The organism is Pseudarthrobacter sp. alpha12b, from assembly GCF_054130495.1.
The window spans coordinates 801,082-857,958 of sequence record NZ_CP196746.1; the positions used below are offsets into that span (position 1 = coordinate 801,082).

A 56,877-nucleotide genomic window follows, 5' to 3' on the forward strand; every position below is an offset into this window, starting at 1 on the left:
GCCGCGTGGTCATCGTGGTCAACGACAACGGCCGGTCCTACGCTCCCACGGTCGGCGGATTCGCGGACTATCTCGCCTCGCTGCGCCCCACCATTGACTCGTTCCGGGCCGCCCCCGCCTACGAGGGCGCGCTGGACTGGTGGAAGAAGAGGCTGCAGAACGGCGGCCCGGTGGGACAGTTCACCTACAAGAGCCTGCATGCCATGAAAAAGGGCATCAAGGACTGGTGGGCGCCGCAGGGCATGTTCGAGGACCTGGGGATGAAATACATCGGCCCCGTGGACGGCCATAACCTCCAGGCCATGGAGCATGCACTCTCCACTGCCAAGAACTACGGCGGCCCTGTGATCGTGCACGCCATGACGGAAAAGGGCCACGGCTACGCTCCGGCCCGGGCCCATGAAGCCGACCAATTCCACGCCGTGGGCATCATCGACCCCGAAACCGGCGAACCCACGGGGAGCGGCGGCGCCCAGTCCTGGACCTCCGTGTTCGCGGACGAGATCGCCGCCATCGCCGACGAACGCGACGACATCGTGGGCATCACCGGGGCCATGCTGATCCCTGTGGGCCTGCACAAATTCGCGGCCAGGCACCCCAAGCGCGTCATCGACGTCGGCATCGCCGAACAGCATGCGCTCACCGCCGCCGCGGGCATGGCCTTTGGTGGGCTGCATCCCGTCGTCGCCGTCTATGCCACGTTCCTGAACCGGGCGTTCGACCAGCTGCTCATGGACGTCGCCCTCCACAAGGCCGGCGTCACCATCGTCCTGGACCGCGCCGGCGTCACCGGCCCGGACGGCGCCAGCCACCACGGCATGTGGGACATGGCCATGGTCCAGATCGTCCCCGGGCTGCACCTTGCCGCGCCCCGCGACGCCACCCGGCTCCGTGAGGAACTGCGTGAGGCCGTGGCCATCAGCGACGCCCCCAGCGTGGTCCGCTTCTCCAAGGGATCCGTCGGCCCGGCGGTGGAGGCACTGGAACGGCTGAGCGACGGCGTGGACGTCCTGGCCCGCCGGCCGTCAGGCTCCACCGAGAACGACGTACTGATCGTCAGCGTCGGCGCCATGGCCGAACTGGCCCTCGACGTCTCCAACCGGCTCGGCGCCCAGGGCATCAGCACCACCGTGGTGGACCCCCGCTGGGTCCTTCCCGTCCGCCGTTCCATCATCGCGCTGGCCTCGCACCACCGCCTGGTGATCTGCATCGAAGACGGCGTCCGCGCAGGCGGCGTGGGCTCCCGCATCCGGCAGGAGATGCGCGCCGCGGGCGTGGACACGGCCCTGAACGAGGTGGGCCTGCCGGTGGAGTTCCTGGACCACGGCACCCGCAACCAAGTGATGGAGCGCGTTGGGCTGACCGCCCAACAGATCACCCACGACGTCGTCGCGCAGGTTCTGGGCACAAAGGTTCCCTTTGCGCGGCCCCTGCCCGGGCAGCAGCACCCCACCACCGGCAGCCTTCCGATCCTGTGAAGGACGAGGACGAACTGAAGTACCCCGGTCCGGCAGGGGAGTCCGGACCAGTTCTGCACACCACCACCACGCGCGTTCCCAGCGGACTGCAGCCGGGCCAACTGGTGGTCTCCCGGAACCGCAAATGGAACGGCAAGGCCCACTGGGTGGTGCCAGGGCAGTACCTTGGCGAAGACCAGCACGGATGGTGGATCTTCCAGGGCACCAACGAATTCTGTTCCCGCCCCGGCGCGGCGTTCTATACGCGTTCGGACGCTGTCCTCCTGGTGCCGCGCCAGGGTGACTGGGTGGCCACGTTCTACGACTCCGCCCACCCGGGCGGAATGCGGGTGTACATCGACCTGGCGGTTGGCCACGAGTGGACACACATCCGGCCCGCGGTGACCGAGTTCCATGTGATCGATATGGACCTTGATGTCATCCGGACCGCGGGCCGCGGCGTCTTCATTGACGACCAGGACGAGTTCGCCGAGCACAGCGTCTCCATGCACTACCCCCAGCGGCTGATCGAGGACATCCAGGCCGCCGCGGACGGGCTCTACCACGCCGTGAAGGCGCAGCACGCGCCTTTCGACGGCACCGACGTTGAATGGTTTACAAAAGGACGCATATGAGCGGCATTGTCAGGGTCTACAAGCGCGACGACGAGGGCGCCCTCCACTTCAGGGAAGCCTGGTTCGATGAGGAGTACTCCCAGTTCGTCATGAATTTCGGTGCCGTGGGGCACCAGAGCAAGACGGAGGAAACAGACGTCCCCGACGCCGGCGCGGCGGACGGACTCCTGGACGCTTTTGCGGCACAGTGCGCTGAGGACGGATACGCAGAGGTCCCCAACGAGGAGCAGTTCTGGGTGGTGGCGCAGTTCGCCCTCAAAACCAGGGAAGGCACCGAGCGGGACCGGCGCCTGCAGCAAAAGGCGACTGACGCCCTGATCAGCCACCTCGCCTGGCGCGGGTTGGGAACGGTGGAACGCTCAGAGTTCACCGATTACAAGCTGAACATCTTCTGCCTGTGCCCGGACGTGAACAAGGCAGTCAACGCCATCAAAGTGTGCGCCCGCGGCGAGGACCTGGACTTCACCAAGCTCAGCATCGGGGCTGCCCCCTACGGCGACCCGGACCACTACAAACTCAAGCATTCCGCCAAGCCCGCCAGCAGCTTCAGCCTTTAGGAGACGTCCTTGACCAGTTACCGCCGCGTTGGAAAATCGGGCCTGACCGTCTCCACCGTGGGGCTGGGGTGCAACAACCTGGGCCGTGCCAACACGGCGACGGAGTCGCAGGAGGCCACAGACGCCGTCGTCATTGCTGCGATCGACGCCGGCATCACGCTCTTCGACGTGGCAGACAACTACGGCAGGGAACCTGGGCTCAGCGAAACAATGCTCGGCAAGTCCCTCGGCGGCCGGCGCGCGGACGTGGTCCTTGCCACCAAATTCGGGATGGACACCAGGGGTGCCAACGGCCCCGACTTCGGCGCCCGCGGCTCCCGGCGGTACATCATCCAGGCAGTGGAGGCTTCGCTGCGGCGGCTCGGCACCGACTGGATCGACCTCTACCAGTTCCACACACCGGATCCGCTGACGCCCATTGACGAGACCCTGGCGGCGCTGGACACCCTGGTGGGCAGCGGCAAGGTCCGCTACATCGGCCACTCCAACCGCTCCGGCTGGCAGATCGCCCAGGCGGAGTACGTTGCCCGCGAGCTGGGCACGGCCCGGTTCATTTCCTCGCAGAACCACTACAACCTGCTGGACCGGCGCGCCGAGCTCGAAGTGACCCCGGCCGCCGAGGAGTTCGGACTGGGGGTCCTTCCGTACTTCCCGCTGGCCAACGGCCTGCTGACCGGCAAGTACTCGCCGGGCCACGCCCCGGAAGGGTCCCGGCTCAGCCACACCCGCACCAACATGGTGGACGACGCCGACTGGGACCAGCTGGGCAGGTTCAGCGCCTTCGCGAAGGAACGCGGGCTGACGGAGATCGAGGTGGCCTTCTCCTGGCTCGCCGCCCAGCCCTCGGTGGCCAGCGTCATCGCCGGTGCCACCAAGCCTGAGCAGGTCCGGCAGAACGCGGAAGCGGCAAACTGGGTCCCCACGCCCGAAGACCTCGCTGCCCTGGACGGCATCTTCCCGGCCGTGCCCAAGGTCGCACTCTTCTAGGCAGCCGTGCCCGCCTACCTCCTGGACGTTGACACCGGCATCGACGATGCCCTGGCCCTGGCCTACCTGGCGGCCCTCCCGGACACGGAGTTCGTGGCGGTCACGGCCACCCCCGGAAACGTGGACGCGGACCAGGTGGCCCGCAACACCCTGGCGCTGCTGGAACTGTGTGGCCGGCCCGGCATCCAGGTGGCCGTGGGTGCCCGCAAGCCCCTGTCCATCCCGCTGCTCACCACCCCCGAGACCCACGGGCCGCAGGGGATCGGCTACGCCGTCCTGCCCGAACCCGCCGGCCGGATCAGCGAACGGAACGCGGTGGACCTATGGATCGAACATGCCAGGGCCAGGCCGGGGGAGCTGACCGCGCTCATCACCGCACCGCTGACCAACTTCGCGCTGGCGCTGCGGAAGGAACCGGACCTTCCCGACCTCCTGGCCAAGGTGGTGATCATGGGCGGTGCCTTCTACCACCAGGGCAACACCACCCCCACCGCCGAGTGGAACACCCACGTGGATCCGCATGCCGCGAAGGAGGTCTACGCCGCGTACCTGGGAAGGCCCCTGGAGAAACTGCCCATCGTTTGCTCCCTGGACACCACCGAACGCATGGAGCTGCGCCCGGCCCACGTCCGTGAACTGGCTGAGGCCGCAGGTGCCGCCGTTCCGGAACTGGTGCTCCCCGAGGACCCCGAGGGCCGCCGGAGCACCTCCGACAACACCCTCATCAGGGACCTCTCGGACGCCCTGCGGTTCTATTTCGAGTTCCACCGGCGCTACGACCAGGGCTACCTGGCCCACGTCCATGACTTCTTCGCGGCCGGGGTAGCCGCAGGCACGCTCGAGTACACGGCCCGCCCCGCCACCGTGGACGTCGAAACGGACTCGCCGCTCCTGGCGGGAACCACCGTGGCAGACTTCCGCGGACTCTGGGGCGCACCCCCGAACGCCCGCATTGTGTCCGGCAACAACCCGGAACAGGCGTTCCGCGAGCTGGTGTCCGCCGTCGGCAGCCTGGCCCGGAAGACGGAATAAGGACCAGGATCCGGGCCCACTGTCGGAGCGGCATCCTGCACGGTCCACTGACGGCGCTTGGCCGGTAGAATGGGCTCCGGACCGGCCCGGCGCAGTTGCCGCCGGCTGCTGCCGAGGTGACATAGGCAGCCATATTCCGGCCCGGTACGGCCGGGCCACTGCCTGCACCCCAAAGGAACATTCCCCATGTCATCGCCCTCTTTGACGCTTCCGTCCCAGGAACGTCCCGCGGCCCGCCGCCGGATCCTGGAAATCCTCGGCGCCCTGGCCATCGCTGCCACCTACGTCTACCTGGTACTCAACCAGCCGGCAGACATCACCGGAGGACCGGGCAGCGCCTCGGCCCTGATCGCCCTCACCGGCTTCCTGGCAGGGGCCGTCCTGCTGATCGTCGCCGTGCTGCCCACCCTTCCGGCGTCCACACTGGTGCTGATCCCGGTGGCACTGGTCCTGAACATCGTGCTTGGCCAGTTCGTGGGCAGCACCCTGGTTCCCTTCTACCTCGACGCCATCGGCACCGTGCTGATCGCCGTCCTGGCAGGCCCGGCAGCCGGCGCCGCCACGGGCGCCCTCAGCAGCATCGTCTGGTCCTTCTTCAACCCCACCGTGCTGCCGTTCGCGGCAGGCGCCGCGCTCATCGGCTGCCTGGCAGGGCTCGCAGCCCGCTACGGCCTCTTCCGCCGCTTCTACCTGGCTCCCGTCGCCGGCTTCGTCACCGGGATCATCGCCGGAGTGGTGTCCGCCCCCGTGGCTGCCTTTGTCTTCGGCGGAACGTCGGGCGTGGCCACGGGCGCAATCGTCAGCGCCTTCCGCGCCATGGGGGACACCCTCCTGGCCGCCATCACCAAGCAGGCCCTGCTCTCCGACCCCATGGACAAGGCCATCGTGTTCACCATCGTGGCCATCCTGGTCTACGCGTTACCCCGCCGGGCCCGCCTGCAGTTCCCCTTCATCCGGCGCCACCGGGTCCTGGCCGGCAACAGCCAGGCTACGGAGGCACGCACAGATGCCGCAGTGCAGGCTCCGGTCCAGGGTACTGCCCACGATTCAACACGGAACGGCTGACCGGAACCCTGTGACAGCATCCTCCGCAGGCAGGACCGCGGCGCCGGCCGGGCGGGAGCGCCTTAATCCGCTGACCCCGCTGTCGGCTGCCGCGGCCACGGCAGCAATCACGACGGCGGCCGGCAGCTGGCAGCTGTCCCTCGCCGTGGTTGCCGGCTGCCTTGGCCTGTCAGCGGCGGGCGGCACGGCCCGCCGCGTGCTGCCGGCGGCTGCCGCTGTCCTGGTCCCGTTTGGCCTGTCACTGCTGGTTCTGCACGGGTTGTTCTTCCCGGAGGGCCGGACCGTCCTGGCAGAGTGGGGACCTGCCCGGATCACCGCGGAGGGCCTGGACTTCGCCGGGCAGCGCATCCTGCAGCTGTCCGCCGTGGTCCTGGCCCTGCTGCTGTTCTCCTTCAGCGTCAGCGTCCCCGACCTCGTGGCGGCGTTGTCCGCCCGCGGTGTGCAGGGCCGGTTCGCATTTGTGCTGGCGTCCACCCTGACCCTGCTGCCGGCCATCGCCGACCGGGCGCGCCGGATCCGGCAGGCCCAGGAATCCCGCGGCCTGGTGGTCTCCCGCAGCCTGGTATCCAGGATCGGGGCGTTCCGCCTGCAGGCCGTTCCCCTGGTCCTGTCCCTGATCGAAGACGCCGGTACCCGGGCTGCCGCCCTGGAGGCCCGCGGCCTGGGCAATCCCGGTCCGCGGACCAGCTACCGGGAAGTGGCCGATTCCCGCCTGCAGCGCACAGTTCGCGCAGCCCTCTTGCTGGCTGCTTTGGCCGCTGTGGTTCTTCGGGTGGTGCAGCCCGGTGCCTGAACGAACGGCGGCTGCGGGCCGCGCTGTCCCCGTCAACAGCCCCGCACTGGCAGCCGGCATCCGCGAGTTCACGTTCCACGACGGGCAGGCCCCGGCCCTGCGGGATGTGGCTGTCTCCTGTGCGCCGGGCTCCTTCACGGCCATCGTGGGCGCATCCGGGAGCGGCAAGTCCACCCTGGGGCGCCTGCTGGCCGGCTGGTTGCCGCCGGGCGGCCACGGAACGCTGACAGGATTCCTTGAGCTGTCCGGAACGCGGCTGGAGTTCGACGGCGGCGCGGGGGACCCCCGGATAAATCCTGCAGAGTGGGGCCGGCACGTTGGCTTCGTACCGCAGGACCCTGCCGCCGTCCTGTCCACCGTCCGGGCCACGGTGGCCGAGGAACTCGCTTTCGGTTTGGAAAATGCCGGCATGGAGCGCGCCCTCATGAAAACCGCCGTGGAGCACACCGCGGCGCTGCTGGGGCTCGGCAACCAGCTGGACCAAGACCCGGCCAGGCTCTCCGGCGGCCAGTTGCGGCGCCTGGCCGTAGGCTGCGCGATCATCCCCGGACCTCCGGTGCTGGTCATGGACGAACCTTTCGCCTCCCTGGACGCGGCAGGGACCAAGGAGCTTGCCGGCCTGGTCCGGGACCTCCTCAAGCGTGGTACCGCCGTCGTAATCCTCAGCCAGGCGGTGAACCCACTGCTGCTGGAAGCCGGCACGTGGGTGGTGCTGGCCGGCGGCACGGTCACCGCCAGCGGTCCTCCTGCTGCCTTGGGCACCGGCTCCGGGCTCCTGCCGCCGGCCATCCGGCGCCTCGACGGGTTGGAAGCCGCTGCGACGCCAGTGCCCCGGCCCTCCACTCGCTGGGCGGACGAGTTGCCGGCGAGGCCCGCAGCGCTGGAGCTGCGGGGGGTGTCCTTTGGATATCCGGAAACGCCCGTACGCCGCCGCAGGCGTCCACGCCAGGAGCCGGGGCCCGACCGCCAGGCAATGGTGCTGCACGACGTCCATCTGGCAGTCCAGCCGGGGGAAATCCTGGCCATCACCGGGCCCAACGGAGCGGGCAAATCAACCCTCCTGCGGCACTTCAATGGATTGCTGCGCCCCACCTCGGGGACCGTCCTGGTCCGCGGCGGTGACATCGCAGGCGCTCCGGTGGGAAAAACGGCCGCGTCCGTGGGCCTGCTCTTCCAGCAGCCCCGTGACCAACTGTTCGAACGGACCGTGCTGCGGGAAGTCCGGTTCGGCCTTGACCGCCTGTTCGGCCCGGCCAAGGCGGCGGAGCTCGCCGCGGCAGCACTACGGGGCGCCGGCCTGGCAGATGCCGCCCAGGAGCACCCCGCCGAGCTCCCGGCGTCCGCCCAGCGCCTCCTGGCACTGGCCACCGTCCTGGCGCGCAGGCCTGCCGTCCTGGCACTTGATGAACCCACCGTAGCGCTGGACGGCGACGGGCTGCGCCTGCTTGATGCGGCCGTACGCTCGGCAGCGGAGGCCGGCGCCGCCGTCGTGCTGGTCACCCATGAGTTGGGCTATGCACGCGCGGCGGCGCACCGCATCCTGGCGCTCGACGGCGGACGGCTGGTTCCAGCCTGACGGCCGGCCGCCGACGGCCGGTGCGCTTACCCCTGCGCCGGGCTTGACGCGACGCCGGGTTCCAGGAAGCGCTTGCCGTTGACCCGCTCCGACGCGCCCACCCGGTCCAGGTACGGCGTGATGCCGCCCAGGAACATGGGCCAGCCGGCGCCGAGGATCATGCAAAGGTCGATGTCCTCCGGACCGGCCACGACGCCCTCGTCCAGCATCAGGCCGATTTCTTCAGCCAGGGCGTCCTGGACGCGGTGCAGCACCTGCCCTGCCGTGGAAGGGCTGGAGCCAAAGGACATCAGCTCAAGGGTGGAGTCGGGGATGGCCCGGGAACCGTCAGGGGCCGTCTCCCACAGTGCCTTGACGTTGTTGTCGATGAGCTTCTTCAGGTTGGCGGAGACGGGGAAGCGGTCGCCGAAGGCAGCGTTCAGCGATTCCTGGACATGCTGCGCTACGGGCAGGCCCACCATGGCCAGCAGCGTGAAGGGCGTCATGGGCAGGCCCATGGGCCGCAGCGCGCTGTCCGCCACCTCGGCGGGGGTGCCCTCGTCGAATGCTGCGGTCACTTCCCCCATGAGCCGCAGCAGGATGCGGTTGACCACGAACGCGGCTGCGTCCTTGACCAGCACGCCGGTCTTCTTCAGGGCCTTGGCCAGTTCAAAGGCGGTAGCCAGCACCGCGTCATCGGTCCGCGGCGCGCGGACGATCTCGAGCAGCGGCATGACGGCCACGGGATTGAAGAAGTGGAAACCCACCAGCCGTTCGGGGTGCTGCAGGTCCGCAGCCATCTCCGTCACCGAGAGGGAAGACGTGTTGGTGGCAAGGATGCACTCCGGGGACACGATGCCCTCGAGTTCGGCGAAGACCTGCTTCTTGAGGTGCAATTCCTCGAAGACGGCCTCGATCACGAAGTCGGCATCCGCGAAGGCTTCCTTTGACACCGATCCCGTCACCAGCGCCTTGGTGCGGTTGGCAGCGTCCTGGCTGACGCGCTTCTTCGCCAGCAGCTTGTCCACCTCGGCGTGGACATACGCCACGCCTTTGTCCACCCGGGCCTGGTCGATGTCGGTCAGGACCACCGGCACCTTCAGCTGGCGGGCAAAGAGCAGGGCCAGCTGGCCGGCCATCAGGCCGGCGCCCACCACGCCCACCTTGGTGACGGGGCGGGCCAGCTTGCGGTCGGGCGCCCCGGCCGGGCGCTTGCCGCGCTTCTGCACCAGGTCGAGGAAGGCGTAGACGGTGGAGCGGAACTCATCCGTCTGCATCAGCTCGGCCAGGGTCCCGCACTCCAGGGATGCGGACTCCGCGGCGGACATGGTGCGGTTGGCTTCGAGGATGTCCAGGACTTTCGCCGGGGCAGGGGAGGCGTTGGAGGTCTTGCCCTCCACGAACTTCCGGCCGGCCTCCACGGCAGCGGCCCAGCGGGCTGCAGCGTCGGGGGATGAGGGGTCGACGGCGTTGGCACGCTCCGGGACCACCGCGCCGGAGATGACTCCCGCGGCCCAGGCCAGCGACTGCTCCAGGAAGTCGGCAGGCTCAAAGACGGCGTCCGCAATGCCCATGCCGAACGCCTGCGCCCCGGAAAGCGTCCGGTTGTTGCTGAGCGGGTTCTCGATCATGACCTTCACGGCATTTTCCGGCCCCACCAGGCGGGGAAGGATGTAGACGCCGCCCCAGCCGGGCACCAGGCCCAGGAACGCTTCCGGAAGCGCCAGGGCGCCTGCTCCCGTAGACACGGTGCGGTACGTGGACTGCAGGGCGATCTCCAGGCCGCCGCCCAGGGCAGCGCCGTTGATGAAGGCGAAGCTGGGGACGCCAAGGTTTGCCAGGGTGGCGTAGACGTCGTGGCCCAGCTGTGCCATCCACAGCCCGTGTTCCCGCTTTTCCAGGGACTTCACGGCGGAAAGGTCCGCGCCGGCCACCAGGTAGTGCGGCTTGCCGGTCACGCCCACGCCCACGATTTCGCCGCGGGCGGCGCGGTCCCGCAGGCCTTCCAGCACAGTGCCGAGCTCCACCAGCGTGTTGGGCCCAAGGGTGGTGGGCTTGGTGTGGTCAAGGTCGTTGTCCAGGGTGACCAGGGCAAAGGTGCCCGGGCTCGGCTGTCCCGCGGTTCCCGGCAGGGTGATGTCCTGGACGTAGGAGTGGGTCACGGTTTCGTTGGGGAAGAGGTCCGCCAACTTGCGGTAATCTGCGGCGCTCATGCCAGGGCTCCTTCGGGGACGGTAGCGGTGGCGGTCCCACCGGAGGGGTTTCCACTGTAGTCGGGGTGGTGCGGGTTCTCCCAGATCACGGTGCCGCCCATGCCCAGGCCCACACACATGGTGGTGATCCCGTAGCGGACCGACGGGTCTTCCTCAAACTGGCGGGCCAGCTGGATCATCAGCCGGACGCCGGAAGAAGCGAGCGGGTGGCCCACGGCAATGGCGCCGCCGTAGCGGTTGACCCGGGGATCGTCGTCGGCAATGCCGTAGTGGTCAAGGAAGCTCAGGACCTGGACGGCGAACGCCTCATTGATCTCGAACAGGCCGATGTCATCGATGGTCAGTCCGGCGTTCTTCAACGCCTTTTCGGTGGCGGGGACGGGGCCGATGCCCATGACCTCCGGTTCCACCCCCGCATAGGCGTAGCTGACCAGCCGCATCTTCACCGGCAGGCCAAGTTCGGCCGCCGCCTCAAAGGACGCAAGGACGGCGGCGGTTGCGCCGTCGTTCAGGCCGGCGGCGTTTCCGGCGGTGACCCGGCCGTGGGCGCGGAACGGTGTCCGCAGGCCGGCGAGATCGGCCAGGGTGGTGCCGGGGCGGGGCGGTTCGTCCTTGCTGTGGACGGTCCAGCCCTCGCCGGGCTTCCGGGCGGCCACCGGAACCAGGTCCGGCTGGATCTTTCCGTCCCGGTAGGCTGCGGCCAGTTTGTCCTGCGAAGCCACCGCGTAGGCGTCGGTGCGCTGCTTGGTGATGTCCGGAAAGCGGTCATGCAGGTTCTCGGCGGTGTTTCCCATGTTCAGCGCTGCCGGGTCCACCAGCCGTTCGGACATGAACCGGGGGTTGGGGTCGGCGCCTGAGCCCATGGGGTGGTGTCCCATGTGCTCAACCCCGCCGGCGACTACCACGTCGTAGGCGCCAAAGCCGATGCCGCCCGCCGTGGTGGTCACAGCGGTCATGGCGCCGGCGCACATCCGGTCGATGGCGAAGCCTGGGACCGTGCGCGGGAGGCCGGCCAGCAGCGCCGCCGTCCGGCCGAGGGTGAGGCCCTGGTCGCCGGTCTGCGTGGTGGCGGCAATGGCCACCTCGTCGATCCGCTCTGCCGGCAGTGCCGGGTTGCGGCGCAGCAGGCCGCGGATGCACTTCACGATCAGGTCGTCGGCCCTGGTACCGGCGTAGATTCCTTTCTCGCCGGCCCTGCCGAAGGGTGTGCGGATGCCGTCCACAAAGACGACGTCGCGGACAGTGCGCGGGGATGCGCCGCTTCCGTGCTGGCTCACATGTAACTCCTCATCGAGACGTAGCGCGCCGGGTGCATGCCGGAGGGCGGCAGCAGCCTGACGTCGGTCACACCGATGTTACTCGTGAGTAACTTAGCCCGCAAGGGCTGGAGCGCGGCAGTTACTAAGCGCCGGCTGCGGCGACGGGTTTGGCTTCCTTGGGCGGCAGCGGCTGCGGGTTCAGGAACGCACCGGCGATCAGCGGGGCAGTGAGGTCCACCTGCCACTCGCGGGCACCCAGGCCCCGCAGCTCGGCGGAGATTGAATCCCCGGTGACCTCCGCGGGAGGCCGCCACGCCACACGCCGCAGGTAGTCGGGCGTCAACAGGTTCTCCAGCGGCAGGTTCAGTTCCTCGGCCTTTGCCTGGAGGAGGGGCCGGGCGGTGGCCAGCCTGGCGGCGGCTTCCGGATCGCGGTCTGCCCAGACCCGCGGCGGCGGCGGGGCGTTGGTGGCCAGGTGCAGGGGCGGCAGTTCCTCCATGTCCCGGGCAGCGGCGATGCAGCGCAGCCAGCGTGGAGCTTCCCGCTGTGCCGCGCGGCCGTGGAATCCCTTGGTGCTGAGCAATTGGGGGACGGTGGCGGGCATGGCCTTCGCCGCCGCGACGAGGGCTGAGTCCGGAATGAGCCTGCCCGGCGCCACATCCCGTTTCTGCGCCAGTGCGTCCCGTTCCAGCCACAGCTCCCGGACGGCCGCGAGCTGGCGGCGGTCCCGGATCTGGTGCAGGCCCGAGGTCTTCCGCCAGGGATCCACGCGAGGGGGAGCGACGCCGGCCTCGAGGATGGCGGCAAATTCCTGCTTGGCGTACTCCAGCTTTCCGTCCGCCTGGAGCAGCTCGATGAGTTCCTCGCGCAGTTCGGTGAGGACCTCCACGTCCAGGGCGGCGTAGCGCAGCCATGGCTCCGGCAGGGGGCGGGTGGACCAGTCCGCGGCGGAGTGCTCCTTGGCAAGTCCGAATCCCAGCAGCTGTTCGATGACCGCAGCCAGCCCCACGCGGGGCAGTCCGGCCAGGCGTGCGGCGAGTTCGGTGTCGAAGAGCTTGTCCGGCCACATCCCGAGCTCGGACAGGCAGGGCAGGTCCTGGCTGGCTGCGTGCAGGATCCATTCGACGCCGCGCAGGGCATCGTTGATGATCTCCAGGTTTCCGAACGGCTCGGGATCGATCAGCCAGGTTCCGGCGCCCTCGCGCCGGATCTGGACCAGGAAGGCGCGCTGGCCGTAACGGAAGCCGGAGGCGCGTTCGGCATCAACACCGGCTGGACCGGTGCCGGCGGCAATGGCGGCGGCGCAGCGCTCCAGGCCGGACCGGGTTTCGATGACCAGGGGAACGCCCTCACGCGGGGCGTCAAGGTCGATGATTTCGGGGATGGAGCTGTCAAAGCCCTCCACCGTGATGTGGGGTGCGGCAGCAGCAGCCGGGACGCCGGCTGTGGTGTTTTCCGGAATGTTTGGGGTCATGATGCCCCCAGTTTACCGGGCTGCCCCATAACCGTTCTGCTGGCCGCGGCGGCGGGGCGGAAGGGCCGTGACGCCGTCGGGCAGGGGCGGGAGGCCGGCGAACGTGCACACCATGTCGGACCAGGCCTCCAAATGCGCCTGGACATCGGCGGAATCGGGCGTCCAGGAGGCCCGGAGTTCGATGTCGATGGATCCCGGCCGCCCCGCCAAGGTGCCGAAGCTCTCTGACAGGACGCGGGTGGCAGTGCCGCCGGCTGCCCGGTAAGCCGCCTTGTGGTTTTCCAACGCCTCCACTAGCCACGTCCATGCCACAGTTCCCAACATTTGGTCGTTGCCCATTTCCGGTTCCAGTTCAGCCCGGATGTAGGTGACGATGCGGAACTCGCCGTCCCAGACCGCTGATCCATCAGGATCATGCAGCAGGATGAAGCGTCCGGTGGCCAGTTCCGTCTCATCCTCGTCGGCAGTTCCCGCTGCGGCTGTGCCTGATGCGGCAGCGAAAGCCATGGCCGCAGGCCCGTGCAGGGGCGTGGCGGGGCCGCCGGATCCGGGAACCATCACTTCGGCGCCCAGGGCAACGGCGAAGGGTGCCAGCCGCGCGGGGGCAGGGATCTCCGCGAGGCGCAGTTCCTGGCGGCACCGGGCTTTCCTGAGGGTTCCCAAGGCGTGGAGAAAATCCGGGGGAACCTGGTCAAGTGCGTTCACCTTGGCAGATTACGGTGCGGCACGGGGCGGGGCAGGAAGGCTCGCCGTCAGCGGCCGCTTACCCTGCCCGGCCGTCCCGGTAATCGCGTAGTTCATGGCGGATTGCGGCAGCGAAGGCATCAACATCCTCCTCGGTAGTGTCAAAGGAGCACATCCAGCGGACTTCGTTGGCTGCCTCGTCCCAGTCGTAGAACCGGAACGTACTGCGCAGCCTGTCCGCCATGCCGGGAGGCAGGATGGCGAACACACCGTTGGATTCCGTTTTTTGCGTGGGGCGGACGCCCTCAATGGTGTCGACGGCGGCCCGCAGCCGGGCGGCCATCGCGTTGGCATGAGAGGCGGAACGCAGCCAGAGGTCGCCTTCCAGCAGGGCGATGAACTGGGCGGACATGAACCGCATTTTGGATGCCAGCTGCATGTTCATCTTGCGCAGGTACACCAGGCCGTGGGCGGCCTCAGGGTTCAGTGCCACCACCACCTCGCCGAAGAGAAGCCCGTTCTTGGTGCCGCCGAAGGACAGGATGTCCACGCCGGCGTCCCTGGTGAAGGTTCGCAACGGAACCTGCAGGTGGGCAGCCGCGTTGGCCAGGCGCGCCCCGTCCATGTGCAGCTTCATGCCCTTGGCATGGACGTGGTCTGCGATGGCCCGCACTTCCTCCGGCGTGTAGCAGGTGCCCAGTTCGGTGGTCTGGGTGATGGAGACGGCCAGCGGCTGGGCACGGTGCTCATCGCCCCAGCCCCAGGCCTCCCGGTCGATCAGCTCCGGGGTCAGCTTGCCGTCCGGCGTGGGGACCTGCAGGAGTTTCATGCCGCCGATGCGCTCCGGCGCCCCGTTTTCATCCATGTTGATGTGGGCGGTGGAGGCGCACACCACGGCGCCCCAGCGGGGGAGCAGGGATTGCAGGGACAAAACGTTGGCGCCAGTGCCGTTGAAGACAGGGAAGCATTCGATGCCCGGCCCGAAGTGTTCAACCATCAGTTCCTGCAGCCGCGCGGTGTAGTCGTCCTCGCCGTAGGAGACTTGGTGCCCGTCATTGGCTGCCGCCAGTGCGGCCAGGACTTCAGGGTGGACGCCGGAGTAGTTGTCGGAGGCAAAGCCGCGCACGCTGGGATCGTGCAGCCGCAGCGCCGCGCCTGTTTCTGCTGTTGTCGTCATAGGGTTGCTCACGCTTTCAGTCTAGGTACAGTCGTGGCGGCGGTCAGTCGGCCAGCCGGATCCGGGCACCGTTGAGTTCTGCCGGTGGAGTGTCGAAAAGCCGTACGACGGCGGCAGCCAGGTCAGCCACGTCGGTTGCCCCTGGGAATTTCCGCTCGGGATGGGTACGGCGCAGCCCGTCGTCAACCAGCGCCTTGACCACCAGGACGCTGGCAGCGGCCTGGATTCCGCCGTCACCGGCGGCCCGGCGGAAGCCGTCCGCCACGGCCATGGTCCAGGCTTCCGCGGCAGCCTTGGCCGCCACATAGCTGGCCACCGCAGCGGCTGGCTTGTCCAGGGCCGTGGAGGACACCATCGCAAACCTGCCGGAGGTGGACGCGGCAATGTCGTCGAAGAAGACGCGTGTCACGTTGCGGAGCGTGGTGACTGCGCCGCGCTCCAGGAAGTCCCAGTCGTCGTCGGACTGGTCAGCGATGCCCTTGGCCCCGCGCCAGCCACCCACCAGGTGGATCACGGCGTCGACCGCCCCGAAGGCGGCGGTGACCTCCGCCCGCAGGTGCCGGACGTCCGCCAAAACTGCGAGGTCGGACGTGAAGGGGGTAACGCCGTCGCCCGCTTTCTCCGCCGCTGCCCTGATCCTGGCCTGGTCCGATCCCACGGTTGCCACGCGGTGCCCGGCTGCCGCCAACGCCCGGGCGACGGCGATGCCGGACGCGCCGCTGCCGCCGGACACCAGGACGTTGAGGGGTCCGGCGTGATGGGCGGCAGCGGCTGCGCCGGAAGCGGTCACAGGGCGGAGCGGCCGGTGATCCCGGCGGTTGACTCGATGACGGGGCGCATCTTCTTCTCCAATGCCTCGTAGAACATGGACAGCGGGAATTCGTCGTCCAGTACCTGGTCCGTGAGGCCGCGGGGGGTTCCCGCCAGCGGGAGCGCGTCCGGGCCCTTGGCCCACACGGAAGCCGGGTTGGGGGTGACGGTTGCCGAAACCAGCTGGTACGCCGCCAGCCAGTGGGCGGTCTTGGGCCGGTCAATGGAGCGCCAATACAGGTCGTCGATGCTGGCTCCCAGGGCGATCACAGCGTCCGCCACTTCATCCCAGTCGATGGTGAGACGCGTGTCCGTCCAGTGCAGCACGTGCTGCTGGTGCAGCCAGGCGAAGAGGAGCTGGCCGCCCAGGCCGTCGTAGTTGCGGACCCGGATGCCGGTGATGGCGAAGCGGAAGATCCGGTCGAAAATGATGGCGTACTGCACCAGCTTCGCGTGCCGCCGGGCCTGGGGGTCGGCGTCGTCGTCATGTTCGATCCGGACCGATTCGCGGAACGCGGTGAGGTCGCAGCGCAGTTCCTCCAGTGAGTACAGGAAATAAGGCATCCGCTGCTTGATCATGAAGGGATCGAAGGGCAGGTCGCCGCGCATATGCGTCCGGTCGTGGATCAGGTCCCACATCACGAAGGTGGCCTCGGTGAGGTCCTGGTCGGCGAGCAGCTCGGCGGCGCCCTCCGGGAGCTCCAGGGAAGTGATCCCGGCGGCGGCCTTCAGCACCCGCCGGAACCGGGCAGCTTCGCGGTCGGCGAAGATGGCGCCCCACGTGAACGTGGGGGTTTGGCTGACCGCTACCGTCTCAGGGAACAGGACGGCGGAGTTGGTGTCATAGCCCGGGGTGAAATCGACGAAACGGATGGGAACGAACAGCTTGTTGGAGTACTCCCCGGCTTCCAGTCCTGCGATGAACTCCGGCCAGATCACCTCCACCAGCACGGCCTCCACCAGCCGGTTGCTGCTGCCGTTCTGGGTGTACATGGGAAAGACCACCAGGTGCTGCAGCCCGTCGTGGCGCTGCTCCTGGGGCTGGAATGCCAGCAGGGAAGAGAGGAAGTCCGGAACGTTGAAGCCGCCGGCGGCCCATGCCAGGAAGTCGGCGGCGGCGGACTCAAGGTAGGCGGCATCATGGGGAAAGGCGGGGGCCAGGGCCTGGATCGCGTCCACGATGGTATCCACGTACTGTGCTGCCGCCGCGTGGTCCTCGGGCCCGGGGATGGAGCCGTCCTGGACCTGGAGGGCCTGCAGGGCCGTGGCTGCGCCCTTGAGCCGTAGCCAGTCCTGGTTCTGCGCGGAAATCCCGGTAACGGCGGTGGTCAGGGTCTCTGTCATCGTCGGCTGCCTTTCTGGTTGCTTGCTTCTCTGGCGAGCGTAACAAGCAACCAGCAGGACTTATGCCCAAAGGACCTTTGCGTAAGAAGAACTTATGCTCAGCGCCTTCGGGACTGGTCCGAGACCTGCCTCAGGCTGTGGGACCGCGCTGGGTCCGGGCATGGCCCTTCAGCTTTCGGGCCCGCCGTCTGCTTCGTCCTTGGCCACAAGCCGCAGGGAGACCGAGTTGATGCAGTAGCGCTGGTCGGTGGGAGTGCCGTAGCCCTCGCCCTCGAACACGTGGCCCAGGTGTGAGTCGCAGGAGGCACACCGCACCTCGATCCTGTCCATGCCCAGGGTCCGGTCGTGGATGTAGCGCACGTTGCCCTCGGCTAAGGGGGCCCAGAAGGAAGGCCAGCCGCAGTGGGAATCGAACTTCTCATTGCTGGTGAACAATTCGGCGCCGCAGGCCCGGCACTGGTACACGCCCTCCGTGTGGGTGTCCCAGTATTCGCCGGTATACGGCCGTTCCGTCCCCGCCTGCCGCAGGACGTGGTATTCCTCCGGGGTCAGTTCCTGGCGCCACTGGGCATCACCTTTTTGGCCAATACCCTCCTGGGCCGTAGCCCCCTGGGCGCTGTTGTCCTTTACCCCGCCAACAACGCCTGGTGCCTTGTTGCCGAAGATGCTGTTTCCAAAGATGCTCATAGCCTTCCCAACGCTTAGGAGTCGCCGATAAATCCCGAGCCCGCATACAAATGGAGTACGGGAATGCCGAGCTGGTCCTGGGCTTTGTTGGCCCAGTCGGTGTGGAAGGTATCCGCCACGGCATGCGGCCTGGTGATCACGACGGCCTGGGAGGCGCCGGTTTCCCGCACCTTCGCCACCAGGCCGTCCACGGCCTTGCCGTCCACTACCTGGCCGGTCACACCGGAGCCCAGTCCTGCGAGCGCCGCGAGCGACGCCGCCAGCGTTTCGTCGGCGTGCGCGCGTTCGGTGGCTGCATCCGGGTTGCGGGACGCCAGTTCGCGGAATGCCTTGGCTACGTCCAGCATGGACAGGTTCTCAAGGAAGTCCACCAGCAGGTGCCGCTCCGTGTTCGCCGGCACCAGGACCAGCAGGCGGCTGTCAGCACCATCCACCAGCCGTTCAATGTTCACGCGGTCGTCCGCACCCAGGGGTTCTTCGGTCAGGATGATGATGGGATCACTCATGGCCTTAGCCTAGCGCCGCCCGCAGACGCCCGCATCGAGGTCGCGGAAAGTGCCGGATCACTCCCGTTTCAGCCGCGCGGCGCCGTGCCGGTCCGGTCCTGGAATGCGGGCATCTGCGGCAGGGCCGGTAAGAATAGTCCCATGGCACCTTTCCGGCGAGCGCGCCCTGCAATGACTGCACCCACCAGGGAATCCGGTGGAGTGTCGCCGGGGGCCAAATGGGCCATCGGGGGTGCCATCGCCGGCGGCTCGGTGGCGAGCCTGCTGGGCGCGGGCTCATCGGCGCTCGCCGTGTATTTTGCTCGCCGGGTGATCACTCCGGCACGGCAGCGGGCGGCCGACAAGGAAGTGCTGGCCGTGATCCGGGACGGTCAGCAGCAACAGGTGATCCTGGCCGCCAACGACGACACCACGGTGGACGGGGTCTACGGATTCTTTTTCGACGGCGGCAAGGGCCACGCACGGATCGGCCGCATCGTTTCGTACTCGCCCGCTGAGCGGACAGTGCTGCGCGAGGTCGAAGCCGTCTACAGTGGCGACCTCTCCACGGCCCGCTGGGGCTGGTGGAGCGGCGCCACCTACCCGGACCCGGCCGCCGTCGGAATTCCGGCCGAAGACGTGCTGATCCCCGTTGAGCGGGGCGAAGCGCCCGCCTGGCTGGTCCGGGCAAAGGGGACTGCACGGACCTGGGCCATCATGGTGCACGGGCGCGGCGCCACCCGGCAGGAGGCCCTGCGGGCGGTGGGGCCGGCTCTTGAACTGGGCCTGACCAGCCTGCTGGTGTCGTACCGGAACGACGGACTGGCGCCGTCGGCCGATGACGGGCGGTACGGCCTGGGTTCGACCGAGTGGCAGGACATTGAAGCTGCCATTGCGTACGCGCTGGCCCATGGTGCCGAGGAAGTTGTCCTGTTCGGCTGGTCCATGGGAGGGGCCATCTGCCTGCAGACCGCCGATCTCTCCCGCTACCGGCACCTGATCCGGGCCATGGTGCTGGACGCGCCGGTCATCGACTGGGTAACCGTGCTGGCGCACCATGCGCAGCTGAACCGGATCCCGTCGCTGGTGGGCCGGTACGGGCAGCTGATGCTGGGCCACCCCCTGGGGCGCAGGCTTACGGGCCTCTCGGCGCCCGTGGACCTGAAAGTGATGGACTGGGTGTCCCGGGCCGTCGAGCTGAGGACGCCCACCCTGATCATCCACAGCGTCGACGACGAATACGTGCCGTATGGCCCTTCCGCCCTGCTGGCCGAACGGAACCCCGAAATGGTGACGTTCGAAACGTTCAACCACGCACGGCATACCAAGGAATGGAATGTGGACCCGGAGCGCTGGGAACGGCTGGTGAAGGCCTGGCTGCGCCAGCAGCTCGCTCCGCGCCTCAATCCGGGATCCGGTCCTGGCCCTGAACCGGAAGGCAACCTGGACTCAGTACCCAAACCGGAAACGCCTGCCCGGCCAACGCAAGCGGGCGCATGACATGGCGAAGCCACGCAGGGCAGCAACCGTGATCGACCGCGGCCGGGACCTGGCTGCGGGGCTGACGGGACTGGTGGCGGCAGCCCCAGGGGGACTGGCACAGGCCTCGCACGCGCCCTTCGACGGCACGGTGGTGGGTGAAGTACCCGTTTGCACAACGGACGACGTCCACGCCGCCGTCGGCACTGCACGCCTGGCGCAGGCACACTGGGCCGGTCTGTCCATCGCTGAACGCCGCGCCGTGATCCGGCGGTTCCGGGCGCTGCTGCTGGACCGGGAGCAGGACATCCTTGACCTGGTCCAGGCAGAGAGCGGCAAGTCCAGGTTGAGCGCCTTCGAAGAGTTCGCGGACGTGGTCCTGACAGCCGACTACTACGAGCGGACCGCCGAACGGTATCTGGGGCCCCACCGCCGGAAGGGCGCAGCCCCGGTCCTGACCCGCACCACCGAATACCGCATACCCAAGGGAGTGGTGGGGGTCATCAGCCCCTGGAACTATCCACTGACCCTTGCCGTCTCGGACGCCATCCCCGCCCTGCTGGCCGGAAACGGCATCGTCCTCAAACCGGATTCACAGACACCTTTTACGGCCCTGCTGATGCTCAAACTCCTCCGGGAGGCCGGCCTTCCTGTGGACCTTTTCCAGATCGTCACCGGGCCGGGCACTGACATAGGCCCCGCCTTGATTGGGCGCGTGGATTTCCTGATGTTCACCGGATCCTCCAAGACCGGCAAAACCGTTGCCAGGCAGTGTGGTGAACGGCTGATCGGATTCTCCGCCGAACTCGGCGGCAAGAACCCCATGTTGGTGCTGGCCGATGCGGAAGTGGGCAAGGCTGCGGCCGGCGCGGTGCACGCCTGCTTCTCCAACTCCGGGCAGCTGTGCGTCAGCATCGAACGGATCTACGTGCACGCCGACGTCTATGACAACTTCCTGGCGGCGTTCACGGCCCAGGTGAAGGGCATCCGCATGGGGCCCGGACCGGACTGGGACATCGGCATGGGCTCCCTCATCAGCGCGGCGCAGGTGGAGCGGGTGGACCGCCACGTCCAGGATGCGCTCGCCAAAGGCGCGCAGCTCCTCACCGGCGGACGGCGGCGGCCGGACTTGGGTCCGCTGTTCTACGAACCCACTGTCCTGGCGGGTGTCACGGAGGACATGCTCCTTGCCCGGGAAGAGACGTTCGGGCCTGTGGTTGCACTCTACCGGGCAGCAGACGACGACGAAGCCGTGGCCCTGGCCAATGATTCCGACTTCGGGCTCAACGCCAGTGTCTGGTCTGCCCGACGCGGCGAAGCGGTGGCCCGCAGGCTGCTGGCGGGCACCGTCAACGTCAACGAAGGCTATGCCGCCACCTGGGCATCCCATGATGCGCCAATCGGGGGCATGAAGGACTCCGGTGCGGGCCGCCGCCACGGCCGGGAAGGCATCCTCAAATACACCGAACCGCAGACCATTGCCGTGCAGCGGCTGCTCCGGGTGGCGCCCGCTCCGGGGATGTCCAACCGGGCCTACGCGCGGATCATGAAGGGCGCCATCACATTGATGGGCCGACTTCCCCGAAACCGCTGATGACATTGCCCGTGCCGAGACCCCAGGAGAACTGAGATGGCCAAAGGAACCCGACTTTCCGGTGCAACACTGCTGGTCACGGGAGGTGGAAGCGGGCTGGGCCGCCGCGTGGCGCTCGGAGCCGCCCGGCGCGGAAGCCGGGTGGTGATCTGGGACATGGACGCCGAGCGGGGCGCAGCAGTCCGCGACGAAATCCGGGCCGCCGGCGGCCGGGCCGAAGCCCAGACCGTGGATGTCACGGACCGGGAGGGGGTCAAGGCCGCCGCGGCGGAGGCAGGTCCGGTGGATGTCCTGGTCAACAACGCCGGGGTGGTCAGCGGCCGGCGCCTCCTTGAGGCCACGGACGAAGCCCTCGAACGGACCATGAACGTCAACGTCATGGCCCTGTACTGGGTCACCCGTGCCTTCCTGGGCGGAATGGCACACCGCGGGCGCGGCACCGTGGTCACCGTGGCCAGTGCTGCCGGGCTGGTGGGAGTTGCCCGGCAGACCGACTATTCGGCCAGCAAGTTCGCCGCTTTCGGCTTCAACGAGTCACTCCGGGCCGAGCTGCGGGCGGATGCGAAGGGCGTCAACACGCTGGTGGTGTGCCCCTTTTACATCGATACAGGGATGTTCGACGGCGTCCAGACCCGCTGGCCGCGGCTCCTCCCGATCCTCGAGGAAGAAGAGGTGGCGGCCAAGGTCCTCGACGCCGTCGAGGCCGGCCGCAGGAAACTGTTCCTGCCGCCCATCGTGAACCTGCTTCCGGTCCTGCGGATCCTTCCGGTCAGCATTTTCGACCGGCTCATGGATGTGCTGGGCGTCAACCGCACCATGGACCACTTCACCGGCCGGCCAGGCAGCCCCGCAGGAGAGCTTGTCCGGGAAGGCCCAGGGCAGGTCCCGGCCCCTACCCCGGAAGGGGACACTCGGCCCTACCGTTGACAAAGGGAGCAGCCTACCGTCGGCCGCAAGGGGGGAACCATCAAGGCAATTGAAATGGGGCCCACAATGTATCTGACAAGGCGGCAACTCCTGCAATCCGGCGCCGCAGCCGGTGCGGCCGTTGCAACGCAGACCTATGGACCGGGAAGTGGGCGGGCAATTGCCACGCCAGGACAGGCCGGCCAATTCACCGAGCAGCTTCCAACGCTGGCCGAACTGGGCGTCCTGGACATGAGTGCCGGCGGCACTGCGTCTCTGTGGATGCGGAACGCCCAGCACCGCTTCCAGGCAGACATGGGCGTGGCCGACACCCTGGCATACCAGGACGGGACCTCCTCCCGTACCTATTTGGGCCCGGTCATCATCGCCCGGAAAGGAACCGGATTCAGCCTCACCGTCCACAACGGGATCGAACGGCATCCCCTTGGCTACGCCGTCGACGCGGAGCTCGTTCCTCCCGGCAGCAATGATGCTGCAGCGCCCAGGACGTCCGTGCACCTCCACGGAGGCAACACCAGACCAGAGTACGACGGCGGCCCCGAGCAGGCATTCAGCCCCGGCGCTTCCTACACGTACAGGTATGGCAACGACCAGGACGCAGCCGGTCTCTGGTACCACGACCACGCGCTCGGCATTACGCGGTTGAATGTCTATGCCGGGCTGGCCGGCGGCTACCTGTTGCGGGACTCAGGTGGATCAGGAATAGATACCGGCGACGGTACCCACCTGCCCCCGCCGCCCTATGAAGTTCCGCTGATCGTCCAGGACAAGATGTTCAATCCCGACGGCACGCTTGCCTACCCGCCGAACCCGGACCTTTCCACTGCGGGCGGAACACCGCGTCCCTGGGCGCCGGAGTTCTTCGGCGACGCGGCAACAGTCAACGGCAAGTGCCGGCCGAATCTCGACGTGGCCCGGGGGAAGTACCGGCTCCGCATGTTCAACGGCTCCAATGCCCGGTTCTACGACCTCAAGTTCGCAGTGGATGGCGCGGCGCTCGCCTTCTTCCAAATAGGAACGGACGGCGGCCTGCTCAACGCACCGGTCAGACTGAACAGGCTGCTCCTGGGGCCGGGCGAGCGGGCGGATATCGTGATCGATTTCGCCGGACACAAGCCCGGCACACGGGTTGTTCTGGCCAACAGTGCCCGCGTCCCCTACCCGGACGGCCCCGCCACCATCCAGCTCGGGGGACTCCCGCTGCCGCAAATCATGCAGTTCACTGTGACATCCCAGGCCGGATACACAGCGCCGCTGCCTGGCAGCCTCCGGAACTGTTCCATCACCGATCTGGTGGCCAGGGCCCCGGAGGCCATCAGGCCTATGGCACTGGTGGAAGTGGCCAACGCCGCCGGGGTTCCCCTCATGGCGCTCCTGAACAACCGAAAATTCGAGAGCGAAGACATCCTCCGGGTCCGGAGCGACAGTCTTGAAGAATGGGAACTGATCAATACCACGGGGGATGCCCACCCGATCCATGTGCACTTCACCCAGTTCCAGGTCCGCGACCGGCAAAAATTCGACGTCGACGGGTACCTGGCAGCCACCGGCTATGTAGACCCAGGGACCGGCCTGGTGACGCCGGGCCGCGGCAGCGCCGTTCCGGTCCGGCCCTTCCTGATCGGACGCCCCAAAGGAGCGCCCGCACATGAGCAGGGCTGGAAGGACACGGTCATTGCCATGCCCGGGGAAGTTACCAGGATCCGTGTTCCGTTCGGGGCAGGGGCGGCGGGCGGAGCCCCGCTGGCCATCGGCTCATCCTTCAGTGGCAAGTACGTCTGGCACTGCCACATCCTGGAGCACGAGGATAACGAGATGATGCAGCGGTACATCATCGAGTAGCGGGATGAACCACCTCTGCTGCGGCTAAGGCCGGAGGTTGCCTCCGGTCAGTGAGCTGATGGGAGCAGTGACGGCGTCTGTCAGCCGGACCAGGTCAGCCGGGGCCAGTTCAATGTCCAGGCCCCGCCGGCCGCCCGAGACCAGCAGGGTGTCCAGTGCCAGGGCGCTGGAATCCAGCACCGTGGGGGAGGGCTGTCGCTGGCCGAGCGGGGAGATGCCGCCGAGGACATAGCCAGTGCGGCGCTGTGCTGCAGCGGGATCTGCCATGGCGGCTTTCTTGGCCCCCAGCACAGTGGCCATTGCCTTCAGGTCCAGGGTTCCGCTGACCGGAACAATGCCCACCGCGAGCCTGCCCTCCACTTCCACCATCAAGGTCTTGAAGACGCGGGACGGATCGATCCCCAGGGCCTCGGCTGCCTCCGCGCCGTAGCTCGCCGCCGAGGGGTCATGGGTGTACGGATGCAGCACAAACGGAACCCCGGCCGCGGTCAGGGCCGCTGTGGCCGGGGTTCCCTGGGAGTTGTTCCTGCGTGCCATGAAGGCGAGGTCAGGCCTGGCTGCGGGATGCTGCGGCAACCTTGCGCTTGATCCTGCCCAGCATTGCGGTCATGCCCCGCATGCGCAGGGGGGTGATGGCGCGGGTGAGTCCCAGCAGTTCCGGCATGTCGTCCGGCACGGACAGGATCTCTTCCGCTTTCAAACCGTCAAGGCCCTCGTGCAGCACCCCGGCGAAACCGCGCGTGGTGGGCGCCTCGGGCGGCGCCTTGAAGAACAGGCGGACGGCGCCGTCGTCGTTGGTTCCCGTCTCAATGGTGAGGAACAGCGGCGACTGGCACTCCACTACCTGCTCAAGGAGTTCGGGGTGGTCTTTGAGCCGGTCCGGGAGTTCCGGCAGTCCTTCCGAGAACTCCAGCAGCAACTGCAGCCTCTCGGGTTCGGACAGGGCCTGGAAGTCGTCCACGATCGCCGCCAGGGCGGAAGGCAAAGCTTGAGTACTCATCGTTCCAAGTCTACGCGGGGGAGCAGGGTCAGGCTCCGACGGCGACGGGAACAGAGCCGCGCTCCGCGCCCTTGACGATCGGTACGCGCACGGCGTTGCCCCACTCGGTCCAGGATCCGTCGTAGTTGCGGACGGTCTCAAAGCCCAGGAGGTACTTGAGTGCGAACCAGGTGTGGCTGGAACGCTCACCGATACGGCAGTAGGCCACCACGTCATCGCCCTCGGACAGGCCGGCCTCGCCCAGGTAGATGTCCTCCAGCTCTTCCCTGCTGCGGAATGTACCGTCGGCGGCAGCGGCGCGGGCCCACGGGATGGAGGCGGCAGTGGGGATGTGGCCGCCGCGCAGGGCGCCCTCTTCCGGGTAGGCCGGCATGTGGGTGCGCTGGCCGGTGTATTCCTCGGGGGAGCGGACATCGATCAGCGGCTTGCCCAGGTGTGCCAGGACGTCGTCCTTGAAGGCGCGGATGGGGGCGTCGTCGCGCTCAACCACCGGGTAGTCGCCGGGAGCGGGGGCGGGCCGGTCCCTGGTCAGTTCGCGGCCTTCGGCTACCCATTTGTCCCGGCCCCCGTCCAGCAGCCGGACGTCCTGGTGGCCGAAGAGCGTAAAGACCCACAGGGCGTAGGCGGCCCACCAGTTGGACTTGTCGCCGTAGATCACCACGGTGCTGTCGCGCGAAATGCCCTTCGACGCCGCGAGTTCAGCGAAGGCGGCACCGTCAACGTAGTCGCGGGCCACGTCGTCGTTCAGGTCCGTGTGCCAGTCGATCTTGACGGCGCCGGGGATATGGCCGGTTTCGTACAGGAGCACGTCCTCGTCGGATTCCACCACGATAAGTTCGCCGCGGGCCACGGCACCGCTTTCAACGGCGGCAGCAAGCCACTCAGTGGAGACCAGCCGCTCCGGGTGGGCGTAGGCTGCGAACTTCTCATTCTGTTCAACCGGGTAGGGCATGGCTTGGCCTTTCACTAAGAGCACGGGAAACCGCGGAACATGCATTGGAACCTGTTCCCACACTAACCAGCGCCCGGAGGGTTGTCCGTATTCCGTTAATAGGGCGAAATGTTGCCTTGGTCACGCTGCCGGGCGGCAGGACAGCGTCCCGCCCGGGTACGGTCCACATTGCCGGTATCCTTTCTGGGGACCAACCACCAGCAGAACGGACCACCTTGGTACAGATCGAACAGCTTGCCGCCCGCACTCCGGCAGTTTCGGTGGACGAACTCCTTAAGGGTTTCTACCCATCGCCGCGGTTTGGCGAGGTTTCCTTTTCGAGCTACCGCCCGGACCCGAAGCAGCCCAGCCAGGCGGCCGCCGTGCGTGCGCTGGAGGGATTTGCCGACGGCGTGGGGTCGGGCAACGGAGGCGGGCTTTTCAAGAAGCTGTTCGGCAAGAAGGACGAATCCAGGGCGGGAATCTACCTGGACGGCGGCTTCGGCGTGGGCAAGACCCACCTGCTCGCCTCCCTGTGGCACGCGTCGCCCGGCCCCAAGGCCTTCGGTACGTTCGTGGAGTACACCAACCTGGTGGGCGCCCTTTCCTTCCGCAAAACGGTGGACGCGCTGAGCAGCTACCAACTCGTATGCATCGACGAATTCGAACTTGACGATCCGGGCGACACCGTCCTGATGTCCCGGCTCATGCGTGAGCTGGCTGACGCCGGGGTCAAACTTGCCGCCACGTCCAACACGCTGCCCGGGTCCCTGGGTGATGGCCGGTTTGCCGCTGTGGACTTCCAGCGCGAAATCCAGGTCCTGGCGGACCAGTTCGACGTCATCCGCATCGACGGCGAGGACTTCCGGCACCGTGGCCTGCCGGCCGCACCGGCGCCGCTGAAGAACAGTGAGCTCAACGCGCACATGAAGGCGGAATTCGACGGGAAGACCGTGGCCCAGGATGAGTTCTCCACCCTCATCCACCACCTGGCCGGGGTGCACCCCAGCCGCTACCGACAGCTGATCCACGGCATTGACGGCGTGGTGTGGCGCAACGTGGAGACCATCACGGAACAGGCTGTAGCGCTGCGGTTCGTGGTCCTGGCAGACCGGCTCTACGACAAGGATGTGCCCATCCTGGCCAGCGGCGTCCCCTTCGACAAGCTGTTCACCGAAGAAATGATGGCCGGCGGGTACATGAAGAAGTACTTCCGCGCCGTCTCCCGCCTCACTGCGCTGGCCCGCGAAGGCCAGAACCACGAGCCCTCCTAGGCGGAGCTCTTTCCGGTCCGGACGCGGGGCCGGGGCCGCAGCGCCAGCCGGACCACCAGCCCGGCCAGCAGCGCCCAGAAAGCGGATCCGATCCCGAAGAACGCCAGGCCGGACGCGGCCATCAGGAACGTGACGGCCGGGGCGATCCGGTCGTCCGGGTCAGCCAGGGCTGCCGAGACCGCCGAGGCGAGGGTGCCCAGCAGGGCCAGCCCGGCAACGGCTTCAAGCATTCCGGCCGGCGCCTTGCTGACCACCGACACCAGGGCGGCCGAGAAAGCGGCCAGCACCAGGTAGGCCAGGCCGGACGTGAAGCCCGCGATCCACCTCCTGCTCCGGTCCCCGCCGGCTTCCTCGCCGGCGGCGAGGGCAGCACTGAGCGCCGCGAGATTGATGGCGTGGCCGCCGAACGGGGCTCCCGCAACAGTTCCCGCTCCCGTGACGAGCATCGCCGGGCGCCATGGTGTCTCATATCCGAAGGATCTCAGGACGGCCACCCCGGGAATGTTTTGGGAGGCCATCGTCACCACGAACAATGGGAGCGCGACACCCGCCATGGCCTGGAGGGTGAACGCGGGCGTGGTCCAGGCCAGGGCCGGGACCAGGGTTGCCGGTTCAACAGGTATTCCTGCCGATGCCAGGGTTATTCCGATCACGCCCAAGGCCGCGAGCAAGGCTGCCGGCACCGCCCAGCGCGAAGCGAACTTCATCATCAGCAGCCAGCACAGGATCACCGGCGCTGCAAACACCGGGACGGAACCGAGGGCCTTGAAGGGTGCCAGGCAGAGCTGGAGCAGGACGCCCGCCAGCATGGCCTGGGCCAGGGAAGGCGGGATGCGCGCCATCAGCCTGCCAAGCGCCGGCACCAGGCCGGTCATGGCCAGCAGCAGGCCCGCACCAAGGAAGGCTCCGACGGTGGCCGGCCACCCGCCGTCGGGCACTCCCGATGCCGCAAGCAGCGCCGCGCCCGGCGTTGACCATGCCAGTGTCACCGGGACCCTGGAACGCCAGGCGAGCACCAGCACGCCGAGCCCGACGGTGAGCGTTACGGCAAGCAGGCCGGAGGCAGCCTGGGCAGCATCAGCGCCGACTGCCTTGAGGCCGGCCAGGACCACGGCAAAGGATGAGGTGAAGCCCACCAGCGCGGTGATAATCCCTGCGACCACCGGCCGGGAATCGGGCCGGGTCAATCCGAGCTTGGCTGCCGTGGTGGGTGCGGGGGACTTGGGCATACCGGCAGGTTACCGGTGCCGGTTTGCCAACCGGCAATTTGGGCGGCGAAAGTCGCCGTTAAACGCCAAAGGTGCGGGTGCCGCCTCCCGGCGGGACCCGCACCTCCTTGACGTGCCGGGCAAAGCCCTGGCCAAATCCTTTACGGCGTCCTGTCAACCGGCGGAACCGGATTTCCAGGAGCTGCCGGGGGAACCTGCTCGGCGGCAGGTGCCTGCCCCGGGGTGCCGTTCTTGTCAATGAGCTTGGAAGCGCCATCCTGGATCTTGTCGACATGGCCGGTGTACTTGCCGCCGGTCTTGGTGTCGACGAAATCGCCGGCCTTGCTGATGCCGTTCTTGATGGCCTGCTCGTTGCCACGGATGAGACCCTGAGCCTTGCCCTTTAGATCGTCAATCAAACCCACGAGCACCTCCCTTCGATCGCGGAGCCAGGTCGCTCCTCGCGCATACGATCCTATCCGGGCGCGGAAGGTGTGCCAAGGGAATCACGTTCGCCCGCAGCGGATGTGGATTAAACGAAAAAAGCAGCTCCGGAGAGCTGCAGTTCGTGTGTGGGCGATACTGGGATCGAACCAGTGACCTCTTCCGTGTCAGGGAAGCGCGCTACCGCTGCGCCAATCGCCCGGAACCGGAAGACCGGCTGATGGGATATAAGAGAGCGGACGACGAGATTCGAACTCGCGACATCCACCTTGGCAAGGTGGTGCTCTACCAGCTGAGCTACGTCCGCGTGTGCAGGATGAACCGGTAAACCGGTGATACTGCGGGCAAGTTTCCTTGCCAGTGGGCGATACTGGGATCGAACCAGTGACCTCTTCCGTGTCAGGGAAGCGCGCTACCGCTGCGCCAATCGCCCATTGAATCCGAAAAATCCGGAAACCATGGTTTTCACCGAGGTGGGTACGGGATTCGAACCCGTGTATACGGCTTTGCAGGCCGCTGCCTCGCCTCTCGGCCAACCCACCGTGTTAGCGTCCATTCCGAAGAATGTTTGCTGTGACAGTGTCCTGCGAGCGGACGACGAGATTCGAACTCGCGACATCCACCTTGGCAAGGTGGTGCTCTACCAGCTGAGCTACGTCCGCATTTTGGAGGCTTGATTCCTTGCCGTTTCCGGCATTTCCTCGCGTTCCAACGAGTAAAAACGATATAGGAGGTTCCGGGAAACTCCAAATCGCACCGGCGCCGCCCGGTCACGTGGCTTGTACAGCCGCGTAATTGCGGGGATTTTGCAAGTTACAGGCGTGTAATTCCGGCTCGCGTGACGGCGGTCTTCCAGGCGGAGTGCTGCCCGGTGCGGTGCCTTTTATGCGTCGCGGCCGCGGGAAGGACATGGCTGCGGGCCCGGTCTTTGGCGGAGCCGCCGATTTTTGAAATGGGGCAGAGGTGGGCTAGCATTCAAATGCATCGGGGCGATTGGCGCAGTGGTAGCGCGCTTCGTTCACACCGAAGAGGTCACTGGTTCGAACCCAGTATCGCCCACCGCAGAGGCCCGTTTCCGCTCATCAGCAGCGGAAACGGGCCTTTTTTATGTGCGGCTCCTGCCGCCGGAGATATTGTCGGCCCCCTGTGAAAGAGTCTCTTGTATGACTGATCCGCTTCTCGCCCACGCCACCGAATACGGCCGGATGTACGCACGGTCAACCTCTGAGCAGTTCTCGGTCCCGTCCATCACCACAGTGATCAGCCAGCAGCCGCACGGCCTCGATGGCTGGTTCGGTTACATGGGTGCCAGCAGCCTGGCCAACGATCCCCTGCTCTCTGACTGCCTGGGGAGCCCGGCCAAAATCAAGCAGGCCATTAACCGTGCGGCGAAGGCTGCCGAAACCTACCGGGACGACGCCGCAAGGCGCGGGGACCGAGTGCACAACTACTGCGAGCAGGTCGCGCTCCGTGCGCTGGGGCGCCCACATGCCATGCAGGAAGCCCGCGAAGCACTGGCCGCCAACGGAGAGGAGGCCTTCGCCGTGCGTTTCGACGAGTGGTGGGAACTCTTCGGCGTGGAGCCCATCGCACCGGAGATCACGGTCTGGAACAACTCGGTGGGATATGCGGGAACCCTTGACCTCGTGGCGCGGATCAACGGACGCATTTGCCTGATCGACTACAAAACGAAGGGCACAACGCGGGACGGACAGGTCAAGCCCCTGGATAACAAGGTGGTGATGCAGTTGGTAGCCGGCATGAAGGCGGAAGAAAGCCTCGTGGACCCGGAGGCTGGAACCTGGGAGCCCTGGAAGTACGGTGAGAACCCGGTCCTGCTGGCCGTGGCCATTGGCGAGACCGAGGTCCGCCCTGTCCGCGCCAACCCTGAGGTCCTCAAGCACCACTGGTGGAAGTTCTGCGCCCTGCGGCGCGTCTGGGAACTCTCCGCGGACACCATCAGCGCAGGCACGGCCCTGCTGCCCATCGCACCCCCGCCCATGGCCCAGGCCCGCACCGCCTAGGGCCGACGGTGCACGTCAAGAGACTGCACCTAAACTGGATAGGTTCCCCTTTCCGCCAACCGTGAGGACAAACAGCGCATGGCTATCCTGAATATCCGCATCATCGGCGATCCTGTGCTGCGCACAGTTGCCGATCCCGTGACGGAATTCGGACCCGAGCTCGCGAAACTGGTCGCCGATATGACCGAAACCATGGAGGACGTGGACGGCGCCGGACTCGCCGCTCCCCAAATCGGCGTGAGCAAGCGCATCTTCACGTACCGCATTGACGGCGTTGAAGGGCACATCATCAACCCTGTCCTGGAGAACAGCGAGGACTACCAGCCGGACCACGTGGAAGGCTGCCTCTCCATCCCGGGCCTCGGTTTCCCGGTCCGCCGTTTCCGCGCCACCCGGGCCACCGGCGTGGACATGCACGGCAACCCGGTAACCATTGACGGGGAAGGGATGTTGGCACGCTGCTTCCAGCATGAAAACGACCATTTGGATGGCATCCTTTACACCGACCGGCTTGAGGGCGACGACCGCAAGGCTGCGCTGCGGTCCATCCGAAACGCCAATTACGACGCCGTCACCGAACGCACCACAGCGAAACGCGCCAAAAGTGTTGGGTCGAGTTTCGGCGGGGCCAGCTTTGGCGGAACCAGCACTCCCGGATCCAGCTTCGGCGCAGCCGGGTGAGGGTCCTCTTCGCGGGGACCCCCGCCGTCGCGGTGCCATCCCTGGACGCACTGGTAAATGCCGGGTTCAACGTCGTCGCCGTCCTGACCCGGCCCGATGCCCCGATAGGCCGGAAACGGGTACTGACGCCGTCACCCGTTGCGCAACGGGCTGCGGAACTGGGTATCGAGGTCATCCACGCCGCGCGCGTCGACACCGAGGCCATAGCCAGTATTTCCGCCGTCCAGCCTGACGTCGCGGCGATCGTCGCCTACGGCGGCCTGGTTCCCCGTGATGCCCTGGGCATTCCGCGCCACGGGTGGGTCAACCTGCACTTCTCGCTGCTGCCCGCCTGGCGCGGGGCGGCGCCCGTCCAGCGGTCAATCATGGCCGGAGACGATGTCACCGGTGCCGTGACCTTCCAGCTCGAAGAAGGCCTGGACACCGGACCGGTCTTCGGCACCCTGACGGAGACCGTCAAGCCCCAGGACACAGCCGGGGACCTGCTTGAGCGGCTGTCCCACAGCGGCGCGGTCCTGCTGGCCCAAACGCTGTCTGCCATCGGCGCCGGAAAAGCATCGCCGCAGCCGCAGGCAGGCGATGTCTCGCTGGCACCAAAACTGACCCTCGAGGATGGCCACCTTAACTGGACCCATCCGGCCCTTGCCATCAGCAGGCAGGCCCGCGGGGTCACCCCCGAGCCGGGTGCCTGGACCCTGCTGGACGGGCAGCGGGTCAAACTGGAGCCGGTCCGGCTGCGGCCGGACGCTTCCGGGCTTGCCCCGGGAGCCGTGGCCCTGCAGGGGAAAACCGTGCTGGTGGGGACAGGTTCGCACGCGGTGGAACTCACCCGGATCCAGCCCGCCGGAAAAAAGATGATGGCCGCCGCCGACTGGGCGCGCGGCATGGCAACACTGGAGAGCGTGGTGTTCGAATGACCGGGTCCGGAGGCAATACAGGCGGACGGGGAAGTGCCGGGGGACGCAGCAGCGCCGGGAAAGGCGGGCAGGGCGGAGCAGCCGGCGGCGGCAACGGCGGCGCGCGGGATGCCAGTCGGCGGAACGCCAAGGGACGCGAACGCAACCGCGGGCCGCAGCGGAGCTTCACTGAGCAGGCGCCGTCCCAGCGCACCCGGCGCGCGGATCCTGCCCGCCTGGTGGCCTTCGAGGTGCTGCGCGCTGTTGCAGAGGAGGACGCTTACGCCAACCTGGTGCTGCCCGCACGGATCCGGCACCACCACCTGGACAAACGGGACGCCGGCTTCGCCACCGAACTGAGCTATGGAGCCCTGCGCGGCCAAGGCACCTATGACGCCATCCTGGCGCGATGCGTGGACCGTCCCCTGACCCAGCTTGATCCGGCCATCCTCGACGCCCTCCGCATCGGCGCCCACCAGCTGCTTGCCATGCGGGTCCCGGCCCATGCGGCACTGGACCAGACCGTGGGACTCGCCCGCGCGGTCATCGGCGCCGGCCCATCAACACTGATCAACGCCGTCCTTCGCAAGGTGGCCGCCCGGAGCCTCGACGAATGGCTGGACCTGCTGGTGGAGGGCGAAACCGACGCTACTAAAGTGGCCGCGCTCAGGTACGCCCACCCCGAGTGGATAGTTCGTGCCATGCGCCAGTCGCTCGTGGCGCACGGCCGTCCCGCAGCCGAGATCGACGACCTGCTGGAAGCTGACAACGACGCCCCGGTGGTTAACCTCGTGGCCCTGCCCGGACTGGGCAGCCTGGACGAGGCACTGGAAAATGGCGCGGCACCCGGGGAACTCGTGGAAGGCTCTGCGCTTTCCAGCGGCGGGGACCTGGGCCGCCTGGCCACCGTGCGCGCCGGTACCACCCGGGTGCAGGACGTCGGCTCCCAACTGGTGGCCAGGGCACTGGCCGCGGTGGACATCGGCCCGGCCGGGGAAGAGGGTGCCGCCGGAACTGCACCATCTGCCGGTGGCACTGAAGCGTGGCTTGATCTCTGCGCCGGTCCCGGGGGAAAGGCTGCGCTCCTGGGCGCACTGGCACACCAGCGGGGTGCCACGCTTCTCGCGAATGAGCCAGCCCCGCATCGGGCCAAGCTGGTCAGCCAGGCGCTGTCCGCCATTCCGCACGATAGCTGGCAGGTCCGTACCGGTGACGGCCGGGACGTGGGAGCCGAGCAGCCGGAACGGTACAGCCGTGTGCTGGTGGACGTTCCCTGCACAGGCCTTGGGGCACTTCGCCGCAGGCCCGAGTCCCGGTGGCGTCGCTCGCCCAAGGACATCGCAGACCTGGGCCCGCTGCAGCGCGAGCTACTGAACTCCGCCCTGGCTGCGGTTCGGCCCGGGGGAGTGGTGGCCTATGTGACCTGTTCACCGCACCCGGCAGAAACCACGGCTGTTGTGGCTGATGTCCTGCGGAAGCGGACCGACCTGGAACTCCTTGACGCCGGTGCCGCCCTGGACGCAGTCAGCCTGACCGGCAGCCTCGGCGCCGGCCATGAGCTGACGGCGCAGCTCTGGCCGCATATTCACCACACCGACGCGATGTTCCTGGCCCTGATTAGGAAGAAAGCCTAACCAGGAAGAAAGCCGCACCTTTAGCCCCCGGGCAATGGGTCCGGTCCGTTCGCACGGGCAGGCCGGACCTTCTCCATGAGATCGAAGCACCTTCAGTGAAAGGCATCCCCGTGACGCAATGCTGCATCAACCCGAGCATCCTCTCCGCCGACTTCGTCAACCTTGAGGCCGAACTGCAGCGGATCAGCAACGCAGACGCCGTGCACGTGGACGTCATGGACAACCACTTCGTCCCCAACCTGACCATCGGGTTGCCCGTCGTGCAGCGGATCCAGGCCGTCAGCCCGGTTCCGCTCGATGCCCACCTGATGATTGCCGACGCGGACCGCTGGGCGCCCGGATTCGCGGACGCCGGCCTTGCCTCCGTCACGTTCCACGCGGAGGCTTCCATTGCGCCTATCAAGCTGGCACGGGAACTGCGCAGCAGGGGATCCAAAGCCGGAATGGCCCTGCGCCCGGCCACGCCGGTGGAGCCGTACCTGGACATGTTGACGGAGCTGGACATGCTGCTCATCATGACTGTGGAACCCGGCTTCGGCGGCCAGGCATTCCTGGACATCACCCTGCCCAAGATCCGCCGGGCCCGTGCGGCCGTGGAAGGCTCCGGACTGGGGGTTGCCATCCAGGTTGACGGCGGCATTACGGACGAGACCATCGCCCGCGCCGCCGAGGCCGGCGCCAACGTCTTCGTGGCCGGTTCGGCCGTGTACGGCGCTGAGGATCCGTCCGCGGCCATCGACCTGCTGCGCGCAAAGGGCAGCCGGACATTACGTGCGGCGACGGAATAACCGGGAGCCCCTGCCGGTTATGGCACAATAACAACACACATACGTGCTCCGGGGTCGGTGTAAGTCCGAACCGGCGGTGACAGTCCGCGACCCGCGAGCTGGTGTTCTCTTAGGAGGACTTCCGGCGGACGGTTGAACCGGTGGAATTCCGGTACCGACAGTTAAAGTCTGGATGAGAGAAGCACGTACAGCTGTATCTGCGCAGCCTTTGGGCTCCGCAGCGTTCTGCTGTCGTAATCCCCGGAGCCATCGCGGTTCGACAGGGAAGGAACGACACACGGATGAACCCCCAGCGATGGCTCTTTGACGCCGCAACTCCTGCCACTTCAAAGGCAGGCAACAACTCCGCAACGGCAGCCGCATGACGGGCGCCATAAAGCTTCAGCCGGCCGCCGGAGTGGTCACTGCGTTCAGCGCCGCCGAAACCCGCGCCATGGAGGATGCCCTCCAGGCGGCACTAAAAGGCCCCCGCGGCGCGAATCCCCTGGTGGGCGCCGTCGTCGTAGGTCCTGATGGCCGGCAGCTTGTCGCCGGCTACCACCGCGGCGCCGGCACCCCACACGCCGAGGCCGACGCAATTGCCCAGGCCGCCGCCGTCGGCCTGGATCTTTCCGGGTGCACCATGGTGGTCACGCTGGAACCCTGCAATCACGTAGGCCGCACGGGGCCATGCACGGAAGCGATCATCGACGCCGGGATCGCGGACGTGGTCTATGCCGTGGACGACCCCCACGACCCCGCTGCGGGGGGCGCGGCAACACTGCGCACAGCCGGCGTACGGGTCCGCAGCGGCCTGGGCGCCGACGAAGCCCTGGACTTGAACCGCCAGTGGTTTGAGGCCGTGGCAGCCAGGCGGCCGTTCGTCACCCTCCACATCGCGCAGACCCTTGATGCCCGCATCGCCGCCGAGGACGGCACCAGCCAGTGGATCTCCAGCCCGGAGTCCCTGGCGGACAACCACGGAATCCGCAGCCGCATCGACGCCATCCTGGTGGGCACCCAGACCGTGCTGGTGGACAACCCGCGGCTAACCGCCCGGGACGCCTCCGGCAACCCTGCGCCCAAGCAGCCGGTTCGTGCGGTCATGGGGCTTCGCGAAGTTCCGGACGAAGCCGCAATCCACGGCGATGACGGCCTGGCCGTCCACCTCCCCACCCGCGACCCCCACGAAGCGTTGTCCATGCTGTACTCGTCCGGCATCCGGCACGTCATGGTGGAGGGCGGATCACGGATCCTGAGCTCCTTCCTGTCGGCGGGCCTGGTCGACGAACTCATCGTGTACCTCGCCCCCACCCTGCTGGGATCCGGCACCCCCGCGCTGAACGGGCTGGGCATCACCAGCCTTCCCGACGCCCAGCACTGGGAATGGGACGCGTCCGACGGCGGCGCGGTGCGCACGCTGGGCCGGGACCTAAGGCTTCACCTCAGACCGCAACGGAAAGTTGCACTCGACCACCCACCAATCCGCGGTACTGCGGAGCAAGCCCAGGGAGGCTACTGATGTTCACCGGAATTATTGCCGAGCAGGGGCGGGTGCTGTCCGTGGAGCGCGACGGAAACACCAGCGCCACCGTCCGGCTGCACGCGCCCGCCTCCACCGAAGGTCTGCCACTTGGCGGCTCCATTGCCGTGAACGGCGTCTGCCTCACTGCGACCGCCATTGACGGCAAGGATTTCAGCGTGGACGTCATGGGGGAGACCCTGGTCCGGAGCACCATCGGCGAGCTCGCTGCCGGTGCTTCGGTCAACCTGGAGCGCTGCGTTCCCGCAGGCGGCCGCCTGGACGGCCACGTGGTGCAGGGCCATGTGGACGGGGTGGGTGTCCTGCTGGAACGGGAACCGCAGGGCAACTGGGAGCGGCTGCGCTTCGGCGTTCCCGCCAACCTGGCCCGGTACATTGCCGAGAAAGGCTCCATCGCCATCGATGGCGTCTCCCTCACGGTGACGGCCGTGAGCCCGGCCGCCGAGCAGGAACCCTGGTTCGAAGTGGGCCTGATCCCCACCACGCTTGCCGAAACCGGCCTGGGCACCAAGACCACCGGGAGCCGGGTGAACCTGGAAGTCGACGTCCTGGCCAAGTACACCGAACGGCTGCTTGCCTTCCGCGACGCCGCGGCACCGGCCGGTAGCGGCGAGGCCGCCATCGCGGGAGGTGCACGGTGAACGCCGCAGTACGCCTGGAACCCGCCGTGGCCAGTGCCCCTGCTGCCAGCAAGCCGGTGTCAGGCAACCCAGTGTCCGGCAACCCGGTGTCCGGCGGAGCGCCTTCCGCAGCCACTAGGGGACTGGACTCCATCGGGGACGCAGTGCGGGCCATGGCCGCCGGCCGTCCCGTGCTGGTGGTCGACAACGAGGACCGCGAAAACGAAGGCGACATCATCTTCGCCGCCCAGCACGCCACACCGGCCCTGATGGGCTGGACCATCCGGTACAGCTCCGGCGTGATCTGCGTCCCGCTGACCGGGGACCGCGCCGATGCACTGGCGCTGCCTCCCATGACGGCCGTCAACGAGGACGCGAAAGGCACCGCCTACACCGTCTCCTGTGACGCGGCCATCGGTGTCAGCACGGGAATCTCCGCCACGGACCGGGCCCTGACCGCCCGCATCCTGGCGGACCCGCAGGCCGGTCCGGCATCCGTGACCCGGCCGGGGCATATTTTCCCGCTCCGTGCAGTTGACGGAGGTGTGCGGGAACGCCAGGGCCACACCGAGGCCGCGGTGGACCTGTGCCGCCTGGCAGGCCTTGAGCCGGTCGGGGTGATCGCGGAAGTGGTGTACGACGACGGCGAAATGATGCGCCTGGACGGACTTCGTTCGTTCGCAGCGGAACATGGGTGCCCCCTCATCTCCATCGAGGACCTCGTGGCGTATCTTGAAGCCGGGGCCGGGGGAGCCCCGGATAAGGATGCCCGGGCAATCCCGGGTGAAGAGAAGGAGAAACGATGACGGCAGCGGCAGCCAGCGACGACAGCCAGCACAACGGTCACCGGAAGTCCCACGCTGTGCCCGGCGAAGCGCCCCATCCCGTCAGCGGAGGGCCGGTGGTGCAGCTTCCGACCGCATTCGGCGACTTTGTGGCGCAGGCGTGGACGGACCTCGTGACCGGTGTGGAACACCTGGCCGTCAGTTCCCCCAATGCTCCCACCGACGGAAAAGCTCCCCTGGTCCGGCTGCATTCCGAGTGCCTCACCGGGGATGTCTTTGGTTCCTACCGGTGCGACTGCGGGGAGCAACTTGCCTTCGCGCTGGAACTCATCCGGGACAACGGCGGTACCCTGCTTTACCTTCGTGGGCAGGAGGGCCGCGGCATTGGCCTGGCCAACAAGATCAAGGCTTACGCGCTGCAGGAGGCGGGCTTTGACACCGTTGAGGCCAACGAGCAGCTGGGCCTGCCGGTGGATGCCCGCTGCTACAAGGCTGCGGCCCAGATCCTCGCGGAAATGGGGCTGCACGAGGTACGGCTGCTGAGCAACAACCCGGACAAGCAGAACAGGCTGGCCATGGCCGGGGTGAGGGTGGTGGAAATGGTTCCCACCGAGGTGCCGTCCCGCGAACAGAACATCCGCTACCTGCGCACCAAGAAGGACCGCATGGAACACCGGCTGCTGCTGGATACCCAGGTGGTCCCCGTGCCCGTCACGGCCCCGGAAACCCCCTACGACCACGAACAAGACTGACGTCTTCAAAAACGAACGGAACAGAAGAACCCATGAGCGGACACGGCGCCCCCGACATTGACCTCAGCACCCTCAACCCCGCCGAGACGTCGCAGCTGAAGCTGGCGATCATCGCAGCCAGCTGGCACACGCAGATCATGGACGGCCTCCTGGACGGTGCGCTCCGCGCTGCCAAGGACGCCGGGATCGTTGAGCCCACCGTGCTGCGGGTTCCCGGCAGCTTTGAGCTCCCGGTGGCTGCCGCGCGGCTGGCACCGCACTTTGACGCCGTGGTTGCCCTCGGCGTCGTGATCCGGGGCGGAACCCCGCACTTCGATTACGTCTGCCAGGCCGCGACGTCGGGCCTCACCGACGTCAGCGTATCCACGGGCGTGCCGGTGGGCTTCGGTGTGCTCACCTGCGACAACGAACAGCAGGGCCTGGACCGCGCCGGCCTGCCGGGCTCCAAGGAAGACAAGGGCCACGAGGCCGTGACCGCGGCGCTGGCCACCGCCGTCGTCCTCAAGCAGTACCGGAGCTAGGCGGCACCCTGCTGCACGGGTGCGGTGTGTATTCGCTCACATCGCGCCCGTCATGCAACGGCCCGGGAAGCGCCGCTGCGGCCGCAGCAAGTAGGCTGGAGGGCGTGAAGAATTTCGAGACGCTGTTCGCTGAGCTCAGCGAGAAGGCAGCCACCCGCCCGGAAGGCTCCCGCACCGTCGCTGAATTGGAGTCCGGTGTTCACGGCATCGGCAAAAAAGTCGTTGAGGAAGCAGCCGAAGTATGGATGGCTGCCGAATATGAATCCGATGAAGCCGCGGCCGAGGAAATCTCCCAGCTGTTGTACCACCTGCAGGTTCTGATGCTCGCCAAAGGCCTGACCCTGGAAGACGTTTACAAGCATCTGTAGCCACCGGTCCGGCGGACTGCCGCCGGGCTTCCTGTGGCCTGCATTGCCTGAAAACCAAGACCTTCCACCCCAGAAAGAATTTCCCATGCTGCGAGTAGCCGTCCCCAACAAAGGCTCCCTGTCCGAAGCCGCCTCCGCCATGCTCTCCGAGGCTGGATACCGCCAGCGCCGCGACAGCCGCGAACTGGTCATGGTGGACCCGGACAACGACATCGAGTTCTTCTTCCTCCGCCCCCGTGACATCGCCGTCTACGTGGGCCGGGGAACGCTCGACGTCGGCATCACCGGCCGCGACCTGCTTTTGGACGCCGAGGTGGAAGCCGAAGAGCTCCTTCCGCTGGGTTTCGCTGCCTCCACCTTCCGCTTCGCCGGTCCGGTGGGTGATTTCAGCTCGGCTGCCGAGCTGGAAGGAAAGCGCCTGGCCACCAGCTACGACGGCCTGCTGCGCAACTACCTGGCAGAACGGGGCATCAACGCCAAAGTGGTCAGGCTCGACGGGGCAGTTGAATCCTCGGTGCGCCTCGGCGTCGCGGACGCGATCGCTGACGTCGTGGAAACCGGCAACACCCTCAAGGCCGCCGGCATGGAAATCTTCGGCGACCCCATCCTCAAGTCCGAAGCCGTCCTGATCCGCCGGACCGGTGCCGGCGGCGCCGCCAACGGCACGGCCAAGGAGATCGAGGTCCTCATCCGCCGCCTCCAGGGCGTCCTGGTGGCGCGCCAGTACGTGCTGATGGACTACGACATCCGCAAGGAGCTCGTGGAAAAGGCAGCCAGCCTGACTCCCGGCCTCGAATCGCCCACGGTCTCCCCGCTGCGCGATTCCGACTGGGTGGCCGTCCGGTCCATGGTGCCCAAGAAGGAAACCAACCGGATCATGGATGAACTGTACGACCTCGGCGCCAGAGCCATCCTGGTCAGCAGCATCCACGCCTGCCGCATCTGATAACCGGCACCCCAGCACCACCGAATATCCAGGAGTTCCCATGGCAGTAGCAGTTCGCGTCATTCCCTGCCTTGACGTCGACGCCGGACGGGTCGTCAAGGGCGTCAACTTCGAGGGCCTCCGCGATGCCGGCGACCCCGTGGAGCTCGCCCACCGCTACGACAACGCCGGCGCCGACGAACTGACGTTCCTTGACGTCACGGCGTCGTCCGGCAACCGGGAGACCACGTTCGACGTCGTCCGCCGCACCGCAGAGGAAGTCTTCATCCCCCTGACTGTGGGCGGCGGCGTCCGTGGCGTGGCCGAGGTGGACAAGCTCCTGCGCTACGGCGCCGACAAGGCCTCCATCAACACCGCGGCCGTGGCCCGGCCTGACGTCATCGACGAGATCACCCGGCACTTCGGTTCCCAGGTGCTGGTCCTGTCCGTTGACGCCCGCCGCACCCGCCCGGGCTCGCAGCCCACGCCGTCGGGCTTCGAAGTGACCACCCACGGCGGCCGCACCGGCACCGGGATCGACGCCATCGAATGGGCCAGGGAAGCAGCCGACCGCGGCGTGGGCGAAATCCTGCTGAACTCCATCGACGCCGACGGCACCAAGGACGGGTTCGACCTCGAACTCATCAAACTCGTACGGGCCGCCGTCAGGGTTCCCATCATCGCATCGGGGGGAGCGGGCGAGCCCGCGCACTTCCCGCCGGCGGTCGCTGCCGGCGCGGATGCCGTGCTGGCCGCGTCAATCTTCCACTGGGGACCGGACAACATGATGTCCCAGGTCAAGGACGCCATCCGGGAAGCCGGTTTCGAAGTCAGGTAATACAGACCAACGCGCGGTCAGATCACGCCTGGAGGATTGGCCTCTTTGGACACGATCTGGCCGCGCGTTGCTCTTCTAGAGCCCTACTTCGGCTGACTGGAGGAGTGCGACGGCGTCGGGCTGGCCTTCGAAGGTGACCAGGGCATGGCGGGTGCGGCCATGGGCGTGCATCAGCAATTCGCCCGGCTCGCCGACGATCGCCACCGAAACAGGCGCACGCTTGGCGACGTGGCGGGGACCGGATGGGCGGACGAGGACAATGCCGAGGTCCACGCCGCGGTAGAGGATGGCAGCGCGTTTGACCAGTTCGTCCCAGAGTGCGTCCGAGTAGGCTTCGTCCAGCGCTCTGGGAGCCCACCGGTCAACGGCGCGCCGGACGTCCTCCGTGTGCACGAAATACTCGATCAGGTTGGCACTTTCGTCCAGCGCCCTGATGCTCATCGGGGACAGTGCCGGCGGGCCGGCGCGGAAGGTGTTCACCAGCCGGGCGTAGTCCTCGTTGCTGGTGAGCTTGGCCGCCAGCCTGGCGGTGGCCTGGTCGGATGCCTTGGCCAGGCGCTTGATGATCAAGCCAAGCCCGACGGCGGCCTTCCGCTCGCGCAGGTAAAGGTGCGCGGCAAGGTCCCTGGTACGCCAGCCCTTGCACAGCGTGGGCGCATCAGGGCCGGCCGCAAGCAGGGTTTCGGCAAGGACTTCTCGGGACGGTTCGACGAAATGCATCACTTGTGAAACTAGCACGAGTGGTGTGGAGATGGGCAGCACTGCAGCGGGCGGTGGCGTGCCGTTGTTCACAACAGGAGGGCGGCCCCTCGGAGGCACTAGACTTGACCCGATGTCTGAGCAGCCAACCCCCGACCAAACCGCAGGATCCGCCGTGTCCCCGTCCGTGGAATCCGCTCCGCCGGCAAGCGCGCTTCCCCAGGAAGTGGCCGCTGCGCTCAAGCGCGACGGCGCCGGGCTGGTGGCCGCTGTGGTGCAGCAGTACGACACGAACGAAGTCCTGATGCTGGGCTGGATGGATGACGAGGCCCTGCACCGCACCATGACCACCGGCCGGGTGACGTTCTACTCCCGCTCCCGCCAGGAATACTGGCGCAAGGGGGACACGTCCGGCCACGTCCAGTGGGTCAAGTCCGTGGCCATGGACTGCGACGGCGACGCCCTGCTGGTCCGCGTCGACCAGGTGGGTGCCGCCTGCCACACGGGGACCCGCACCTGCTTCGACGGCAGGGCACTCGACGTGGTGGCAGGCCAGGCAAGCTAAGCGGCACACGCTGCCGGCCGCCCTTCCACACGGCGGCGCCACCCCAGCAAAGCACACCCAGGTGCCCGGCAACGCCGGCCCTTTCGAAGAACAGGCGGACAAGCACAGCCATGCAGGACCTCGGAACCATCAGTCCAAGCCTTGAGGAATTCCGGGAACTCGCCGGCCACAGCCGCGTCATTCCCGTCAGGCTCAAGGTCCTCGCCGACGCCGAAACCCCCATCGGCCTGTACCGGAAGCTGGCCCAGGGGCAGCCCGGCACCTTCCTCATGGAATCGGCCGCCGTGGGTGGAGCCTGGTCCCGCTACTCCTTCATCGGCGCCAGGTCCCGCGCCACCCTGACCACCAAGGACGGCCAGGCGCACTGGCTGGGCGAGCCGCCCGCGGGCGTGCCGGTCAGCGGCAGCCCCGTCGATGCCATCCGTGACACCATCGACGCCCTGCGCACGGACCGGTTCGAGGGCCTGCCGCCCTTCACCTCCGGCCTGGTGGGATTCCTCGGCTGGGAAACCGTCCGGCACTGGGAACGGCTGGTCAGCCCGCCGGAGGACGACCTGCAGCTGCCGGAAATGGCGCTGAACCTGGTCACGGACATGGCTGTGCATGACAACGTGGACGGCACGGTCCTGCTCATCGCCAACGCCATCAATTTCGACAACAGCTCCGAGCGCGTGGACGAGGCCTGGCACGACGCCGTGGCCCGGGTCAAGGAACTCCTTGCCAAGATCAGCGCCCCCGTGGTGCAGCCGGTGTCAGTGCTGGCACCGGCAGCGCTGGACTTCGCTTCAAGCGTCCAGGAACGCTGGGACGAGGCCGAGTACCTGGCCGCCCTGGACCGCGGCAAGGAAGCCATCGTGGACGGCGAGGTCTTCCAGGTGGTGATTTCGCGCCGGTTCGAGATGGACTGCCAGGCGTCGGCACTGGACGTGTACCGCGTCCTGCGCAACACCAACCCCAGCCCCTACATGTATATCTTCAGCCTGGCCGACGCCGAGGGCCGGGAGTACTCCATCGTCGGGTCCTCGCCGGAAGCCCTGGTGACGGTCACGGGTGAGGAAGTCATCACCCACCCCATCGCCGGCTCCCGTCCGCGCGGGAAAACCGTCGAAGCGGACAAGGCCCTCGCGGAGGAGCTCCTGGCGGACCAGAAGGAACGCGCCGAGCACCTGATGCTGGTGGACCTGTCCCGCAACGATCTCTCCAAGGTCTGCGTGGCCGGCACCGTGGACGTCACCCAGTTCATGGAGGTGGAGCGCTTCAGCCACATCATGCACCTGGTGTCCACCGTAGTGGGCCGGCTGGCGCCGCAGGCCAAGGCCTACGACGTCCTGAAAGCCACGTTCCCGGCCGGCACGCTCTCCGGTGCCCCCAAGCCCAGGGCGCTGCGCCTCCTCGATGAGCTGGAACCGCACCGCCGCGGCATCTACGGAGGCGTGGTGGGCTACCTCGACTTCGCAGGGGACATGGACATGGCCATCGCCATCAGGTCCGCGCTGATCCGGGAGGGGCGCGCCTACGTCCAGGCCGGCGGTGGCATCGTGGCTGACTCGGTGAACCCCACCGAGGCCATGGAAACCGTCAACAAGGCCGCCGCTCCGCTGCGCGCGGTCCACACCGCCGGGTCGCTCCACAACATTTCCGCGGAATCCCTCCCCGGCGGGACGGATTCGTGATGCCGGATTCGGGAGTGACTGCGGACCCGGCGGGGAAAGCGGGCAAGGCCGGCAAGAGCCGGTCCGTGCCGGTCTGGGCGCGTAAGTCGACCCTGGTGCTGCTGATCGCGCTGGTTGCGCTGGCCGCTTTTGGCACCACCACCCAGACGTGGATGACTGCCACCCTGGACCCCAACCAGGTGGGCCAGGCCGCGGCCACCCAAAGTGCCATCCAGGTGCAGGGCAGCAAGGCCGCCACCACCGTGACGGCCCTGGCCCTGGTGGCCCTCGCTGGAGGCCTCGCAGCGGCCATCGCCGGCAGGATCGCGCGGTGGGTCATCACCGCCATCATCGTCCTTGCCTCAGCCGGCGTGGTCACCGCCGCGGCAACCGTCCTGGCTGACCCGCTCGCGGCGGCGCAGGGAACCATCGCAGGCGCCACGGGGATCTCCGGCAGCCAGGCGCACGTTGACCTGACCCCCTTCCCGGTACTCGCTGTCGTCGCCGGCTGCCTGCTGGCCCTGGCCGGCCTGCTGATCCTGCCCGCGTCCCGTTACTGGAAGACGCGCACCAAATATGACGCGCCGGGCGCTGCGGGGACCGCTGCAGCGGCGGGCCCCGTGGACGAGATCGACAGCTGGGACCGGCTTTCCCGCGGCGAGGACCCCACCTAAGGCCAGCGGCCACCAGGACCGGCATGGGCGTCGAAGCCCTGCCGTACGCGGGTGGCAGCCAAAAAATGGCAGAATGTAAGCAGTATCCATCCTGAGGAGATTTCCATGAGCAAAGCACCTGCGTCCGTTTCCAAGTCAGGCACCCGCACGGTGGCCCCCGGCGCCATTGACCACAGCCAGGAACTGGGCCACGGCAACAGCCCGGCCGCGTGGACCTGTGTCATCGTCATGCTGGTGGGCGCGCTCATCGCAGCCATCGCCTTCGTCATCGCCAGTACCCCCATCTTCATTGGCGGCGCCGTCGTCATGGTCATCGGCCTGATCCTCGGTTACGTCATGCGCAAGGCAGGCTACGGCGTCGAAGGCAGCAAGCTGAAGAACTCCGGCCACTGATGGCGACTGTTCTCGATGACATCAACGCCGGTGTCAGGGAGGATATGGAGGTCAGGAAACGGCTCGTTTCTCTGGCTGAGCTGAAGGACCTGGCCCAAGCCGCGGCACCTGCCCGCGACGCCTGGGCAGCCCTCGGCGGAACCTCCCCAACCCGGGAACAGCTGAAAGTCATCGCCGAAATCAAACGCCGCAGCCCCTCCAAGGGCGATCTCGCCAGCATCGGGGACCCGGCGTCGCTCGCCAGGCAGTACGCCGACGGCGGTGCCTCCGTCATCAGCGTCCTCACCGAACAGCGCCGCTTCAACGGCTCCCTCGCCGACCTCGACGCCGTGCGCGCCGCCGTCGACACCCCGCTGCTGCGCAAGGACTTCACGCTCGACGAGTACCAGATCTGGGAGGCCCGTGCCCACGGCGCAGACCTCATCCTGCTCATCGTGGCCGCACTCTCGGACGCCCAGCTCACCGAGTTCAGCGCCCTCAGCCACGAACTTGGCATGAACGTGCTCGTGGAGACCCACACGCAGGAAGAAATCGAACGGGCCGTCGCGGCCAACGCACGGATTATCGGCGTCAACGTACGCAACCTGAAGACGCTCGACGTCGACCGTTCAGTCTTTGCCTCACTGGCGGGAATGATTCCCGCTGAGGCCGTCGTGGTTGCCGAATCAGGCGTCCGGGACGCCGACGACGTCACGCACTACGCCGCCAGCGGCGCCAACGCGATACTGGTGGGCGAGGCCTTGGTAAGCCACGCCACGCCCCGGGAACGCATCGCAGAGTTCACCGCTGCGGGTGCCGCCGCGATCGCCGCGCGCGGCTGAGGTACGGCACCACCGCCAGACTGCGGGGCCGCCAGCCGCCGGCCCCGCAGGACAGGTACACCCTTCCGGCCACCTGCCGGAGGCGCACACTTTTGACCAAACCGATCGAAGAGGACAGGACTGATGGCTGACGCACCCTCAGGAAACGCTGACAACAACACCGCGGAAGCATTCCTGCAGGACGGATCCCTCCGTCACGCCCCGGGGCCGTACTTCGGCAACTACGGCGGGCGATGGATGCCCGAGTCCCTCATCGCCGCCCTGGACGAACTTGAAGAGACCTTCAACAAGGCCAAGGACGACCCCGATTTCCGCGCGCAGATCGCCGACCTGAACAAGAACTACTCCGGCCGGCCGTCCCTGCTGACCGAAGCCAAGCGGTTCTCCCAGCACGCCGGCGGAGTCCGCATCTTCCTTAAGCGCGAAGACCTCAACCACACGGGTTCGCACAAGATCAACAACGTCCTGGGCCAGGCACTGCTGGCCAAGCGCATGGGCAAGACCCGCATCATCGCCGAGACCGGCGCCGGCCAGCACGGCGTCGCCAGCGCCACCGCTGCGGCCCTGATGGGCCTGGAATGCGTGGTGTACATGGGCGCCGAGGACTGCCGCCGCCAGGCGCTGAACGTCGCCCGGATGGAGCTCCTGGGTGCCAAGGTCGTTCCGGTAACCAGCGGATCCCAGACGCTCAAGGACGCCATCAACGACGCCCTCCGCGACTGGGTGGCCAACGTTGCCAACACCCACTACCTGCTGGGCACCGCCGCCGGGGCCCACCCGTTCCCCGCCATGGTCCGGTACTTCCACGAGGTCATCGGCGAGGAAGCCCGAGCCCAGATCCTTGAGCAGGAGGGACGGCTCCCGGACGCTGTCTGCGCCTGCATCGGCGGCGGCTCCAACGCCATTGGCATTTTCCACGGATTCCTGGATGACCCCAGCGTGAAGATCTACGGCTTCGAGGCCGGCGGCGAGGGCGTGGAGACCGGCCGGCACGCCGCCACCATCACCCTGGGCAAACCCGGTGTGCTCCACGGCGCGCGCTCCTACCTGATGCAGGACGACGACGGGCAGACCATCGAGTCGCACTCCATCTCCGCCGGCCTGGACTACCCGGGCGTCGGCCCCGAGCACTCCCACCTGGCCGACATTGGACGGGTCAGCTACGAGCCCATCACGGACAGCGAAGCCATGGATGCCTTCCGCCTGCTGTGCCGGACCGAGGGCATCATCCCGGCCATCGAGTCCTCCCACGCCCTGGCCGGGGCCATCAAGGTGGGCCAGCGGCTGGCCGCCGAGGACCCGGCGTCCGCTGCCGACAAGATCGTCATCGTCAACCTTTCCGGACGTGGCGACAAGGACGTGGCCACCGCTGCCGAATGGTTTGACCTGTTGGACAAGAATTCCGCCGAATCCGAAATCGGCAAAGAGGGGGAACAGCTGTGAGCAGCGCAGAGATGACCAGCAAGTCCGCAGCCGCCATTGACAGTGCCCGTTCCCAGGGACGCTCGTCCCTCATCGGCTACCTCCCCGCCGGCTACCCCAGCGTGGAGGACACCATCGCAGCGGGCATTGCCCTGGCGGAGAACGGTGCCGACCTGATCGAAATTGGCATCCCCTATTCCGATCCCGTCATGGACGGCCAGGTCATCCAGGCGGCCACCACGGAGGCACTGGCCAAGGGCTTCCACGTCAGCCAGGTGTTCGACGTCGTCGCAGGCATCACCAGCAAGACGGACGCCGCCGTCCTGGTCATGACGTACTGGAACCCCGTGGTCCGCATGGGCGTGGATGAGTTCTCGCGCAGGCTTGCCGAGGCCGGGGGAGCCGGGCTCATCACCCCGGACCTGATTCCGGACGAGGCCGCCGAGTGGATGGAAGCTTCGGACAAGTACGGGCTGGACCGGGTGTTCCTGGTGGCGCCGTCCTCCACACCGGAGCGCATGCAGCGGACCGTGGACGCGAGCCGCGGCTTCGTGTACGCCGTGTCCATCATGGGCGTTACCGGTGCGCGGACATCCGTCAGCACTGCTGCCAAGGATGTTGTGGCGGCCGCGCACGGCGCAGGCGCCGAACGCGTCTGTGTTGGGCTTGGCGTGTCCACCGCGGACCAGGTCCGGGAGATCGCCGCCTACGCCGAAGGCGTCATCGTGGGCACTGCGCTGGTTGCAGCCCTCCGCGACGGGGGAGTGGACGCCGTCGGCGCCCTCACCAAGGACCTCAGCACGGGACTGACCCCGGTATCCGGCCTGGCGCAGGAAACCGGAGCCTAGGCCATGCAGACGCTCCTTCAGGCAGCCGCCCTGGCGCCCACGCTGGTGTCCGCCAGCATCCCCAGCCCCGACTGGTCCGGCTTCGACATTCCCCTCCCCTGGGGCAGCCTGCGGATCCACGCCTACGCGCTGTGCATCCTGGCTGGAATCGTCGTGGGCCTGTGGCTGACCTCCGTCCGCTGGGCCAAGCGCGGTGCCCCTGAAGGCAGCGTCTGGGACATCGTGATCTGGGCCATTCCCTTCGGCATCATCGGAGGCCGGCTCTACCACGTGGTGTCATCACCGGACGCCTACTTCGGGCCGGGCTTCGACGGCACCGGCGACCTCTCACTCATCCCGCAGATCCAGCGCGGCGGGCTGGGAATCTGGGGCGCCGTCGTCCTCGGTGCCGTCGGTGCCTGGATCGGCTGCCGCCGCAGCGGCGTCAAGCTGAGCGCGTTCGTCGACGCCGCCGCACCCGGACTGCTCCTGGCGCAGGCCATCGGCCGGTGGGGCAACTACTTCAACCAGGAACTCTTCGGCGGTCCCACCACGCTGCCGTGGGGACTGCAGATCGACGCCAACAACCCAAACTTTCCCGCCGGCATGCCCGCGGATACCCTCTTCCACCCCACGTTCCTCTACGAGTCGCTGTGGAACCTGGCCGGCGTCCTGATCCTGCTCGCCCTGGACCGCCGGTTCAACTTCCGCCGGAGCAGGCTCTTCTGGCTCTACGCCATGTACTACACGCTGGGCCGCGTCTGGATTGAGGCGATGCGCATCGACGATGCCGAACAGATCAGCATGCTGGGCATTACCACCAGGCTCAACGTCTGGACCAGCATCTTTGTATTCCTCGCAGCCCTGGCCGCCTTCCTTCTCCTGGGCCGCAAGGGCCGCCCGGAACCGGACACTGTCTATCTTGCGGGCCGTGAACCGGACAAGGCCGTGACCGGCCCACAGGCCGGGACGGTCACAGAGGTCCGTGATCCGGACTCTGTTGTCTCAGATAGTGATTCGCGTGGTAATCTCCCTGATAACCACAGCGGTTCCAGGCATGCTTCCGACCCCACGGAAGAAGCCGCGGCGGCACCGGCCGGCTCAAAGCCCGGAACGGGTGCGACGGCCGCCGGACACTCCGGCAGCACAGCCACAGGACCCGCATCGGAGGCCGGCGCCGGCAAGTAGGACGCCGGCCAGGCAGGGCAGTAGAGCCACCGCTCGAAGAGCCCGAAACCACAATGTCGTGGCATGGGGCGAGTCCGGACGGCACAGAGATGCTGGCCGGTGTTGCCTCGGACAGGGGCCTGCGTAACCGTTAGTTCAGCAGGCTGCGCTGACCTACAATTTCCAGTAATCAACACTTTGTTGTGCCCACCGCAGCGGCGCCGACGAGTGGGGCCAACGGTGTCCCTTCCATACGCACGATCAGGAGGAAGGACGTCTCCCATGACCCAAACTCTTAACACTCCCAGCTGGTCCGAACCGGATCAGCCCGGGACTGCCATGTCGCCGTTCAAGCGCTTCGCAGCGATGCCGGAGGCCGCCGGGCTGTACAACCCGGAACAGGAGAAGGACGCCTGCGGACTCGCCATTATTGCGACGCTGCGCGGCGAACCCGGGTATGACATCGTCGACGCCGCCCTGACCGCGCTGCGGAACCTTGAGCACCGTGGTGCCGTGGGCGCCGATGAGGGTACAGGCGACGGTGCGGGCCTGCTCATGCAGATCCCGGACGAGTTCTTCCGCGCCGTGACCGAATTCGAACTGCCCGCTCCCGGCCAGTACGTTGCCGGCACCGCCTTCCTGCCTGCCGAGCAGCGGGAGGCCGACGCCGCCAAGGCCGGCATCGAGGGCCTGGCCGCCGACGAAGGCCTGAAGGTCCTTGGCTGGCGCGAAGTGCCCGTGGTCGCCGACCTCGTTGGCGCCATGGCCCGGGCCTGCATGCCGTACTTCTCCCAGCCCTTCCTGGCTTCCGCCAACGGTGAGGAACTGGACCGCAACGAGCTCGATTCCCGCGCCTGGCGTATCCGCAAGCGCGCCCAGAACAAGTTCGGTGTGTACTTCCCGTCGCTGTCTTCCCGCACCATCGTCTACAAGGGCATGCTCACCACCGCCCAGCTGGAGCCGTTCTACCCGGACCTCTCCGACAAGCGGTTCAAGACCAAGCTCGCGATCGTGCACTCGCGTTTCTCCACCAACACTTTCCCGTCCTGGCCGCTCGCGCAGCCGTTCCGGACCATCGCCCACAACGGTGAAATCAACACCGTCAAGGGCAACCGGAACTGGATGCGGGCCCGCCAGTCCCAGCTTGCCAACCCGCTGCTGGGTGACTCGCCGGAAGAGCTGTACCCCATCTGCACCCCCGGCGCCTCCGACTCGGCCTCCTTCGATGAGGTAGCGGAACTGCTGTGGCTCTCCGGGCGGCCCATCACCCACTCGATCATGATGATGATCCCGGAGGCCTGGGAAAACCACGCCACCATGGATCCGGCCCGCCGCGCCTTCTACGAGTACCACTCCCTGCTGATGGAACCCTGGGACGGCCCCGCCGCTGTCTCCTTCACCGACGGCAACCTGGTCGGCGCCACCCTGGACCGTAACGGCCTTCGCCCTGGACGCTACTGGATCACCGAGGACGGGTTGATCGTCTTCGCCTCCGAGGTGGGCGTGATCGACGTCGAGCCCTCCAAGGTGGTCAAGAAGGGCCGCGTGTCCCCGGGCAAGATGTTCCTGGTGGACACCGAGGCCGGCCGCATCATCGACGACGAAGAGGTCAAGGCCGAGGTCGCCGCCGCCAACCCGTGGGCGGAGTGGGTCAAGGACAACCTGATCGACCTCAACGAGCTGCCCGAGCGCGAGCACGTTGTCCACACCGCGGCGTCAGTGAACATCCGCCAGCGCACCTTCGGTTACACCACCGAAGAGCTGAAGATCCTGCTGGGCCCCATGGCCCGCACCGGCGCCGAGCCGCTGGGCGCCATGGGTTCTGACACCCCGGTTGCGGTGCTGTCCAAGCGGCCGCGCCTGCTCTTCGATTACTTCGTGCAGTCCTTCGCGCAGGTCACCAACCCGCCGCTGGACGCCATCCGCGAGGAACTGGTCACGTCGCTGACCTGTGCCATCGGACCCAACGGCAACCTCCTGGACACCAAGCAGGTCCGCCAGCCCCAGGTCCAGCTGCCCTTCCCGGTGATCAACAACGACCAGCTCGCCAAGATCGCCAACATCGAGGACGCCGACGGCAACCGCGTGGCCATGAAGGTCCGCGGCCTGTACCGCCCCGAGGGCGGCGAGAACGCGCTGCGCGCCCGGCTCACCGAAATCTGCGAGCAGGTTTCCGGCGCCATTAACCGCGGCGTCCAGTACGTTGTTCTCTCTGACCGTGACTCGAACGCCCAGTGGGCACCGATTCCGTCGCTGCTCCTGGTCAGTGCCGTGCACCACCACCTGCTGCGCAGCGCCAACCGCACCAAGACCGCCCTGGTGGTGGAGGCCGGCGACGTCCGCGAAACCCACCATGTGGCCGTCCTGATCGGCTATGGCGCATCCGCTGTCAACCCGTACCTGGCCATGGAATCCGTGGAGCAGCTCATTGCTGCCGGCGACGTCACCGGCGTCACTCCGCAGGACGGCGTCTACAACCTGATCAAGGGCCTGGGCAAGGGCGTCCTGAAGATCATGTCCAAGATGGGCATCTCCACCGTCGCCTCCTACACCGGCGCGCAGACCTTTGAGGCGCTGGGCCTGGGCCAGGAGCTGGTGGACGAGTTCTTCGCCGGCACGCACTCCCAGCTGGGCGGTGTGGGCCTTGATGTGATCGCGGCAGAGGTTTCCGCACGCCACCAGATGGCGTACCCGGAGGGCGGCATCGAACAGCCGCACCGGCCGCTCCTCGGCGGGGGCGAGTACCAGTGGCGCCGCGACGGCGAACCTCACCTGTTCAACCCGGAGACCGTCTTCCGGCTGCAGCACGCCACGCGTGAGCGCCGCTACGACATCTTCAAGGCGTACACCAGGGGAGTGGACGACCAGTCCACCAACCTGATGACCCTCCGCGGGCTGCTGAAGTTCAAGAACGAGCGCCCGTCTGTTCCCCTTGAGGAAGTGGAGCCCGTCTCCAGCATCGTCAAGCGGTTCTCCACCGGCGCAATGAGCTACGGCTCCATCTCCCAGGAGGCCCACGAGACGCTGGCCATCGCCATGAACCAGTTGGGCGGCAAGTCCAACACAGGGGAAGGTGGCGAGGACGTCGACCGCCTGCTTGATCCGAAGCGCCGTTCGGCCGTCAAGCAGATCGCGTCCGGCCGTTTCGGCGTCACCAGCCTCTACCTGACCAACGCCGACGACATCCAGATCAAGATGGCCCAGGGTGCCAAGCCCGGCGAAGGCGGCCAGCTGATGGCGCAGAAGGTCTACCCCTGGGTGGCCAGGACGCGGCACTCGACGCCCGGCGTCGGACTCATTTCCCCGCCCCCGCACCACGACATCTACTCCATCGAGGACCTGGCGCAGCTGATCTACGATGCCAAGCGCGCCAACCCCTCGGCGAGGGTCCACGTGAAGCTTGTCTCGGAAGTAGGGATCGGCACCGTGGCGTCCGGCGTGACCAAGGCCAAGGCCGACGTCGTGCTCGTTTCCGGGCACGACGGCGGTACCGGCGCCTCGCCGCTGAACTCGCTCAAGCACGCCGGCGTCCCTTGGGAGCTCGGCCTGGCCGAGACCCAGCAGACACTGATGCTCAACGGCCTGCGTGACCGCGTGGTGGTGCAGGTGGACGGCCAGCTCAAGACCGGCCGCGACGTGGTGATCGCCGCGCTGCTGGGCGGCGAGGAGTTCGGCTTTGCCACCGCCCCGCTGGTGGTGGAAGGCTGCATCATGATGCGCGTCTGCCACCTTGACACGTGCCCGGTGGGCGTTGCCACGCAGAACCCCGAGCTGCGCGCCCGTTTCAGCGGCAAGCCGGAGTTCGTGGTCAACTTCTTCGAGTTCCTTGCAGAGGAAGTCCGCGAGATCCTGGCCGAGCTTGGCTTCCGCAGCCTTGAGGAGGCCATCGGCCACGCCGAGGTCCTCGACGCCCGGGACGCCGTCAACCACTGGAAGGCCGACGGCCTGGACCTGGACCCAATCCTGCACGGCCTGGAGTTCGACAACGACGCGCCGCTGCGGAACATGACCGGCCAGAACCATGAGCTGGACAAGCACTTCGACCAGCGCCTGATCACCATGGCCACCGAAGCGCTGACGGACCGCAGCCCGGTGAAGATTACCGTGGACGTGATCAACACCGACCGGTCGGTGGGCACCATGCTGGGCCACGTCGTCACCAAGACCTTTGGTACCGACGTCCTGGCCACGGACACCATCGACGTCACGCTGAACGGCACCGCTGGCCAGTCCCTGGGCGCCTTCCTGCCCGCGGGCATCACCCTGCGGCTGTACGGCGACTCGAACGACTACGTGGGCAAGGGCCTTTCCGGCGGCCGGATCATCGTCCGCCCGGACCGGACCAACGTCTTCAAGGCGGAAACCAATGTCATCGCCGGCAACGTGATCGGCTACGGTGCCACCAGCGGCGAAATGTTCCTGCGCGGCCAGGTGGGTGAACGCTTCCTGGTGCGCAACTCCGGCGCCACCGCCGTGGTGGAAGGCATTGGCGATCACGGCTGCGAGTACATGACCGGTGGCCAGACGCTGATTATCGGACGCACCGGCCGCAACTTCGGCGCCGGCATGTCCGGCGGCACCGCCTACGTCCTTGACCTGCGGACCACCCGCGTCAACAAGCAGGCCCTGGAGTCCGGCGAGCTGCAGCTGCGCGAGCTGGACTCGGAGGACCGCGACATTGTCCACGGGCTGCTGGTCAAGCACGTGGAAGAAACTGACTCCCAGCTGGCGGCACGCCTCCTCGAGAACTTCGATGACACCGCCGCCCGCATCACCAAGGTGCTGCCGCGCGACTACGCGGCCGTGCTGCAAACCCGTCTCGACGCCATCGAAGAGGGCCTTGACCCCGACGGCGAAGAAGTATGGTCTCGAATCCTGGAGGTTACCGGTGGCTGATCCACGCGGATTTCTGAAAGTACGCCAGCGTGAAACCCAGCCGCGCCGTCCCGTTCCCGTCCGCATCATGGACTGGAAAGAGGTCTACGAGGCGCAGGAAAAGGGCACCCTGAAGGCCCAGGCCGGGCGCTGCATGGACTGCGGCGTCCCGTTCTGCCACCAGGGTTGCCCGCTGGGCAACCTCATCCCCGAGTGGAACGACCTCATGTGGCGGGACAAAGGCGACGAGGCAATCGAGCGCCTGCACGCCACGAACAACTTCCCCGAGTTCACCGGCCGGCTCTGCCCGGCTCCCTGCGAGGCGTCCTGCGTGCTGGGCATCAACCAGCCCGCCGTCACCATCAAGCAGGTGGAAGTCTCGATCATTGACGAGGCTTGGGACAACGGCTGGGTCAACCCCCTGCCGCCCGCACGCCTGACCGGCAAGACCGTGGCTGTTGTCGGTTCCGGGCCTGCCGGCCTGGCCGTGGCCCAGCAGCTCACCCGGGTTGGCCACACTGTTGCCGTCTACGAGCGGGACGACAAGATCGGTGGTTTGCTGCGGTACGGCATCCCCGACTTCAAGATGGAAAAGGAGCAGGTGGACCGCCGCGTCGAGCAGATGAAGGCGGAAGGCACCCGGTTCCGGACTGGGGTTTCCGTGGGCACCGACGTCACCTGGGAGCAGCTGCGCAGGCGCTACGACGCCGTCGTGGTGTGCACGGGTGCCACCGTTCCGCGTGACCTGCCCATCCCGGGCCGCGACCTGGACGGCGTCCACTTCGCCATGGATTACCTGGTGCCCGCCAACCGTGCGGTGGCCGGAGAAACCATCGAGAACCAGATCAACGCCAACGGCAAGCACGTGGTCATCCTCGGCGGTGGCGATACCGGCGCCGACTGCCTGGGCACCGCGCACCGGCACGGCGCCGCGTCCGTCACCACCCTGGCCATCGGCAAGCAGCCGCCGTCGGAGCGTGCCAGCCACCAGCCGTGGCCGACATTCCCCAACCTGTTCGAGGTGGCCAGCGCGCACGAGGAAGGCGGCGAACGCACCTACCTCGCCTCCACCGTCGAGTTCGTTGGCGAGAACGGCAAGCTCACCGGGGTAAAGGTGGCCGAGACCGAGTTCGTCGACGGGAAGAGACTCCCCAAGGCCGGCACCGAGCGGATCATTCCAGCGGACCTGGTGTTCCTGTCCCTCGGCTTCACCGGCGCTGAACCTGCCGGTATCTCCGAGCAGGTGCACGCCGAATTCGACGGCCGCGGCAACGTGGCCCGTGACGGCTACTACATGACCAACACTGAAGGTGTCTTTGTTGCCGGCGACGCCGGCCGCGGGCAGTCCCTGATCGTGTGGGCCATCGCCGAGGGCCGCGCCGCCGCGGCCGCTGTGGACAAGTACCTGATGGGAAGCACCATCCTCCCCGCACCCGTCGCGCCGACGGACCGCGCCATCGCCGTCCTCTGACCGCTGTCCCGGGGGATGCATCGAGGGTTCACCTCGCAGACAACTTAACCAATGCAAGAGACCAATAGGGTAGGTATATGAGACGCGCAAAAATTGTGGCTACGTTTGGCCCGGCAATTGCCAGCTACGAAAACACCTTGGCTGTGCTGGAGGCCGGCGTAGACGTGGCCCGCATGAACATGAGCCACGGTGACTACACCGTGCATGACAACACCTACGAGAACGTCCGCAAGGCAGCGTCCGACCTTGGCAAGGCAGTTGCCATCATGGCTGACCTGCAGGGCCCCAAGATCCGCCTGGGCCGCTTCGTTGACGGTCCGCACGCCCTGGCCGTGGGTGACATCTTCACCATCACCACCGAGGATGTTCCCGGCACCAAGGACATCTGCTCCACCACGCTGAAGAGCCTTACCGAGGACGTCAAGGTGGGCGATGCCCTGCTGATCGACGACGGCAAGGTGGCGCTGCGTGCCATCGAAGTGGACGACGTCAAGGTGGTCGCCGAGGTGACCGTCGGCGGCATGGTGTCCAACAACAAGGGCATCAACCTTCCGGGCGTGGCAGTCAACGTCCCGGCCCTGAGCGAAAAGGACGAGGATGACCTGCGCTGGGCCATGCGCCGCGGCGTAGACCTGGTGGCTCTGTCCTTCGTGCGGGACGCGTCGGACATCAGCCGCGTGCACGAGATCATGGATGAAGAAGGCCGCCGTGTGCCGGTCATCGCCAAGATCGAAAAGCCGCAGGCCGTTGAGCAGCTGCCCGAGATCATCGACGCGTTCGATGCCATCATGGTGGCCCGTGGCGACCTCGGCGTGGAACTGCCGCTGGAGGAAGTGCCAATCGTCCAGAAGCGCGCCATTGAGCTGGCCCGCCGCTGGGCCAAGCCGGTCATCGTTGCCACCCAGGTCCTCGAGTCAATGATCGACAACCCGCGCCCCACCCGTGCAGAGGCTTCCGACTGCGCCAACGCCGTCCTGGACGGTGCTGACGCCGTCATGCTGTCCGGTGAGACCAGCGTGGGCAAGTACCCGATCGAAACCGTGA

General features: G+C 67.3%; 52 protein-coding genes, 6 tRNA genes and 1 riboswitch (2 of these 59 cut by a window edge). Of the genes, 38 read left to right on the top strand and 20 right to left on the bottom strand.

The features are described 5' to 3' along the window. From dxs to ACTAQI_RS03575, 8 genes are all read left to right on the top strand, one after another. On the top strand, positions 1-1,478 hold the 3' portion of the coding sequence (gene dxs, locus ACTAQI_RS03540; RefSeq protein ID WP_457949608.1) for a 1-deoxy-D-xylulose-5-phosphate synthase. 496 nt of this gene lie to the left of the window's left edge; the window shows 1,478 of its 1,974 coding nt (coding positions 497-1,974); the start codon falls outside the window, past its left edge; it ends in the stop codon at positions 1,476-1,478. Next, positions 1,475-2,092: a DUF402 domain-containing protein gene (locus tag ACTAQI_RS03545; protein WP_457949610.1), complete on the top strand. Its 618-nt coding sequence runs from the start codon at positions 1,475-1,477 to the stop codon at positions 2,090-2,092. Before dxs ends, ACTAQI_RS03545 begins: the two co-directional genes overlap by 4 nt. Further along, entirely contained in the window at positions 2,089-2,649 is a 561-nt protein-coding gene (locus ACTAQI_RS03550; RefSeq protein WP_457949612.1) for a hypothetical protein, read from the top strand. Before ACTAQI_RS03545 ends, ACTAQI_RS03550 begins: the two co-directional genes overlap by 4 nt. A gap of 9 nt (positions 2,650-2,658) precedes the next feature. Next, positions 2,659-3,636, top strand: a complete 978-nt coding sequence (locus ACTAQI_RS03555; RefSeq protein ID WP_457949614.1) for an aldo/keto reductase — start codon at positions 2,659-2,661, stop codon at positions 3,634-3,636. Between the two features lie 6 nt (positions 3,637-3,642). Further along, complete coding sequence (locus ACTAQI_RS03560) at positions 3,643-4,668, top strand: nucleoside hydrolase (protein ID WP_457949616.1); 1,026 nt, start codon at positions 3,643-3,645, stop codon at positions 4,666-4,668. A gap of 186 nt (positions 4,669-4,854) precedes the next feature. Continuing rightward, positions 4,855-5,733, top strand: a complete 879-nt coding sequence (locus tag ACTAQI_RS03565; protein WP_457949617.1) for an ECF transporter S component — start codon at positions 4,855-4,857, stop codon at positions 5,731-5,733. A gap of 10 nt (positions 5,734-5,743) precedes the next feature. Continuing rightward, on the top strand, positions 5,744-6,526 hold the full coding sequence (locus tag ACTAQI_RS03570; RefSeq protein ID WP_457949619.1) for an energy-coupling factor transporter transmembrane component T: 783 nt from the start codon (positions 5,744-5,746) through the stop codon (positions 6,524-6,526). Further along, complete coding sequence (locus tag ACTAQI_RS03575) at positions 6,519-8,102, top strand: ABC transporter ATP-binding protein (RefSeq protein ID WP_457949620.1); 1,584 nt, start codon at positions 6,519-6,521, stop codon at positions 8,100-8,102. The genes ACTAQI_RS03570 and ACTAQI_RS03575 overlap by 8 nt, the downstream gene beginning before the upstream one ends. A 26-nt stretch (positions 8,103-8,128) precedes the next feature. Here ACTAQI_RS03575 and ACTAQI_RS03580 read toward each other — a convergent pair whose 3' ends face one another. The 9 genes from ACTAQI_RS03580 to ACTAQI_RS03620 form a co-directional block, all read right to left on the bottom strand. Next, the gene (locus ACTAQI_RS03580; protein WP_457949621.1) at positions 8,129-10,294 is read right to left on the bottom strand and encodes a 3-hydroxyacyl-CoA dehydrogenase NAD-binding domain-containing protein; all 2,166 of its coding nucleotides are present in this window, start codon (positions 10,292-10,294) and stop codon (positions 8,129-8,131) included. Next, positions 10,291-11,571 (bottom strand): thiolase family protein, encoded by a 1,281-nt coding sequence (locus ACTAQI_RS03585; RefSeq protein ID WP_457949622.1) that lies wholly within the window; start codon positions 11,569-11,571, stop codon positions 10,291-10,293. Before ACTAQI_RS03585 ends, ACTAQI_RS03580 begins: the two co-directional genes overlap by 4 nt. A gap of 124 nt (positions 11,572-11,695) precedes the next feature. Further along, complete coding sequence (locus ACTAQI_RS03590) at positions 11,696-13,027, bottom strand: HRDC domain-containing protein (protein WP_457949624.1); 1,332 nt, start codon at positions 13,025-13,027, stop codon at positions 11,696-11,698. A 12-nt stretch (positions 13,028-13,039) separates the two neighbouring features. Then, the gene (locus ACTAQI_RS03595; RefSeq protein WP_457949626.1) at positions 13,040-13,732 is read right to left on the bottom strand and encodes a DUF3000 domain-containing protein; all 693 of its coding nucleotides are present in this window, start codon (positions 13,730-13,732) and stop codon (positions 13,040-13,042) included. 58 nt (positions 13,733-13,790) lie between these two features. After that, positions 13,791-14,888, bottom strand: coding sequence for a threonine aldolase family protein (locus tag ACTAQI_RS03600; RefSeq protein WP_457950979.1), 1,098 nt, complete (start codon positions 14,886-14,888; stop codon positions 13,791-13,793). A 43-nt stretch (positions 14,889-14,931) separates the two neighbouring features. Then, positions 14,932-15,678: an SDR family NAD(P)-dependent oxidoreductase gene (locus tag ACTAQI_RS03605; RefSeq protein ID WP_457949628.1), complete on the bottom strand. Its 747-nt coding sequence runs from the start codon at positions 15,676-15,678 to the stop codon at positions 14,932-14,934. After that, on the bottom strand, positions 15,675-17,042 hold the full coding sequence (locus ACTAQI_RS03610) for a DUF6421 family protein (protein ID WP_457949629.1): 1,368 nt from the start codon (positions 17,040-17,042) through the stop codon (positions 15,675-15,677). The genes ACTAQI_RS03605 and ACTAQI_RS03610 overlap by 4 nt, the downstream gene beginning before the upstream one ends. 168 nt (positions 17,043-17,210) lie before the next feature. Next, entirely contained in the window at positions 17,211-17,729 is a 519-nt protein-coding gene (gene msrB, locus ACTAQI_RS03615) for a peptide-methionine (R)-S-oxide reductase MsrB (RefSeq protein ID WP_457949631.1), read from the bottom strand. 14 nt (positions 17,730-17,743) lie between these two features. Then, positions 17,744-18,235, bottom strand: coding sequence for a hypothetical protein (locus ACTAQI_RS03620; protein WP_457949633.1), 492 nt, complete (start codon positions 18,233-18,235; stop codon positions 17,744-17,746). A 171-nt stretch (positions 18,236-18,406) separates the two neighbouring features. On the opposite strand from ACTAQI_RS03620, the gene ACTAQI_RS03625 reads away from it, so the two are divergent. From ACTAQI_RS03625 to ACTAQI_RS03640, 4 genes are all read left to right on the top strand, one after another. After that, positions 18,407-19,714 (top strand): alpha/beta hydrolase family protein, encoded by a 1,308-nt coding sequence (locus ACTAQI_RS03625; RefSeq protein ID WP_457949634.1) that lies wholly within the window; start codon positions 18,407-18,409, stop codon positions 19,712-19,714. 1 nt (position 19,715) lies between these two features. Beyond that, a complete protein-coding gene (locus ACTAQI_RS03630; protein WP_457949636.1) occupies positions 19,716-21,287 on the top strand; it encodes a succinic semialdehyde dehydrogenase in 1,572 nt (523 codons plus the stop codon). Between the two features lie 36 nt (positions 21,288-21,323). Next, the gene (locus ACTAQI_RS03635) at positions 21,324-22,214 is read left to right on the top strand and encodes an SDR family oxidoreductase (protein WP_457949638.1); all 891 of its coding nucleotides are present in this window, start codon (positions 21,324-21,326) and stop codon (positions 22,212-22,214) included. A 66-nt stretch (positions 22,215-22,280) separates the two neighbouring features. Next, on the top strand, positions 22,281-24,056 hold the full coding sequence (locus ACTAQI_RS03640) for a multicopper oxidase family protein (protein ID WP_457949639.1): 1,776 nt from the start codon (positions 22,281-22,283) through the stop codon (positions 24,054-24,056). Between the two features lie 24 nt (positions 24,057-24,080). On the opposite strand, the gene ybaK is transcribed toward ACTAQI_RS03640, so the two are convergent. The 3 genes from ybaK to ACTAQI_RS03655 are packed head-to-tail and all read right to left on the bottom strand — an operon-like array spanning position 24,081 to position 26,008. Beyond that, a complete protein-coding gene (ybaK, locus tag ACTAQI_RS03645) occupies positions 24,081-24,593 on the bottom strand; it encodes a Cys-tRNA(Pro) deacylase (RefSeq protein ID WP_457949641.1) in 513 nt (170 codons plus the stop codon). Between the two features lie 10 nt (positions 24,594-24,603). Continuing rightward, positions 24,604-25,056 (bottom strand): SufE family protein, encoded by a 453-nt coding sequence (locus tag ACTAQI_RS03650; RefSeq protein ID WP_457949643.1) that lies wholly within the window; start codon positions 25,054-25,056, stop codon positions 24,604-24,606. Positions 25,057-25,084: 28 nt separating this feature from the next. Further along, positions 25,085-26,008, bottom strand: coding sequence for a sulfurtransferase (locus tag ACTAQI_RS03655; RefSeq protein WP_457949645.1), 924 nt, complete (start codon positions 26,006-26,008; stop codon positions 25,085-25,087). Between the two features lie 215 nt (positions 26,009-26,223). On the opposite strand from ACTAQI_RS03655, the gene zapE reads away from it, so the two are divergent. Then, positions 26,224-27,261 carry a cell division protein ZapE gene (gene zapE / locus ACTAQI_RS03660; RefSeq protein ID WP_224025730.1) on the top strand — a complete coding sequence of 346 codons (1,038 nt, stop codon included), beginning with the start codon at positions 26,224-26,226 and terminating at the stop codon, positions 27,259-27,261. On the opposite strand, the gene ACTAQI_RS03665 is transcribed toward zapE, so the two are convergent. From ACTAQI_RS03665 to ACTAQI_RS03695, 7 genes are all read right to left on the bottom strand, one after another. Beyond that, positions 27,258-28,490 carry a benzoate/H(+) symporter BenE family transporter gene (locus ACTAQI_RS03665; RefSeq protein ID WP_457949647.1) on the bottom strand — a complete coding sequence of 411 codons (1,233 nt, stop codon included), beginning with the start codon at positions 28,488-28,490 and terminating at the stop codon, positions 27,258-27,260. The genes zapE and ACTAQI_RS03665 overlap by 4 nt on opposite strands. A gap of 140 nt (positions 28,491-28,630) precedes the next feature. Further along, positions 28,631-28,894: an antitoxin gene (locus ACTAQI_RS03670; RefSeq protein ID WP_457949649.1), complete on the bottom strand. Its 264-nt coding sequence runs from the start codon at positions 28,892-28,894 to the stop codon at positions 28,631-28,633. Between the two features lie 148 nt (positions 28,895-29,042). Continuing rightward, positions 29,043-29,114: transfer RNA gene (locus ACTAQI_RS03675), tRNA-Val, on the bottom strand. A 33-nt stretch (positions 29,115-29,147) separates the two neighbouring features. After that, positions 29,148-29,220: transfer RNA gene (locus tag ACTAQI_RS03680), tRNA-Gly, on the bottom strand. A 54-nt stretch (positions 29,221-29,274) separates the two neighbouring features. Beyond that, positions 29,275-29,346, bottom strand: a tRNA-Val gene (locus ACTAQI_RS03685). A 38-nt stretch (positions 29,347-29,384) separates the two neighbouring features. Next, positions 29,385-29,455: transfer RNA gene (locus ACTAQI_RS03690), tRNA-Cys, on the bottom strand. Between the two features lie 47 nt (positions 29,456-29,502). Beyond that, positions 29,503-29,575, bottom strand: a tRNA-Gly gene (locus ACTAQI_RS03695). A 325-nt stretch (positions 29,576-29,900) separates the two neighbouring features. Here ACTAQI_RS03695 and ACTAQI_RS03700 point away from each other — a divergent pair. The 14 genes from ACTAQI_RS03700 to hisF all read left to right on the top strand — a co-directional run bounded on the left by ACTAQI_RS03700 (position 29,901) and on the right by hisF (position 41,267). Beyond that, a tRNA-Val gene (locus ACTAQI_RS03700) sits at positions 29,901-29,972 on the top strand. A 104-nt stretch (positions 29,973-30,076) separates the two neighbouring features. After that, positions 30,077-30,937: a cytochrome gene (locus ACTAQI_RS03705; RefSeq protein WP_457949650.1), complete on the top strand. Its 861-nt coding sequence runs from the start codon at positions 30,077-30,079 to the stop codon at positions 30,935-30,937. 78 nt (positions 30,938-31,015) lie between these two features. Next, positions 31,016-31,618, top strand: coding sequence for a peptide deformylase (gene def, locus ACTAQI_RS03710; protein ID WP_457949651.1), 603 nt, complete (start codon positions 31,016-31,018; stop codon positions 31,616-31,618). Then, entirely contained in the window at positions 31,615-32,535 is a 921-nt protein-coding gene (fmt, locus tag ACTAQI_RS03715) for a methionyl-tRNA formyltransferase (RefSeq protein WP_457949653.1), read from the top strand. Before def ends, fmt begins: the two co-directional genes overlap by 4 nt. Next, positions 32,532-34,148: an RsmB/NOP family class I SAM-dependent RNA methyltransferase gene (locus tag ACTAQI_RS03720; RefSeq protein WP_457949655.1), complete on the top strand. Its 1,617-nt coding sequence runs from the start codon at positions 32,532-32,534 to the stop codon at positions 34,146-34,148. Before fmt ends, ACTAQI_RS03720 begins: the two co-directional genes overlap by 4 nt. Positions 34,149-34,258: 110 nt before the next feature. Beyond that, the gene (gene rpe / locus ACTAQI_RS03725; protein ID WP_457950980.1) at positions 34,259-34,936 is read left to right on the top strand and encodes a ribulose-phosphate 3-epimerase; all 678 of its coding nucleotides are present in this window, start codon (positions 34,259-34,261) and stop codon (positions 34,934-34,936) included. A gap of 39 nt (positions 34,937-34,975) precedes the next feature. After that, a riboswitch (FMN riboswitch) is annotated at positions 34,976-35,125 on the top strand. A 172-nt stretch (positions 35,126-35,297) separates the two neighbouring features. Beyond that, on the top strand, positions 35,298-36,437 hold the full coding sequence (gene ribD / locus ACTAQI_RS03730) for a bifunctional diaminohydroxyphosphoribosylaminopyrimidine deaminase/5-amino-6-(5-phosphoribosylamino)uracil reductase RibD (RefSeq protein WP_457949656.1): 1,140 nt from the start codon (positions 35,298-35,300) through the stop codon (positions 36,435-36,437). Next, the gene (locus tag ACTAQI_RS03735) at positions 36,437-37,099 is read left to right on the top strand and encodes a riboflavin synthase (RefSeq protein WP_457949657.1); all 663 of its coding nucleotides are present in this window, start codon (positions 36,437-36,439) and stop codon (positions 37,097-37,099) included. The genes ribD and ACTAQI_RS03735 overlap by 1 nt, the downstream gene beginning before the upstream one ends. After that, positions 37,096-37,884 (top strand): 3,4-dihydroxy-2-butanone-4-phosphate synthase, encoded by a 789-nt coding sequence (gene ribB, locus ACTAQI_RS03740; RefSeq protein WP_457949658.1) that lies wholly within the window; start codon positions 37,096-37,098, stop codon positions 37,882-37,884. The genes ACTAQI_RS03735 and ribB overlap by 4 nt, the downstream gene beginning before the upstream one ends. Beyond that, positions 37,881-38,615, top strand: coding sequence for a GTP cyclohydrolase II (gene ribA / locus ACTAQI_RS03745; protein ID WP_457949659.1), 735 nt, complete (start codon positions 37,881-37,883; stop codon positions 38,613-38,615). Before ribB ends, ribA begins: the two co-directional genes overlap by 4 nt. 32 nt (positions 38,616-38,647) lie before the next feature. Further along, complete coding sequence (gene ribH / locus ACTAQI_RS03750; protein WP_457949660.1) at positions 38,648-39,136, top strand: 6,7-dimethyl-8-ribityllumazine synthase; 489 nt, start codon at positions 38,648-38,650, stop codon at positions 39,134-39,136. Positions 39,137-39,240: 104 nt separating this feature from the next. After that, positions 39,241-39,504: a phosphoribosyl-ATP diphosphatase gene (locus ACTAQI_RS03755; protein WP_009358176.1), complete on the top strand. Its 264-nt coding sequence runs from the start codon at positions 39,241-39,243 to the stop codon at positions 39,502-39,504. Positions 39,505-39,589: 85 nt separating this feature from the next. Next, the gene (gene hisG / locus ACTAQI_RS03760; RefSeq protein ID WP_457949663.1) at positions 39,590-40,450 is read left to right on the top strand and encodes an ATP phosphoribosyltransferase; all 861 of its coding nucleotides are present in this window, start codon (positions 39,590-39,592) and stop codon (positions 40,448-40,450) included. 40 nt (positions 40,451-40,490) lie between these two features. Then, complete coding sequence (gene hisF, locus ACTAQI_RS03765) at positions 40,491-41,267, top strand: imidazole glycerol phosphate synthase subunit HisF (RefSeq protein ID WP_141160745.1); 777 nt, start codon at positions 40,491-40,493, stop codon at positions 41,265-41,267. Positions 41,268-41,342: 75 nt separating this feature from the next. Here the strand turns inward: hisF and ACTAQI_RS03770 are convergent, their stop codons facing one another. Continuing rightward, a complete protein-coding gene (locus ACTAQI_RS03770) occupies positions 41,343-41,987 on the bottom strand; it encodes a TIGR03085 family metal-binding protein (RefSeq protein WP_457949664.1) in 645 nt (214 codons plus the stop codon). Positions 41,988-42,099: 112 nt separating this feature from the next. Between ACTAQI_RS03770 and hisI the strand changes: the two genes are divergently transcribed. From hisI to pyk, 11 genes are all read left to right on the top strand, one after another. Then, complete coding sequence (gene hisI, locus ACTAQI_RS03775) at positions 42,100-42,531, top strand: phosphoribosyl-AMP cyclohydrolase (protein ID WP_457949665.1); 432 nt, start codon at positions 42,100-42,102, stop codon at positions 42,529-42,531. 110 nt (positions 42,532-42,641) lie between these two features. Then, the gene (locus ACTAQI_RS03780; protein ID WP_457949666.1) at positions 42,642-44,204 is read left to right on the top strand and encodes an anthranilate synthase component I; all 1,563 of its coding nucleotides are present in this window, start codon (positions 42,642-42,644) and stop codon (positions 44,202-44,204) included. Continuing rightward, positions 44,204-44,857, top strand: a complete 654-nt coding sequence (locus ACTAQI_RS03785; protein WP_457949668.1) for a Trp biosynthesis-associated membrane protein — start codon at positions 44,204-44,206, stop codon at positions 44,855-44,857. Before ACTAQI_RS03780 ends, ACTAQI_RS03785 begins: the two co-directional genes overlap by 1 nt. Positions 44,858-44,962: 105 nt before the next feature. Next, positions 44,963-45,250: an HGxxPAAW family protein gene (locus ACTAQI_RS03790; protein ID WP_056333411.1), complete on the top strand. Its 288-nt coding sequence runs from the start codon at positions 44,963-44,965 to the stop codon at positions 45,248-45,250. After that, positions 45,250-46,071, top strand: a complete 822-nt coding sequence (gene trpC, locus ACTAQI_RS03795; RefSeq protein ID WP_457949670.1) for an indole-3-glycerol phosphate synthase TrpC — start codon at positions 45,250-45,252, stop codon at positions 46,069-46,071. The genes ACTAQI_RS03790 and trpC overlap by 1 nt, the downstream gene beginning before the upstream one ends. Before the next feature lie 123 nt (positions 46,072-46,194). Then, entirely contained in the window at positions 46,195-47,514 is a 1,320-nt protein-coding gene (gene trpB, locus ACTAQI_RS03800) for a tryptophan synthase subunit beta (RefSeq protein ID WP_457949671.1), read from the top strand. An 11-nt stretch (positions 47,515-47,525) separates the two neighbouring features. Then, on the top strand, positions 47,526-48,341 hold the full coding sequence (gene trpA, locus ACTAQI_RS03805) for a tryptophan synthase subunit alpha (RefSeq protein ID WP_457950981.1): 816 nt from the start codon (positions 47,526-47,528) through the stop codon (positions 48,339-48,341). Between the two features lie 3 nt (positions 48,342-48,344). After that, on the top strand, positions 48,345-49,508 hold the full coding sequence (lgt, locus tag ACTAQI_RS03810) for a prolipoprotein diacylglyceryl transferase (protein ID WP_457949672.1): 1,164 nt from the start codon (positions 48,345-48,347) through the stop codon (positions 49,506-49,508). A gap of 261 nt (positions 49,509-49,769) precedes the next feature. Further along, positions 49,770-54,383: a glutamate synthase large subunit gene (gene gltB / locus ACTAQI_RS03815; RefSeq protein WP_457949673.1), complete on the top strand. Its 4,614-nt coding sequence runs from the start codon at positions 49,770-49,772 to the stop codon at positions 54,381-54,383. Further along, the gene (locus ACTAQI_RS03820; RefSeq protein ID WP_457949674.1) at positions 54,376-55,833 is read left to right on the top strand and encodes a glutamate synthase subunit beta; all 1,458 of its coding nucleotides are present in this window, start codon (positions 54,376-54,378) and stop codon (positions 55,831-55,833) included. The genes gltB and ACTAQI_RS03820 overlap by 8 nt, the downstream gene beginning before the upstream one ends. Positions 55,834-55,910: 77 nt before the next feature. After that, positions 55,911-56,877, top strand: partial view of a pyruvate kinase gene (pyk, locus tag ACTAQI_RS03825; protein WP_457949675.1) — the 5' portion only. Its footprint extends 542 nt past the window's final position; the window shows 967 of its 1,509 coding nt (coding positions 1-967); it begins with the start codon at positions 55,911-55,913; its stop codon lies beyond the right edge, outside the window.

What these genes read in the sequence shown, in the direction of transcription:
- ACTAQI_RS03780 (WP_457949666.1), top strand. Translation starts at nt 42,642, where the DNA reads ATGCAGGACCTCGGAACCATCAGTCCAAGCCTTGAGGAATTCCGGGAA.
- trpB (WP_457949671.1), top strand. Translation starts at nt 46,195, where the DNA reads ATGGCTGACGCACCCTCAGGAAACGCTGACAACAACACCGCGGAAGCA.
- ACTAQI_RS03770 (WP_457949664.1), bottom strand. Translation starts at nt 41,987, where the DNA reads ATGCATTTCGTCGAACCGTCCCGAGAAGTCCTTGCCGAAACCCTGCTT.
- ACTAQI_RS03650 (WP_457949643.1), bottom strand. Translation starts at nt 25,056, where the DNA reads ATGAGTACTCAAGCTTTGCCTTCCGCCCTGGCGGCGATCGTGGACGAC.
- ACTAQI_RS03785 (WP_457949668.1), top strand. Translation starts at nt 44,204, where the DNA reads ATGCCGGATTCGGGAGTGACTGCGGACCCGGCGGGGAAAGCGGGCAAG.
- ACTAQI_RS03635 (WP_457949638.1), top strand. Translation starts at nt 21,324, where the DNA reads ATGGCCAAAGGAACCCGACTTTCCGGTGCAACACTGCTGGTCACGGGA.
- ACTAQI_RS03665 (WP_457949647.1), bottom strand. Translation starts at nt 28,490, where the DNA reads ATGCCCAAGTCCCCCGCACCCACCACGGCAGCCAAGCTCGGATTGACC.
- ribH (WP_457949660.1), top strand. Translation starts at nt 38,648, where the DNA reads ATGAGCGGACACGGCGCCCCCGACATTGACCTCAGCACCCTCAACCCC.
- ACTAQI_RS03640 (WP_457949639.1), top strand. Translation starts at nt 22,281, where the DNA reads ATGTATCTGACAAGGCGGCAACTCCTGCAATCCGGCGCCGCAGCCGGT.
- ACTAQI_RS03600 (WP_457950979.1), bottom strand. Translation starts at nt 14,888, where the DNA reads ATGACGACAACAGCAGAAACAGGCGCGGCGCTGCGGCTGCACGATCCC.
- trpC (WP_457949670.1), top strand. Translation starts at nt 45,250, where the DNA reads ATGGCGACTGTTCTCGATGACATCAACGCCGGTGTCAGGGAGGATATG.
- ACTAQI_RS03720 (WP_457949655.1), top strand. Translation starts at nt 32,532, where the DNA reads ATGACCGGGTCCGGAGGCAATACAGGCGGACGGGGAAGTGCCGGGGGA.
- gltB (WP_457949673.1), top strand. Translation starts at nt 49,770, where the DNA reads ATGACCCAAACTCTTAACACTCCCAGCTGGTCCGAACCGGATCAGCCC.
- hisF (WP_141160745.1), top strand. Translation starts at nt 40,491, where the DNA reads ATGGCAGTAGCAGTTCGCGTCATTCCCTGCCTTGACGTCGACGCCGGA.
- hisI (WP_457949665.1), top strand. Translation starts at nt 42,100, where the DNA reads ATGTCTGAGCAGCCAACCCCCGACCAAACCGCAGGATCCGCCGTGTCC.
- ACTAQI_RS03620 (WP_457949633.1), bottom strand. Translation starts at nt 18,235, where the DNA reads ATGAGTGATCCCATCATCATCCTGACCGAAGAACCCCTGGGTGCGGAC.
- ribA (WP_457949659.1), top strand. Translation starts at nt 37,881, where the DNA reads ATGACGGCAGCGGCAGCCAGCGACGACAGCCAGCACAACGGTCACCGG.
- ribD (WP_457949656.1), top strand. Translation starts at nt 35,298, where the DNA reads ATGACGGGCGCCATAAAGCTTCAGCCGGCCGCCGGAGTGGTCACTGCG.
- lgt (WP_457949672.1), top strand. Translation starts at nt 48,345, where the DNA reads ATGCAGACGCTCCTTCAGGCAGCCGCCCTGGCGCCCACGCTGGTGTCC.
- ACTAQI_RS03655 (WP_457949645.1), bottom strand. Translation starts at nt 26,008, where the DNA reads ATGCCCTACCCGGTTGAACAGAATGAGAAGTTCGCAGCCTACGCCCAC.
- ACTAQI_RS03790 (WP_056333411.1), top strand. Translation starts at nt 44,963, where the DNA reads ATGAGCAAAGCACCTGCGTCCGTTTCCAAGTCAGGCACCCGCACGGTG.
- hisG (WP_457949663.1), top strand. Translation starts at nt 39,590, where the DNA reads ATGCTGCGAGTAGCCGTCCCCAACAAAGGCTCCCTGTCCGAAGCCGCC.
- ybaK (WP_457949641.1), bottom strand. Translation starts at nt 24,593, where the DNA reads ATGGCACGCAGGAACAACTCCCAGGGAACCCCGGCCACAGCGGCCCTG.
- ACTAQI_RS03630 (WP_457949636.1), top strand. Translation starts at nt 19,716, where the DNA reads ATGGCGAAGCCACGCAGGGCAGCAACCGTGATCGACCGCGGCCGGGAC.
- ACTAQI_RS03625 (WP_457949634.1), top strand. Translation starts at nt 18,407, where the DNA reads ATGACTGCACCCACCAGGGAATCCGGTGGAGTGTCGCCGGGGGCCAAA.
- ACTAQI_RS03580 (WP_457949621.1), bottom strand. Translation starts at nt 10,294, where the DNA reads ATGAGCGCCGCAGATTACCGCAAGTTGGCGGACCTCTTCCCCAACGAA.
- def (WP_457949651.1), top strand. Translation starts at nt 31,016, where the DNA reads ATGGCTATCCTGAATATCCGCATCATCGGCGATCCTGTGCTGCGCACA.
- msrB (WP_457949631.1), bottom strand. Translation starts at nt 17,729, where the DNA reads ATGAGCATCTTTGGAAACAGCATCTTCGGCAACAAGGCACCAGGCGTT.
- ACTAQI_RS03705 (WP_457949650.1), top strand. Translation starts at nt 30,077, where the DNA reads ATGACTGATCCGCTTCTCGCCCACGCCACCGAATACGGCCGGATGTAC.
- ACTAQI_RS03735 (WP_457949657.1), top strand. Translation starts at nt 36,437, where the DNA reads ATGTTCACCGGAATTATTGCCGAGCAGGGGCGGGTGCTGTCCGTGGAG.
- ACTAQI_RS03565 (WP_457949617.1), top strand. Translation starts at nt 4,855, where the DNA reads ATGTCATCGCCCTCTTTGACGCTTCCGTCCCAGGAACGTCCCGCGGCC.
- trpA (WP_457950981.1), top strand. Translation starts at nt 47,526, where the DNA reads ATGACCAGCAAGTCCGCAGCCGCCATTGACAGTGCCCGTTCCCAGGGA.
- ACTAQI_RS03550 (WP_457949612.1), top strand. Translation starts at nt 2,089, where the DNA reads ATGAGCGGCATTGTCAGGGTCTACAAGCGCGACGACGAGGGCGCCCTC.
- ACTAQI_RS03610 (WP_457949629.1), bottom strand. Translation starts at nt 17,042, where the DNA reads ATGACAGAGACCCTGACCACCGCCGTTACCGGGATTTCCGCGCAGAAC.
- ACTAQI_RS03590 (WP_457949624.1), bottom strand. Translation starts at nt 13,027, where the DNA reads ATGACCCCAAACATTCCGGAAAACACCACAGCCGGCGTCCCGGCTGCT.